This window comes from Terriglobus sp. RCC_193 (genome assembly GCF_041355105.1).
Classification (GTDB): domain Bacteria; phylum Acidobacteriota; class Terriglobia; order Terriglobales; family Acidobacteriaceae; genus Terriglobus.
In genome coordinates this window covers 749,730-807,400 of sequence record NZ_JBFUPK010000001.1, presented here as the reverse complement: position 1 = coordinate 807,400, position 57,671 = coordinate 749,730, and the positions used below count along the sequence as shown (strand labels likewise).

43 protein-coding genes (2 of these 43 cut by a window edge) are annotated in these 57,671 nt (G+C 58.2%); 26 read left to right on the top strand and 17 right to left on the bottom strand.

Annotated features, from left to right (window positions below; all coding sequences use genetic code 11):
- The 8 genes from uvrA to AB6729_RS03320 all read left to right on the top strand — a co-directional run.
- Positions 1 to 1,553, top strand: the 3' portion of a protein-coding gene (gene uvrA, locus AB6729_RS03355) for an excinuclease ABC subunit UvrA (RefSeq protein ID WP_371080143.1). It extends 1,456 nt beyond the left edge of the window; only the last 1,553 of its 3,009 coding nucleotides appear in the window; the start codon falls outside the window, past its left edge; the stop codon is at positions 1,551 to 1,553.
- Positions 1,550 to 2,539, top strand: coding sequence for a lysostaphin resistance A-like protein (locus AB6729_RS03350; protein ID WP_371080142.1), 990 nt, complete (start codon positions 1,550 to 1,552; stop codon positions 2,537 to 2,539). The genes uvrA and AB6729_RS03350 overlap by 4 nt, the downstream gene beginning before the upstream one ends.
- 606 nt (positions 2,540 to 3,145) lie before the next feature.
- Complete coding sequence (locus tag AB6729_RS03345; protein WP_371080141.1) at positions 3,146 to 3,565, top strand: BlaI/MecI/CopY family transcriptional regulator; 420 nt, start codon at positions 3,146 to 3,148, stop codon at positions 3,563 to 3,565.
- Positions 3,562 to 4,881: a M56 family metallopeptidase gene (locus tag AB6729_RS03340; RefSeq protein WP_371080140.1), complete on the top strand. Its 1,320-nt coding sequence runs from the start codon at positions 3,562 to 3,564 to the stop codon at positions 4,879 to 4,881. Before AB6729_RS03345 ends, AB6729_RS03340 begins: the two co-directional genes overlap by 4 nt.
- Positions 4,882 to 4,913: 32 nt before the next feature.
- Positions 4,914 to 6,491 (top strand): trypsin-like peptidase domain-containing protein, encoded by a 1,578-nt coding sequence (locus tag AB6729_RS03335; protein ID WP_371080139.1) that lies wholly within the window; start codon positions 4,914 to 4,916, stop codon positions 6,489 to 6,491.
- Positions 6,492 to 6,667: 176 nt separating this feature from the next.
- Complete coding sequence (pgk, locus tag AB6729_RS03330; protein ID WP_371080138.1) at positions 6,668 to 7,882, top strand: phosphoglycerate kinase; 1,215 nt, start codon at positions 6,668 to 6,670, stop codon at positions 7,880 to 7,882.
- A 69-nt stretch (positions 7,883 to 7,951) separates the two neighbouring features.
- On the top strand, positions 7,952 to 8,713 hold the full coding sequence (tpiA, locus tag AB6729_RS03325) for a triose-phosphate isomerase (protein ID WP_371080137.1): 762 nt from the start codon (positions 7,952 to 7,954) through the stop codon (positions 8,711 to 8,713).
- 150 nt (positions 8,714 to 8,863) lie between these two features.
- Positions 8,864 to 9,022, top strand: coding sequence for a hypothetical protein (locus AB6729_RS03320; protein WP_371080136.1), 159 nt, complete (start codon positions 8,864 to 8,866; stop codon positions 9,020 to 9,022).
- Positions 9,023 to 9,115: 93 nt separating this feature from the next.
- Here AB6729_RS03320 and lepB read toward each other — a convergent pair whose 3' ends face one another.
- Positions 9,116 to 9,673 carry a signal peptidase I gene (lepB, locus tag AB6729_RS03315; RefSeq protein WP_371080135.1) on the bottom strand — a complete coding sequence of 186 codons (558 nt, stop codon included), beginning with the start codon at positions 9,671 to 9,673 and terminating at the stop codon, positions 9,116 to 9,118.
- 142 nt (positions 9,674 to 9,815) lie between these two features.
- Here lepB and murQ point away from each other — a divergent pair, with 142 nt between their 5' ends.
- Positions 9,816 to 10,775: an N-acetylmuramic acid 6-phosphate etherase gene (murQ, locus tag AB6729_RS03310; protein WP_371080134.1), complete on the top strand. Its 960-nt coding sequence runs from the start codon at positions 9,816 to 9,818 to the stop codon at positions 10,773 to 10,775.
- A 69-nt stretch (positions 10,776 to 10,844) separates the two neighbouring features.
- On the opposite strand, the gene AB6729_RS03305 is transcribed toward murQ, so the two are convergent.
- Both AB6729_RS03305 and AB6729_RS03300 read right to left on the bottom strand, forming a co-directional pair.
- On the bottom strand, positions 10,845 to 12,680 hold the full coding sequence (locus tag AB6729_RS03305) for a PAS domain-containing sensor histidine kinase (protein ID WP_371080133.1): 1,836 nt from the start codon (positions 12,678 to 12,680) through the stop codon (positions 10,845 to 10,847).
- Between the two features lie 82 nt (positions 12,681 to 12,762).
- Positions 12,763 to 14,052: a M24 family metallopeptidase gene (locus tag AB6729_RS03300; RefSeq protein WP_371080132.1), complete on the bottom strand. Its 1,290-nt coding sequence runs from the start codon at positions 14,050 to 14,052 to the stop codon at positions 12,763 to 12,765.
- Between the two features lie 354 nt (positions 14,053 to 14,406).
- Between AB6729_RS03300 and AB6729_RS03295 the strand changes: the two genes are divergently transcribed.
- Positions 14,407 to 14,655, top strand: coding sequence for a hypothetical protein (locus AB6729_RS03295; RefSeq protein ID WP_371080131.1), 249 nt, complete (start codon positions 14,407 to 14,409; stop codon positions 14,653 to 14,655).
- A 48-nt stretch (positions 14,656 to 14,703) separates the two neighbouring features.
- On the opposite strand, the gene AB6729_RS03290 is transcribed toward AB6729_RS03295, so the two are convergent.
- Positions 14,704 to 16,302: a hypothetical protein gene (locus AB6729_RS03290; RefSeq protein WP_371080130.1), complete on the bottom strand. Its 1,599-nt coding sequence runs from the start codon at positions 16,300 to 16,302 to the stop codon at positions 14,704 to 14,706.
- A 59-nt stretch (positions 16,303 to 16,361) separates the two neighbouring features.
- Between AB6729_RS03290 and murA the strand changes: the two genes are divergently transcribed.
- From murA to AB6729_RS03265, 5 genes are all read left to right on the top strand, one after another.
- Positions 16,362 to 17,648, top strand: a complete 1,287-nt coding sequence (gene murA / locus AB6729_RS03285) for a UDP-N-acetylglucosamine 1-carboxyvinyltransferase (RefSeq protein ID WP_371080129.1) — start codon at positions 16,362 to 16,364, stop codon at positions 17,646 to 17,648.
- Between the two features lie 163 nt (positions 17,649 to 17,811).
- Entirely contained in the window at positions 17,812 to 19,434 is a 1,623-nt protein-coding gene (locus tag AB6729_RS03280; protein WP_371080128.1) for a M28 family peptidase, read from the top strand.
- A 77-nt stretch (positions 19,435 to 19,511) separates the two neighbouring features.
- Entirely contained in the window at positions 19,512 to 20,042 is a 531-nt protein-coding gene (locus AB6729_RS03275) for a Uma2 family endonuclease (RefSeq protein WP_371080127.1), read from the top strand.
- Positions 20,039 to 20,896 carry a pyrroline-5-carboxylate reductase gene (gene proC / locus AB6729_RS03270; RefSeq protein WP_371080125.1) on the top strand — a complete coding sequence of 286 codons (858 nt, stop codon included), beginning with the start codon at positions 20,039 to 20,041 and terminating at the stop codon, positions 20,894 to 20,896. Before AB6729_RS03275 ends, proC begins: the two co-directional genes overlap by 4 nt.
- A 26-nt stretch (positions 20,897 to 20,922) precedes the next feature.
- Entirely contained in the window at positions 20,923 to 21,858 is a 936-nt protein-coding gene (locus AB6729_RS03265; protein ID WP_371080124.1) for a heme A synthase, read from the top strand.
- Between the two features lie 66 nt (positions 21,859 to 21,924).
- Here AB6729_RS03265 and AB6729_RS03260 read toward each other — a convergent pair whose 3' ends face one another.
- On the bottom strand, positions 21,925 to 22,278 hold the full coding sequence (locus tag AB6729_RS03260; protein ID WP_371080123.1) for a hypothetical protein: 354 nt from the start codon (positions 22,276 to 22,278) through the stop codon (positions 21,925 to 21,927).
- Between the two features lie 152 nt (positions 22,279 to 22,430).
- Between AB6729_RS03260 and ppk1 the strand changes: the two genes are divergently transcribed.
- A complete protein-coding gene (ppk1, locus tag AB6729_RS03255) occupies positions 22,431 to 24,779 on the top strand; it encodes a polyphosphate kinase 1 (RefSeq protein WP_371080122.1) in 2,349 nt (782 codons plus the stop codon).
- Between the two features lie 30 nt (positions 24,780 to 24,809).
- Here ppk1 and AB6729_RS03250 read toward each other — a convergent pair whose 3' ends face one another.
- Positions 24,810 to 26,981, bottom strand: a complete 2,172-nt coding sequence (locus tag AB6729_RS03250) for a thiamine pyrophosphate-dependent enzyme (RefSeq protein WP_371080121.1) — start codon at positions 26,979 to 26,981, stop codon at positions 24,810 to 24,812.
- Between the two features lie 197 nt (positions 26,982 to 27,178).
- On the opposite strand from AB6729_RS03250, the gene AB6729_RS03245 reads away from it, so the two are divergent.
- Positions 27,179 to 28,723, top strand: coding sequence for a S8 family serine peptidase (locus AB6729_RS03245; RefSeq protein ID WP_371080120.1), 1,545 nt, complete (start codon positions 27,179 to 27,181; stop codon positions 28,721 to 28,723).
- A gap of 3 nt (positions 28,724 to 28,726) precedes the next feature.
- Here AB6729_RS03245 and AB6729_RS03240 read toward each other — a convergent pair whose 3' ends face one another.
- Positions 28,727 to 29,035, bottom strand: a complete 309-nt coding sequence (locus AB6729_RS03240) for a hypothetical protein (RefSeq protein WP_371080119.1) — start codon at positions 29,033 to 29,035, stop codon at positions 28,727 to 28,729.
- 72 nt (positions 29,036 to 29,107) lie between these two features.
- Entirely contained in the window at positions 29,108 to 29,494 is a 387-nt protein-coding gene (locus tag AB6729_RS03235; protein WP_371080118.1) for a hypothetical protein, read from the bottom strand.
- 138 nt (positions 29,495 to 29,632) lie between these two features.
- Here AB6729_RS03235 and AB6729_RS03230 point away from each other — a divergent pair, with 138 nt between their 5' ends.
- Positions 29,633 to 30,598 carry a mechanosensitive ion channel family protein gene (locus AB6729_RS03230; protein ID WP_371080117.1) on the top strand — a complete coding sequence of 322 codons (966 nt, stop codon included), beginning with the start codon at positions 29,633 to 29,635 and terminating at the stop codon, positions 30,596 to 30,598.
- 92 nt (positions 30,599 to 30,690) lie between these two features.
- Here the strand turns inward: AB6729_RS03230 and AB6729_RS03225 are convergent, their stop codons facing one another.
- The 3 genes from AB6729_RS03225 to AB6729_RS03215 form a co-directional block, all read right to left on the bottom strand.
- Positions 30,691 to 31,188: a phosphatase PAP2 family protein gene (locus tag AB6729_RS03225; RefSeq protein ID WP_371080116.1), complete on the bottom strand. Its 498-nt coding sequence runs from the start codon at positions 31,186 to 31,188 to the stop codon at positions 30,691 to 30,693.
- A 511-nt stretch (positions 31,189 to 31,699) separates the two neighbouring features.
- Complete coding sequence (locus AB6729_RS03220) at positions 31,700 to 33,922, bottom strand: PP2C family protein-serine/threonine phosphatase (protein WP_371080115.1); 2,223 nt, start codon at positions 33,920 to 33,922, stop codon at positions 31,700 to 31,702.
- Positions 33,923 to 33,925: 3 nt separating this feature from the next.
- The gene (locus tag AB6729_RS03215) at positions 33,926 to 34,885 is read right to left on the bottom strand and encodes a YihY/virulence factor BrkB family protein (RefSeq protein WP_371080113.1); all 960 of its coding nucleotides are present in this window, start codon (positions 34,883 to 34,885) and stop codon (positions 33,926 to 33,928) included.
- Positions 34,886 to 35,061: 176 nt separating this feature from the next.
- On the opposite strand from AB6729_RS03215, the gene AB6729_RS03210 reads away from it, so the two are divergent.
- The 4 genes from AB6729_RS03210 to AB6729_RS03195 all read left to right on the top strand — a co-directional run bounded on the left by AB6729_RS03210 (position 35,062) and on the right by AB6729_RS03195 (position 43,507).
- Positions 35,062 to 36,270, top strand: a complete 1,209-nt coding sequence (locus tag AB6729_RS03210; protein ID WP_371080112.1) for an alginate lyase family protein — start codon at positions 35,062 to 35,064, stop codon at positions 36,268 to 36,270.
- Positions 36,271 to 36,373: 103 nt separating this feature from the next.
- Positions 36,374 to 38,413: a glycoside hydrolase family 20 zincin-like fold domain-containing protein gene (locus tag AB6729_RS03205; protein ID WP_371080111.1), complete on the top strand. Its 2,040-nt coding sequence runs from the start codon at positions 36,374 to 36,376 to the stop codon at positions 38,411 to 38,413.
- Entirely contained in the window at positions 38,410 to 39,573 is a 1,164-nt protein-coding gene (gene nagA / locus AB6729_RS03200) for an N-acetylglucosamine-6-phosphate deacetylase (protein WP_371080110.1), read from the top strand. The genes AB6729_RS03205 and nagA overlap by 4 nt, the downstream gene beginning before the upstream one ends.
- 28 nt (positions 39,574 to 39,601) lie before the next feature.
- Positions 39,602 to 43,507 (top strand): sodium/solute symporter, encoded by a 3,906-nt coding sequence (locus AB6729_RS03195; RefSeq protein WP_371080109.1) that lies wholly within the window; start codon positions 39,602 to 39,604, stop codon positions 43,505 to 43,507.
- 75 nt (positions 43,508 to 43,582) lie between these two features.
- On the opposite strand, the gene AB6729_RS03190 is transcribed toward AB6729_RS03195, so the two are convergent.
- From AB6729_RS03190 to AB6729_RS03175, 4 genes are all read right to left on the bottom strand, one after another.
- The gene (locus AB6729_RS03190; protein ID WP_371080107.1) at positions 43,583 to 43,891 is read right to left on the bottom strand and encodes a Rieske (2Fe-2S) protein; all 309 of its coding nucleotides are present in this window, start codon (positions 43,889 to 43,891) and stop codon (positions 43,583 to 43,585) included.
- A gap of 136 nt (positions 43,892 to 44,027) precedes the next feature.
- Positions 44,028 to 44,651, bottom strand: coding sequence for a LemA family protein (locus AB6729_RS03185; protein WP_371080106.1), 624 nt, complete (start codon positions 44,649 to 44,651; stop codon positions 44,028 to 44,030).
- Between the two features lie 4 nt (positions 44,652 to 44,655).
- Complete coding sequence (locus AB6729_RS03180) at positions 44,656 to 45,516, bottom strand: YgcG family protein (RefSeq protein WP_371080105.1); 861 nt, start codon at positions 45,514 to 45,516, stop codon at positions 44,656 to 44,658.
- Between the two features lie 101 nt (positions 45,517 to 45,617).
- A complete protein-coding gene (locus AB6729_RS03175) occupies positions 45,618 to 46,130 on the bottom strand; it encodes a DUF4142 domain-containing protein (RefSeq protein ID WP_371080104.1) in 513 nt (170 codons plus the stop codon).
- A 149-nt stretch (positions 46,131 to 46,279) separates the two neighbouring features.
- Here AB6729_RS03175 and AB6729_RS03170 point away from each other — a divergent pair, with 149 nt between their 5' ends.
- Positions 46,280 to 48,385 carry a S9 family peptidase gene (locus tag AB6729_RS03170; RefSeq protein ID WP_371080103.1) on the top strand — a complete coding sequence of 702 codons (2,106 nt, stop codon included), beginning with the start codon at positions 46,280 to 46,282 and terminating at the stop codon, positions 48,383 to 48,385.
- A 17-nt stretch (positions 48,386 to 48,402) separates the two neighbouring features.
- Here the strand turns inward: AB6729_RS03170 and AB6729_RS03165 are convergent, their stop codons facing one another.
- Together AB6729_RS03165 and AB6729_RS03160 are read right to left on the bottom strand one after the other, a co-directional pair.
- Positions 48,403 to 50,292, bottom strand: a complete 1,890-nt coding sequence (locus AB6729_RS03165; RefSeq protein WP_371080102.1) for an ABC transporter ATP-binding protein — start codon at positions 50,290 to 50,292, stop codon at positions 48,403 to 48,405.
- Between the two features lie 54 nt (positions 50,293 to 50,346).
- Positions 50,347 to 51,246, bottom strand: coding sequence for an SCO family protein (locus AB6729_RS03160; protein WP_371080101.1), 900 nt, complete (start codon positions 51,244 to 51,246; stop codon positions 50,347 to 50,349).
- Positions 51,247 to 51,320: 74 nt separating this feature from the next.
- Here AB6729_RS03160 and AB6729_RS03155 point away from each other — a divergent pair, with 74 nt between their 5' ends.
- The 3 genes in view from AB6729_RS03155 to AB6729_RS03145 are tightly spaced (at most 7 nt apart) and all read left to right on the top strand, a layout consistent with a single transcriptional unit that may run on beyond the window.
- Entirely contained in the window at positions 51,321 to 52,496 is a 1,176-nt protein-coding gene (locus AB6729_RS03155) for a sugar MFS transporter (RefSeq protein WP_371080100.1), read from the top strand.
- Between the two features lie 7 nt (positions 52,497 to 52,503).
- A complete protein-coding gene (locus AB6729_RS03150; RefSeq protein WP_371080099.1) occupies positions 52,504 to 55,257 on the top strand; it encodes a PD-(D/E)XK nuclease family protein in 2,754 nt (917 codons plus the stop codon).
- Positions 55,254 to 57,671, top strand: partial view of a UvrD-helicase domain-containing protein gene (locus AB6729_RS03145; protein ID WP_371080098.1) — the 5' portion only. 1,263 nt of this gene lie beyond the right edge of the window; the window shows 2,418 of its 3,681 coding nt (coding positions 1-2,418); it begins with the start codon at positions 55,254 to 55,256; its stop codon lies beyond the right edge, outside the window. Before AB6729_RS03150 ends, AB6729_RS03145 begins: the two co-directional genes overlap by 4 nt.

The following is a 57,671-nucleotide window of genomic DNA, read 5'->3' as shown; positions in this document are numbered from 1 at the left end:
TGGCCACACAGATTGGATCGCGCCTGCGCGGCGTGCTCTACGTACTGGACGAACCCAGCATCGGCCTCCACCAGCGCGACAACATGAAGCTCATCGCCGCGATGGAGAACCTGCGCGACCTTGGCAATACCGTCCTCGTCGTAGAGCACGATGAAGACACCATCCGCAAGGCCGACTACGTCCTCGACCTTGGTCCCGGTGCGGGCAAGAACGGCGGCTACCTCATCGGCGCTGGCACACCGGCGCAGATTGCAGCGAATACCGAATCTGTCACCGGCAAGTACATCTCCGGCGAGATCGATATCCGCAGCAACGACGCTCCCCGCGCTCTCAGCGGCAAGGAGATCGTCGTCCACGCTGCGCGCGGACACAACCTGAAGAACGTTACCGTCGGCTTCCCACTCGGGGCTCTCGTGGTTATCACCGGTGTCAGTGGCAGCGGCAAGAGTACGTTGGTCAACGACACCCTGTACCGCTCGCTGGCGAAGCATCTCTACCGCAGCAAGGAAGAGCCACAACCGCACAACCGCATCACCGGCATTGAGCAGATCGATAAGGCCGTCGAGATCGACCAGTCGCCGATTGGGCGTACGCCGCGCTCTAACCCGGCGACGTATACCGGCGTGTTCACGCAGATCCGCGACTACTTCGCCATGCTGCCCGAGTCACGTGAGCGTGGCTACAAGTCCGGGCGCTTCTCCTTCAACGTGCAGGGTGGACGCTGCGAGGCTTGCCAGGGCGATGGACAGCGGCGTATCGAGATGAACTTCCTGCCGGATGTTTACGTCCTGTGCGAGGTCTGCAATGGCCGTCGCTACAACCAGGAAACGTTGTCGGTGAAGCTCAACGGCTATTCCATTGCAGACATTCTGGACCTGTCCATCTCCGATGCGCTGGATGTGCTTGGCGATATTCCTAACATCAAGCAGAAGCTACAGACGCTGGTGGATGTTGGCCTTGGATATATTCACCTTGGCCAGTCGGCAACGACGCTCAGCGGTGGCGAAGCACAGCGCATGAAGCTGGCGAAGGAACTCTCCAAGCGCCAGACGGGACGCACACTTTACCTGCTGGATGAGCCAACGACAGGCCTGCACTTCGACGATGTGCGCAAGCTGCTGGAAGTGCTGCAAAAGCTTGTCGATCTTGGCAATTCTGTTCTTGTGATCGAGCACAATCTCGATGTGATCCGCAACGCGGATTACCTGATCGATATGGGGCCTGAGGGCGGTTCGGGTGGCGGTACTGTGGTGGCGTCCGGTACACCGGAGCGGGTGAGCAAGGTGGCTGCGTCGCACACCGGGCAGTTCCTGGCCAAGCTGTACCGTGGGCGCCCGGGCAGCGAGCGCGCGGCTGCACCAGCTTATGTGGAACCAGTGGTGGTGAAGACCGAAGTAGCAAACCCGACCAAGTTCGCGCCCTCCGCGGAAGAACGTGCTGCACGCCGCAAGGCCGCAGCGAAGAAGTCTGCCGAGAAGAGCAAGGCCAAGAAAGCCGCTGCCAAAACTGCCGCGAAGTCAACTATAAAGACGACAAGGAAGAAAGCCGAGTGACGGAACCTCAACCGAATGAACCCAGCGTTGCGCATGATGGCTTCCGTCCGGAAGACCACTTCGTCATCCGCTCGCAAACCGATGAGGCATCTTCCGCTTCCGCACAGCATTCCGATGCATTCCCGAACCCGGCGTTCACCCGTCTCTCGGACGATGTGCCTCAGGATCTGCTGACGCATCAGCCGCGCCAGCCCAACCTGGGTTATTCCGCTGCCCTGCTCTGCATTGGCGTTCTGGTGCTCTTTGGCGTGTCGGTGTTCATCGGGTTAGTCGGTGTCGTCACGCACGCTAACCTGAACGTCAACTCTGCGGCTGTGCCTCGAGCCAGCATCCTGATTGAGGCGTTCACCTTCCTCATCACCTACGGCATCGCTTACATTGCGTTCCCACGCTTCTGGCAACGGTCATTCGGCCAGGTGATCCACTGGAACCCGGCGGCGATGAAAGAGCATGTGCCGCAGCTCATCGGCATCGGCATCGCCTTGAGTGTTGTGGCGCAGGCGCTGGAAAGTCTGCTGACGCTGCCCAAGGAGATGCCGGTGGATGCGTTCTTCAAGCAGCCGTCGACGCTTTGGATCATCGCCATCTTCGGCACGTTTGTGGCTCCTGTCTGTGAAGAAGTCTTCTTCCGCGGCTTTCTATTGCGCGGCTTTGCCATCTTCTTTGACTGGATTGCACTGCCAAAGACCGATGAGGCGCGCGAGTGGTGGCGATCGACCAGTGGGCTGTCGCAGCGGAGCATGATCCTGAGCGGTGTTGTAACCAGCGGACTGTTTGCCGCTATGCACGCGGCACAACTTGGATGGGCATGGAATGCGGTGGGCGTGTTGTGGATTGTCGGCGGTGGACTGACTTACGTCCGCATCCGTTACAACTCAGTTGCCGCAAGCTCTGTGGTTCATGCGGCCTATAACGGGCTGCTCTTCGCCATCATGTTTGCGATTACGGGCGGATTCCGCCATCTGGACAAGCTGGCAAACCACTGATTCCTGTACCCTCCCCCTTCCCCCTATTTTTCTAAAATCGTCTTTTGATTGGGGTTAGGGTTTTGGTGGCTGTAAAATCGTCTGCCTGTTGGGGTTAGGGGTAAAATCGTCTTTTTAAAAGGGTTAGGGCCGCGCTTTGCGTGGCCCTTTTCTGTTCTGTTTCTATTTTAGTGGTTTGGTGGAAATAACCTGCCAACTCCATTTCTTTTGGTTTGTTCGGGTTGGGTGGTTTGGGGGCTTGACAGGTTCTGACGCCTTCGGCGTGGTGCCAGCCATGGTCTTCTGTGGGTGCGCGGGGTTTGTTTCATGCTCCTGTTTGTCTTTTTGGCCGCGCAGTTTTCTTGGTTTGGGTTTTATGGCACGGCTGAAGCCGTGCCCCTTCAAAGAAGACGCGCTTTGCGCGTTGGAGCTTCGCCTTGCGAAGCTGGTTCTGGGTTTGAGGCTGGAAGCTTGTGGCGATCTTGGCGGGATGAGGGTTCGTCGGGATTCTTCGCTGCGCTCAGAATGACGGTCTTGGAGAGCATGTGATTTCGCTGGAGCAGCAATTTTCAGCAATTCACGCCTGCTAACTAATTCCTTAGTACCTCGTCCATCACAATAGGACGCATGCCGAGGAATCGCTCCAATACGTTGACCGAAGCCGAACTGAGGCTGATGCGCCTGCTTTGGCAGATGGGCGAATGCTCAGTGCAGGACCTGGTTTCTGCCATGCCGGAGGCGCAGCGGCTGGCGTATACGTCTGTTCTGACCACGATCCGCATTCTGGAGACCAAGGGATATGTGGAGCATCGGCAGGAGGGACGCGCGTTTGTCTATACCGCTACCGTTGCCGAGCAGGATGCGCAGCAGAGCGAAGTTCGGCATGTGATGCATCGCTTCTTTGGCAACAGTCGCGAACGGCTGATGCTGGCCCTGCTGGGCGATGTCGATGTGAGCCGCGATGAACTGGACAAGTTGAAACAGGCCATTGCCGAAGCAGAAGCCGCTGCTGCGAAACGCGGTGCGGAACAGGAGGATGCGGAATGACTCCTGTGTTGGCACACATCTCTTCTGTGATGGCGACATCGTGGGCTGCGAGCCTGTGGCAGGGGCTTGCGCTGTCGTTGCTGGCGGTGGCCCTGCTGCGGTTGATGCCGAAGGCTTCCGCGGCGCTGCGTCATAGTATTTTGCTGGCCGTATTTGCGGCGGCGACTGTGCTTCCCCTGCTGCATATGCCGATGCATGTGGCGGCAATGGCACCGCAGGCCTCGCCTGCCGCGATCCGCATGGCACCGTGGTTTGCAGTGGCGGTGGCAGCGGTTTGGCTGGTGACTTCGCTGTTCCGAGCGATCAGTCTTGGCATGGCATGGATGCATCTGCGACAGGTTCGTCGCGATGCGACGCCGATTGCAGTAGAAGCAATGAACATCTTTACGGCGGGGAATCGCCGCGCGGTCCTTTGCTCTTCTTCCCAGGTGAGTTCGCCGGCGGTGCTGGGATTCTTTCGGCCAGTGTTGCTATTGCCGGAATGGCTTGTACCTTCGCTGTCTCCGGATGAACTGCGCCAGATTGCCGCACATGAATGCGAGCATCTGCGCCGTCGCGATGACTGGATCAATCTTGCGTTACAGATTGGGCTGGTTCTGATGCCGCTGAATCCGGCGCTGCTGTGGCTGAATCGTCGCATTGCCGAGCAGCGTGAACTGGCGTGTGATGCGGCAGTGGTTGCATCGACTGCGCAGCCACTGGCGTATGCCGCTTCGCTGACGCGCATGGCGGAACAGCGGATGCAGCAGAATGGGTTGCGGCTGGCCCTGGCGGCGCTGGGACGCAAATCAGAACTGGCGCAGCGAGTACATGCGCTGCTGCGTGAGCCGGTGGCAGGATGGTCTCGCAGGCAGTCTGCTGCGGCGTGCAGTATGGCTGCGTTTGCCCTGTTGGCAGCGTCTGCTGGTTTGAGCCGTGTGCCGCGATTGATTCGTGTGGCCCCTGCTGAGATTATTCAGCCTGAGGTGGCGGTAACGACGCCAGCCAAGGCGATTGAGCTGTATCACCAGAAGAGTGTGGCAGCCGCACCGGAAGGGCGCATGGTTCCTGCTGCGTTTGAAGTCCCGCTAGTGCGCAAGTCTGCGCGTCATGCGGTGAAACAAACAGCGGTGAAGCATGAAGCAAATGCGACTCTTGCACCGAAGACGAATGCGCCGCGTCTGCTTCGCACGGCAACGACTGCAACACGTGGGCCGCGCATGATCGACACGGCGACGCAGGACGATATGCAGCAGCCACGCTTCATTACCACCGAGTTTATTCAGCCCTACGTGGCCGTCCCCGTTCGCGGCGGATGGCTGCTCATCGAGTTGTAGTTCCAACCAACGTTACCCGGAGAAGAAACACTATGTCCGCAACAACTAATTCCTTAGTAGACAAGAAAAAAGTTCGCCGCTTTGCTCTGCCTGGATCGCTTGCCGCTGTTGCGGTGCTGGGTTCTGCGATGGCTTTTCATGGCATGGGTGGTGTGCATGCCGGCGCGGTGACCGCTGCTGCGCTGGATGACCAGAGCGTGTCTTCCCTTTCCGCGTTGGATCAGGATATGGAACGCCTGGCTGCGCGAGTGACGCCTGCCGTGGTCAATGTCGCCGTTACCAGTCGAGGAGGCGAGGAGGAGGAGGACGACAATAACGATGGTCAGGCACAGCAGCAGATCGATCCGTCGCAGATTCCTCCGCAGCTACGCCAGTTCTTTGGCTTAGGTGGTGGCCGTGGACAGGGCCGCATGCAGCCGCAGCAGCAGCCGCTGCGTCATGGTGTGGGTTCGGGCGTGATCATTTCGTCGGACGGCTACATCATCACGAACAACCATGTGGTGGAGGGCGCAACGCAGATCAAGGTGACGCTGCATGATCGCCGCGTGCTGAACGGCAAGGTGCTGGGTACGGATAAGCTGACGGATATTGCCGTGATCAAGGTGGACGCGCATGATCTGCCTGCGATCTCGTGGGGCGACAGCGGGAAGCTACAGCCGGGACAGACGGTGCTGGCGTTTGGCAGTCCGTTTGGCGTGCTGCAGTTCAGCGTGACACGCGGCATTGTGTCAGCGGTGAATCGTTCCCCCATGTCAGGCGATGCACGTACGCCGGGTGGTTTGATTCAGACGGATGCTGCGGTGAACCCCGGCAACAGTGGTGGTCCGCTGGTGAATGCGCATGGCGAACTGGTCGGCATTAACCAGATGATTGCGACGAACAGCGGCAGCTTTGCGGGTGCGAGCTTTGCGATCCCGTCTTCGACAGCCAAGGCGATTGCTGACCAGATCATCAAAACAGGTGCGGTGCACCATGGCTATCTGGGCATTGCGATGAACGATGTGACGCCGGAGAATGCGCAGTTCTTTAACCTGACAGATGCGTTGGGGGCGATTGTGTCGCAGGTGACGCCGGGTTCGCCTGCTGCGAATGCTGGCATGAAGAACGGCGATGTCATCACGAGCATCAACGGCAAGCCGGTGGAGAATGGCAGCGCGTTGCAGGTGAATGTGGCGCAGATGACGCCGGGAACGAAGATTGACCTGGGCATCAATCGCAGTGGCCAGCACCAGAGTGTGAATGTGACTCTGGGTGAATACAACAAGGACAAGGAAGTTGCCGCCAATGATGGCGACAGCAACGGAAAGCAGGGCAACAGCGGCAAGTTGGGTGTTGCTATGAGCGACCTCACGCCGGACATCCGTCAGCAGATGAACATCCCAGCCAGCGTGAACGGGGCAGCGGTGGCGCAGGTTCGTCCGGGGTCGCCCGCGGAAGATGCGGGGCTGCAACCGGGTGACGTGATCATGGAAGTGAACCGTAAGCCGACCACTTCCGCAGACCAGGTGGCAAGCAATATCAAGGCCGCGCCCAATGGCAAAAATGTGCTGTTGCTGGTGTGGTCCAACGGTGGCGCCAGCTATCGCGTGGTGACGCCAAACGCGGGTTAATCTTCCATTAACGCCGTGACAAGGGGCTGGCTTCGTGCCGGCCCTTTGCTTTCCCGCGACGTTGTAGGCGTAGGAGAGGAAAGCAGGTCCTTCGACTTCGCTGCGCTTCGCTCAGGATGACGATTTGAAAAGCCGAGATGGCAACAACGAAGTAGACGAAACGCTACACTAGCGTTATGGCAACGCTTTCGATCCGCGACCTCGATCTCCACGGCAAGCGCGTTTTTCTGCGCGTCGACTTCAATGTTCCGCTTTCCAAGGATGGCGGTGAAATTCTGGATGACACGCGTATTCGCGAGACGCTTCCTACGATTGAATATGCGCTGCGGCATAAGGCTCGGCTGATTCTTGCGGCGCATCTTGGACGTCCCAAGGGCGAGCGCGTGGAGACGATGAGTCTGCGGCCGGTGGTGGATCGCCTGCGTATGCTGCTGGATGCGGACCTGGGCGCTTCGCGCAATGTGGCTTTCTCGCCGGACTGCGTGGGCGAGATTGCCGAAGAGCTGGTGGACAAACTGGAGCAGGGACAGGCGCTGCTGCTGGAGAATCTTCGCTTTCACAAGGAAGAGGAAAAGAACGATCCGGCATTTGCAAAGAAGCTGGCATCGCTGGCGGATATTTACGTCAACGATGCGTTTGGCGCGGCGCATCGCGCGCATGCATCGACGGAAGGCATTACGCATTTTGTGAAGCAATCGGCCAGCGGCCTGTTGATGGATAAGGAACTTAACTATCTGGGTAAGGCGCTGGAATCGCCCGATAAGCCTTTTGTGGCCATCATTGGTGGAGCAAAGGTCAGCGACAAGATTGAAGTCATCGACAACCTGCTGAACAAGGTGGATGCCATCATTGTGGGCGGCGGCATGGCCTATACGTTCCTGAATGCGCGGGGACAAAAGACCGGCAAGAGCCTGCTGGAGGCCGACAAGATTGATGTGGCTGCCGCTGCGTTGAAGAAGGCCGAAGAGAAGGGTGTGAAGTTCCTGCTGCCCGTCGATCACATTCTGGCGGACAAGTTTGCACCCGATGCGAAGACGGAACTCTTTGACGGTACGGGTGATTTCCCTGCTGACCTGATGGCGCTGGACATTGGCCCGAAGTCGATCAAGCTGTTCACCGATGAGATCAAGGAAGCGCGCACGATCGTGTGGAATGGGCCGATGGGCGTGTTTGAGATGCCTGCGTTTGCGAAGGGCACCATGACGGTTGCCCATGCTGTGGCGGACAACATGGATGCTACGAGCATCGTCGGTGGGGGCGATTCCGTTTCGGCCGCACACATGGCGGGCGTGACCGACAAGATCACGCATATCTCCACCGGTGGCGGCGCTTCCCTGGAGTTTCTGGAAGGCAAAACGCTTCCCGGAGTAGCGGCACTTACACAGAAGTAACCGTACAGGGTGGCGAAAGATGCCTTTCGCCACCTATCATGCAAGCTGCTTTACGGAGAGAACACTCGAGTGTCTACACGCAAGAAGATCATTGCCGGCAACTGGAAGATGTACAAGACTCCACGCGAATCGCTGGAGTTTCTGAATGCGTTTCTGCCCAAGGTCCACGACCATGAACGGGACGAGATCATCATCTTTCCGACGGCGACGTCGCTTTCTACCGTGATTGACCGCGTACGCGGCACGCATCTGCGCGCGGGTGCGCAGACGATGCACTGGCTCAACGAAGGTCCGTACACCGGCCAGACTTCGCCGAACATGCTCACCAGCATTGGCGCAACACATGTGCTGCTGGGCCATTCCGAGCGCCGTCTGTACGCCAACGAGACGTATGAACACGTGAACCTGAAGATCAAGGCCGCCATCGTGCACGATCTGATTCCGGTGCTTTGCCTGGGTGAGCAACTGGTGGATCGGCAGGGCGGATTTACGCGCGACATCATCATGGCGCAGATGGGCGCCGCGCTGTCCAACATTCCTGCAGAAAATGCCACGCAGATTGTGATTGCCTATGAGCCGGTTTGGGCTATCGGCACAGGATCGACGGCATCACCTGAGATTGCAAATGAGGTACACAGTATCATCCGTTCACAACTGGAATGGGTCTTTAACGCCGAGATTGCGAACAATGCCCGCATTCTTTACGGTGGTTCTGTGAAGCCGGAAAACAGCGCTGCATTATTGACGCAACCGGATATCGACGGGCTTCTGGTGGGTGGCGCGAGCCTTGATCCGGCCTGTTTTGCGAAGATCGTTCACACGAAGTATTGAGTCCCGACACTGTTCTCTCGCAAATGCAAATGCCTTCCAGCCTGCATATTTTGGCTGGAAGGCATTTGCATTTGCGACAAAATAAGCCTGGGTGGAGATCCTTCGCTTTGCTCAGGATGACAGTCCCAAAACCCGGCTCGATTAGCGTGCGTGACGATAAGTGTGATGGACGCGGTGATGACGGTGATGGCGCGGCTGGGCAGAAGCGACAGTTCCGGCAACGGTAAGAACGAGAACGGCAAGAAGTGCAAGGATGCTGCTACGAATCATCTTCAAAAGGGAGAAACTCCACTGGCAGAAAGCCATTGATGGAATTTTCTGTGAGAACCGCGGAAGCGTGGCCTGTGAAAATGAATTTATGTGCAGGGGTGTTCCCTGCGTGGTTCCCCACGCGAATGAACTTTAGTGAACGACGCCAGCCTGATCGAAGGGCCAATAGACGAAGCTGGCCTTGCCGTAAATCAGGGTGCGGTCCACGGGGCCGAAGTCGCGGCTGTCCGAGGAGATGGAACGGTGATCGCCCATGACAAAGTATTCGTTCGCCGGAACGGTCATCTCCGGCTGCGAGCGCTCATCTGCGAATCGCAAGGGGACGTACGATTCCTTGAGTAACCTGTCGTTCACGAACACGCGGCCATGCTCGATGCGCAAACGGTCGCCGGGAAGCGCAATGACCCGTTTGATATAACTTTTGGTGAGGTCGCGGGGATAGTGGAAGACGACCACATCGCTGGGATGGATCTCTCCCACGTGATAGGCAAGCTTGTTAATGAACAGGCGATCCTGGTCCTGCAACATGGGCACCATGCTGGTGCCTTCCACGCGGACGGGTTGGTACAGAAACAGAATGATAAAAACTGAGACTGCAACGGAGGCTAATACGTCTCTCAACCATGCCCAGGAGACGGCTTTGCGTACCGGAGTTGTCTCTTCCACGTTCTGCTGCTCTGTGTCGTTCATTGCCCTTCTACTACTGTATAAGACGGGCGAGATGACACAATAGTCACAGTTCTGGAGCGATTCCAGCAGATATCTGAAAGGATTTTCCCGGCATCGAAATAGCTTGGACTAGAATGACGATGGCGAAGGACACAGAAGATCCATGCCTGCACTCATGATCGAAGAACAGAACAATACGGCCCTGCAAGATAAGCAGGGCATCCGCTCCCTGGCCACCGAGCGGCAAAACGAAGCTTCTGAGGGGTTCGACACCAAGTCGGCTCTTGAGATCGCACGCATCATCAATGCGGAAGATGCAAAAGTCGCCGCAGCGGTGAAGAAGGCACTCCCGGAGATTGCGCAGGTTATCGACGTGGTGGCGCGCTGTCTTCGCGATGGCGGTCGGCTCATCTACGTGGGTGCCGGTTCGTCTGGACGCATTGCTTCGCTGGATGCGGCGGAATGTCCAGCCACCTTCTCCACGCAACCCGCGCAGGTGCAGTACATCATGTGCGGCGGCCCCAAGGCACTGGCCAGCGCTGCGGATGTGAATGAAGACTCGCCTGATATGGGCCAGCGCGACATTGCCAAGCGACGCCCCACCCGGAAAGACATTGTGATCGGCATCTCTGCGTCCGGGCGTACTCCATATGTCGTGGGCGCGGTGGAATATGCGCGCCTGCGTGGCGCCCAGACCGCGGCAATTGTCTGCAATCAGGGGACGCGACTGGCAGATGCAGCCGATATCTGCATGGTGGCCGAAGTGGGGCCGGAAGTCATCAGCGGGTCCACTCGCCTGAAGGCATCCACCGCGCAAAAGATGATCACGAACATGATCACGACCGGAGCGATGACCCGGCTTGGATATGTGTACGACAACCTGATGGTGAACGTGCACATGAAGAACGAAAAGCTGGTGGAACGCGGCATCAATGTGCTGCAGCGCGTTACCGGCGTCGATCGGGAAACAGCGATTCGCACCATCAAATCCGCCGGCAAGTCCATTCCGATTGCGGTGGTGATGCTGAAGGCGAGCGTCGATAAGATGGAAGCCGTTCGCCGACTGCAGAAGTCAGATGGCAATGTTCGTCGCGCGATTGAAAATGCACCGCTCGATCTTTAAAGTAAGACTTTCTATTTACGACGTAAGGGCCAGCATTTGCTGGCCCTTCGTTCTGTCCTGAGGTGGATTCTAGCTCACTGGGACAGCGTCGGATGCAGAGCTATCCAGTTCGCCGTCGCTCCACGCCTCTGCCGACACGTCTGGAAAGAACATGAAGAAACAGGTGCCGGAATGCTCGCCTTCGCGGGTGCGGAGACGTACGGAACCCCGATGTTTGCGAATGATCTCTTCACTTACCCAGAGGCCGAGTCCTGTGCCGGTTGCATGCTTGGTGGTGAAGAAGGCTTCGAAGACCTTGCGCGCGGTCTCCACCGACATGCCATGTCCCGTGTCTGCGACCGTCAGCAGCAGACCATTGGAAGCAATTGCCGTGCGGCGTATACGGATGGACAGCGTTCCTCCACCTGACATGGCGTCCAGCGAGTTGGCCACCAGATTTGCCAGAAGCTGCCGCATTTCCCCGGCAAAACAGACAAGGGAGACGTCGCCACGACTTTCGCGCAGGACGTTGATGTTGGCACGCAGCAGACGTGGCTGGTAAAGCGCGAATACTGAATCCACAATCTCATTCAGATCGACCCGGGCTCGTGAGACCGATTGCCGATAGAAACGCAGCGTCTGTTGCGTTACCTGCGCTACGCGTGTGAGTTCTTCCTGCGCCATCTCGATGAATCCCAGCGCGCTGACATCCATCGGCTGATGATGGCGAAGGATGTAGAGCAGGTTCGTGACGGATTCCAGCGGGTTATTGATCTCATGCGCCACGCTGGCTGCCAGGCGACCTGCAGCGGCCAGCTTTTCGGTGCGCCGCAGCGTCTCTTCGGCCTTCAGGCGTTCTGTGATTTCGCTGCAGACGACGCCTACCCAGCGCACATTTTCCGTGGAGGTTCGCACCGGATAGAACTGCATCAACCAGGCACGCGGCGAGTCCTCGCGCCCATTCCGCAGTTCAAGATTACGAATGCCCTGCCCTGTTTTAAAAACCTCTGCGACGCGGGCCCTTACGTCTGCGGCTAAAGAACCGGCCAGGACGCCGCCATCCGCGTCCTGCGTGCCGAACATGACGGAGAAGAAGTCGTTCTGGCGCACAATCTGAAAGTTCGCATCCAGAAAGGCAAATCCGATGGGCGCGTTGCCCAGCATGGAGTCGAGCAATGCCAGTGTTTCCAGCAGGCCGCTGCGCTGCTCTTCCAGTTCACGGACCATGGTGTTGAAGTTTTCCGTCAATACGCCGGCTTCATTTTGTACCGAGACGGGTAATGGAAACTCAGGATTGGGCAGGGTGCCACGTAATACGCGGTGCGTCGCCAGGCTCAACGTCCGAATAGGCTTTGTCATGCGGCGAACGATCAGGAAGATGGGCAACAGGTTGGCCAGAAGCGCCAGTGCACCATACATGAGCGCCATGCGGACAATCGGACTGACCGTGTTGGTTGCGGAAACCGGGTTAGGCTCCAACCACAGCAGAGCTACGGGTTTGCCATTTTCCAGCAGCGGTGTGACGGCCTCCACCTGGCCGCTTTTCGCACGGAAGATGTGCTGCCCGGTAACGGTAGGAAGAATTTTCCGTTCCTGCTCGTCCAGTTCGCGATTCATGCCGCCCTTGCTGGCAGCGACGGTGTTGCCAGCAAGGTCCGTTAACCGCGTGGACTGGATGCTGGGCGCGATCTCTGCCAACTCCAGGAGCTCATGGAGGGCCTCGTAATCACTGCGCCGAATCCGTTCGGTACAGGCAGCGGCCAGTCGGTCAATCTGGCTGGAGATGCGTGCTTCCAGGTTCTTGCGCGATACCTGTCTGGTAGTAGCGACGACGTAATAGAGATATCCGCCGAGCACAAGTGTTTGCGCAAGGATAATTCCGAGTACAAGCTGGGCAAAAAAGGTTCGCGGCACAAGGCGGCGCATGTACGTGATTATCATGCACGGACAAGCCTACGCCAAAGGGCTGCGGGAAAGCACCCTTCCCGTTTTCGGACCCGACTTATTGTCAGACCGAAAATGGCTCCGTCAGAGACGGACTCTGCGGCGTGAAGAGAACACCGCCGCCCGGTGTGATATGCATGCAGTCCTCAAGGCGGACACCGAACTCGTTTGGAAGGTAGATGCCGGGTTCGTCGCTGAAGCACATGCCTGTTTCGAGGATGGTCTTATTGCCGCGTACAAGGTAAGGCCATTCGTGGCCGTCCATGCCGATACCGTGGCCGAGGCGATGTGTGAACGTCTTGTAATCCGGGCCGAAACCGGCAGCGGTGATGATGTCTCGCGCGGCCTTGTCCACGGCCTGGCATTCATTGCCTGACTTGGCGGCATCGCGCGCGGCAGCCTGCGCCTTGTGCACCGTGTCGAAGACGCGCTTCATCTTGTCGGAGGGTGTGCCGTAGACGAATGTCCGCGAGATGTCCGCGGCGTAGCCTTCCACGGTGCAGCCGTCGTCGATGAGAACGATATCGTTTTCCTTGATGACCTGCGGCTTGATGGAGCCATGCGGAAGTGCGCTGTAGATGCCTGTTTCGCAGCTTGAGAAGCCGGGGAATCCACTCTTGACGTACGCTGCGCCCATCAGCGCGCTGAAGTCTGCGGTGTTCATACCGGGGTGACCGGCCTTCCACGCTGCCTCATACACAGAGAGCGTCACCTGATTCGCCAGCGTCAGCAGATCCAGTTCGTGCTTTGTCTTGATCCGGCGGCAACCAGCGGTGATCGGCGTTCCATCCACCACTTGCAGATTCGGATTTGCTTTTGCAATTTCCGATGCGTAGATGTAGGGTGTCTTCTCTTCGATGCCAAGCTTGCCGGTGCGCAGACCGGCGTCCGCCAATCCTTTGCCCACCAGAGCGAAAGGACTTTCATCTTCGTGCCATGTGTAGATGCGCACGTTCTGGCCGCCCGGGATGGTATCGAGACGCTCGCGCATGCGGTCCTCTTCAAACGACGGGCAGACGAGAAATGCCGCGCCTTTAACGGGGATGACAAACGCGAACATGCGTTCGCTGTTGCCGCTGCGGATGCCGGTGAAATACACCATGGACGTTCCACCTGCGAGCAATACACCGGCGAGTCCCTGCCGCGCCATCAACTCCTGCGCGCGGGCGATGCGTTCGCCGCGTTCCGCCACGGTGATAGGCGTTGCTTCTGCCTTGCGGTTGGGAAGAGCCGCGATAGATGGCGGCAGGGGACCCTTCACAGGAGCCTGTGTCTCGGGGCGCTGTGCTTCCGCCATCAACGAAGTGGAAGCTGCAGCCAATGCGGCTTGCGAGAGAAAATGGCGGCGGTTCATGAAGATTCTCCTTCGCGCCGGGTCGTATGACGCGATGGCGCTTCCCTGCAGAAATGTTTGAGTAACAACAAGATATCAGCAAGTGGCGTTCGCACCAGCAGTCGTGGCAAAAAGTTGCGCGCAACGATTGCGTACGGGGGTGTTTGTACCTGCAGAGCGAATGCTGATGTTTGCCGCTCTTGTAAGGAGTAACCCGTGATGAAACAGATCGTCCTCACCTCTGCCCTTCTTCTCTCGTTTACAGAAACAGCCGCCTTCGCGCAGGCCGCTGCACCGCAGACCTCTGCACTATAAACGCAGGTAACACACAAGCATCACCATCGCGCGCATAACCCGCATAAAGTTGCGCTGAAGATGGGTAAGAAGCTTGGCTTGTCGCAGGACCAGACGGCGAAACTGGAACCCATTCTGGCCGAACGCCAGCAGAAGATGAAGGCGCTTCGTAGCGACACGACCCTGACGGCTGACCAGAAGAAAGATCAACGACGCCAGGTTCAGCAAAACACCCAGACGGAGCTGTCTGGCGTGTTGACACCGGAACAGATGCAGCAGTTGAAGACCATGCGGCAGATGCATCGCCACGGCGCTAAAACTGGCGCTTAAGCCAACCCATAACGTGGTGCGAGCGCGGCAGCGAGTGCCGCGCTCTGCTCATTTCTCCGCAATCCATGTGTGGGCTGGCAGTGTTCTGCGGAATGCCTCAAACTGCGGCTGCAAACGCCGCGCCGCAGCGGGCGAGGTCGCATAGAAATCCACGCCGATGGTGGCGATCGGGCTGTCAAAGCGTTGCGGCGATTGATGCAGTACGCCGAGCTTGATCCAACCTGGCGGAGGATCGTCAAACCATGAGGCGTAGATCATGACAAGCCCAACGTTGTGTTCCCTGGTGACGCGATCCAGCCATGCTGTATCACGATTTGCCTCGCGCAGGGTTTCGAGGTTGGCCAGCCCGATCAAGTCAAGGATGTAGAACTTTCCGCGGGCGTTCAAACTGACCCAGCCGAGGTCGTTTACCGCAACGTTTTCTGAGCCCAGCTGCTGCACGAAGCGATGCATTTCATATTGCTGCCGCGCGATTTCAAGGGAGCCTCCCGGCGATCCCAAGAGCGGGGGCACAAAGGCCACGGCACTCAGCAGCGCAAGGAGCCATACCACAGGCGCAAGCAGCCTCTGCCCTTTCATGGCGTGAAACAGCAGTCCCAACGCGAGAAGCAGAACGAAGATGCGGAGTGCGACGTCGTAACGGAAGAACCAGTCGTACGGTCCGACGAGAGCCATTGCAACCGCTGCCAACAGGACTGTCATCATGGGCCACATCGCGTAGCGTCGCCGCAGATATATGCAGGATGTTGCAATCGCCACCAGGCACCCAAAGATCACGCGACGCGACGGTCGGAGAAATAAGCCCTTCGCGTTCTCAACAGTCAGCTCCGCAAGGTGGGCAAGGCCGCCTGTGTCGCCACCGCTGGCGTGCATGCCGCCTTTCGCCATGACGGAATTGGGAAAAGGTGGCAGGCCGTGTGCGTGAAGAAAGAGTCCTAATCCGATGAGAGGCAGCAGGCTGACCGCAAAAACAGTCAGGGCTGCGCCGTAGCGACGCTTGAACAGCAGCACCGCGCAAACCGATCCGGTGTACACCACGTTCTCGTAGCGGACGGCTGGGGCGAGTGCGGCGGCGGCGAGATATGGCCACGGAATCGAATCACCTTCATATCCGTGGAAGATTGCGATGACACATGCAACAACTAACAAGACCTGGAAGGAATGTTCCATTCCAGTCATGGTTAGCCCCGGCATATTGGCAGCCAGCACCAGGCAGATGGCGAACCCGGCGATGGGCAGGTTGCCGAATCCGGCAGATCGCAATCGAGGTTCCAGCCAGCGCCCCAGAAGGATGCAGGTCCCCAGTGAAAACACCATGTTCAGTACCAGCGGCACCCATTCGCCGACCACTGTGCGACTCAAAGGGGCGAGCAGCAACGGCCACAAGACACTCGAAGATGGAGACGTGGTTTCGCCCGGATTGATGCCGTAATGGCCCGCTGCGATGTTCTGGGCCAGCGCCAGATGGATATACGGATCATCCAGGGTGTAGCTGAAGTGGGGTGCGTGCAGGAGGACGATCACCAACGTCACGGCCACTGCCGTCAGATATGCGCCAATCATGACCGGGGTGAGAAGCCTCTGCGGGGCTGGCAACCCCGTGTGCTCCGGACGATGGCTTTCCGTCCGGCCGAAGGATTTCAACATAAAAAGGAACCTCTCCCGATAACCTGCAAACCTGACAAGTCTTCCGTAGACTTAAGTACATGGATAAGTTTGTTGTCCGTGGTGGCAATCCGTTGCTTGGCACCATCAAGGTTTCCGGCGCAAAGAACTCGGCTCTTCCGTGCATGGCTGCGGCCATCCTTACAGAAGAAGAAGTGGTTCTTGAAAACATTCCCCAGGTCCGCGACATTGAGACCGAACGCAAGCTGCTGGAAAGCATGGGCGCGCATGTGGAGCTGGGCTATGGCCGCGCGCAGCATCGCACCACGATCCAGTGCGCTGTGCTGTCCGATCCGGAAGCCAAGTACGAGATTGTGAAGACCATGCGCGCGTCGTCGCTGGTGCTTGGACCGCTGGTGGCACGTGCCGGCATTGCTCGCGTGGCGCTGCCCGGCGGATGCTCCATCGGCGACCGCCCCATTGACCTGCACCTGAAGGGTCTGGAACTGATGGGCGCGAAGATCACGCAGGAGTATGGCTACATTGAAGCCAAGGCGGATCGACTGCACGGTGCGCATATCTCCTTTGACAAGATTACCGTCACCGGTACGGAAGACCTGTTGATGGCAGCGACCCTGGCCGACGGCGAAACCGTGATGGAAAACTGCGCGCAGGAACCGGAAGTAACTGACCTGGCCGAGATGCTGATCGGCATGGGTGCGCAGATTGAAGGCGCAGGCACGTCCACCATCCGCGTGAAAGGTGTGTCGAAGCTGCATGGCGTACGCCATCGTATCAATCCGGATCGCATTGAAGCAGGCACATTCCTCATTGCCGGAGCGATCTCCGGTGGCGATCTGAATGTGGATTCGCTGAACCCCGCGCATCTGGGCGCTGTGATTGCCAAGCTGGAAGAGTGCGGCGTGCGTATGGATGTGGGCAAGGACAACATTCGCGTACGCAGCGAAGGCCGTGGATCGCTGAAGGCCGCGGACATTACCACCGTGGAGTATCCGGGCTTCCCCACCGACATGCAGGCGCAGTACATGGCGCTGGCAACGCAGGCGGAAGGCACCAGCATCATTACGGAAAACATCTTCGAAAACCGTTTCATGCACGTGCCGGAGCTGTCGCGCATGGGAGCGAACATCCGTGTGGAAGGCCGCACCGCAACCGTTCGCGGCCGCACGCCGTTACAGTCCGCCGCAGTAATGTGCAGCGATCTTCGCGCTTCAGCGTCGTTGGTGCTGGCCGCACTGATTGCCGATGGCGAAACCATCCTGGATCGCGTGTACCACATTGACCGTGGCTACGAGCGTATTGAAGAAAAGCTTCGCGGTGTGGGCGCGCAGATTCGCCGTATGGGCGAGGTCTTCAGTAAACGATAGGCAGCAAAACTAGCAACGTAGAAGGCCCGGCGATGCCGGGCCTTTACTTCATCTCCTGCGAAGTATGCGGCGGGTGACCTGCCCATCGGCTTTCCCCCGAAACCCCCTGAGCACGTTAGTATGGAAGCCACTGACACCCAATTCCCGCAGGAGTTCTCTGCCCATGCGTCGTCTATCGCGGCTTGCCGCTACGCTGCTCTGCTTTTCGTTCGCCTCGCTTGCGGCCTCCGCGCAGATTCCCCTGCTGAGTGAACGCAAGGACTGGTCCGGCCCTGCCGATGCATGGTGGGCGCATGTCTCGTATCTTGCAGATGACAAGCTGGAAGGCCGTCGCGCTGGAACTCCGGGCTACGAAAAGGCTGTCGCGTACGTGGAAGAGCAGTTCAAATCGATTGGATTGAAGCCTGCGGGTACCAACGGTTATCAGCAGTCATTTGCGCTTGTACCCACGTCCATTGATACGGCCGCTTCGTTCTTCCGCGTGAATGTTAACGGCAAGACCGTCGACTTTCCTATTGGCACCGATGCGACACTGGCTCCCGGCACAGAGAACACCTCGATCTCGAATGCTCCAATGGTCTTCATTGGCTATGGTCTGCGCATTCCGAAGAAGCATATCGACGACTTCGCCGGTGCAGACGTAAAGGGCAAGGTGGTTGTCTTTTTCAATGCACCGCCGATCAACCTGCAAGGGCCGCAACGCGCGTATGCTCGCGGCAACGATCAGCGCTGGAAACAGCTTGCGGCGGCTGGTGCGGTGGGTATGATTTCGCTGGCACCTGCACCACCGCAGAACAACGCGAACGGCCCGGCCCGTGCGGGCGGCGCACGTCTTCTGTTCGAAGATCCTGCGCTGAACAGCATGAAGGGTTTGCAGGTGAGCGCGACGATTGCCTACAGTGCCGCCGAGAAGTTGTTTGAAGGCAGCGGCCACAGCTACGAAGAGTTGCGCAAACTGGCGAATGCCGGCGAGACGCTGCCGCACTTTGCACTGCCCGGCACGCTGGAAGCCAGGACGACGATCAGCAAGGGCACGCCGGTCCACATGTCCAACGTGATTGGCCTGCTGGAAGGTTCTGACGCGAAGCTGAAGAAGGAATATGTGGTGGTCAGTGCGCATCTGGACCACCTGGGCATTGGTCGTCCTGTGAATGGTGACAGCCTCTACAACGGCGCTATGGACAATGCTTCCGGCTCGGCTTCCGTGATGGAATGCGCCAAGCTGATGGCGAAGTATCCGCATCCGAAGCGGTCGATTCTGTTCATTGCACTTGCGGGTGAAGAGTTGGGCGAACTTGGTTCTGCCTATTTTGCCACCAAGCCCACCGTTCCCAAGAAGGACGTGGTGGCCGACCTGAACATGGACATGTATCTGCCGCTCTTTCCGCTGCGGTTTATCGAGGTGCAGGGGCTGGGCGAGAGCACGCTTGGTAATGATGCCCGCGCTGCCTTCCAGTTGAACGATGCGGAAGTTCAGTTTGACAAGCAGCCGGATGAGAACCGCTTTGTCCGTTCCGACCAGGTGAACTTTGTGAAGCAGGGCATTCCGGCGCTGGCCTTCAAGTTCGGCTGGACACCGGATTCGCCCGAACAGAAAGTCTTCATGGATTGGGTCAAAACCCGCTATCACAAGCCCAGCGATGACCTGCAACAGCCTGTCGACAAGGTAGCCGCGGCACAGTTCACGGTAGTCCTGGGACAGCTCACCACACGAGTGGCCAACGGACCGCGACCGGAATGGTACCCGGAGAGCTCTTTTGCGGATCAGAGCGTTCCCACCAAATAGCCGGCAACGATCACCGCACACAAACGCCAGCCGGTATTCACCGGCTGGCGTTACTCTTGTAAGAGAGGAGACTTTCGATGGCGACCGCACCCGCGCTGATGACAATCGAGCAGTATCTTCACACGTCCTACAGCCCTGACGTCGATTTCGTCGACGGCCACATTGAGGAAAGAAACTTGGGCGAATTCGATCACGGCCATCTTCAGGTTCTACTAAGTTCCTGGTTCCTTCAACATATGTCTACGACCGGGCTCGTCCCGTGCAGCGAATTGCGTATTCGTGTTTCACCTTATCGGATTCGTATTTGTGATGTTGCAGCGGTTTCACGCGATATCAAACGCGAACAGGTAGCCGTAACGCCGCCGGTGGTTTGCATTGAAATTCTTTCCCCGGAAGATCGCCTTTCCCGTGCGGAAGCTGTCCTGTCTGATTACCGCGAAATGGGCGTACCAAACATCTGGTTGATCGATCCTGTACGTCGCGCAGCTTACTTCTTTAATCGCGATGGTCTTCATCACGCGCAGAACAACATTCTGCCCATCGCAGGCACCGAACACTCTGTAGACGTCAACTCTCTTTTTGCAGCACTGGATGAACTGAACGCATGAGCACAGAACTGGAATACGAAAACACGCAGCCCCCCGCAGCCATGCCCGGCGTCAAGGTGGCTATCCTGGGCACCGGCAAGATGGGCGGCATTCTTCTGCAGGCCTTCCTGAAAAACAACCTGCTGCACGCGGAGCAGATCATCGCCACGGTTGCCCATCCGGAACGTGCCCACGCTCTGTCCGCGCAGTACAGCGTAGAGGTCATCACGGACAATCTGGAAGCGGCGAAGCAGGCAGACGTGATCCTGCTGGGCGTCAAGCCGATCCAGGTTCCGGCATTGATTGAGCAGATTCGGCCGGTACTGACACCGCAGAAGATGCTGGTGTCGTTTGCAGCTTCGGTGAAGACCTCGGCAATTGAAGATGCTGCCGGCATCGAGATTCCCGTGGTGCGTTCCATGCCGAACACCCCGGCGATGCTGGGTGCGGGCATTACGGCGCTTTGCCGCGGACGCTTTGTGTCGGAAGATCAGCTTGGCATTGCGCAGCGCATCTTCGGAACCGTTGGCCGCACCGTGGTGGTGGATGAAAAACACATGGATGCCGTCACCGGTCTCTCTGGCTCCGGTCCCGCGTTCATTTACATCATCATTGAGGCGCTGGCCGAAGCGGGTGTCAACGTTGGCCTGCCGCGCGATATCGCAACACTACTTGCTGCTCAGACGACGTTCGGCTCTGCACGTATGGTGCTGGAAACCGGCTACCATCCTGCCCTGCTAAAAGACGCGGTCACCACGCCGGCCGGTTGCACGGTGGACGGCATTCTTGAACTGGAAGAAGGCGGTCTGCGCGTGACGCTGATTAAAGCTGTGAAGCGCGCGACGCAACGCGCGAAAGAACTTGCTGCAGGATAAACAACATTTAGTTAGGGAAACGAACTATGCATACCGCCGTTGCCACGCCCAGCCAGACACACTCTTTGAAGGGAGTGCGTCTGTGGGCGTGGGCTACGCTTGCGCTTTTTGTAGTGGTGGTTTTGCAGGGAGCGGTGGTACGGGCCACGTCTTCCGGTGCGGGCTGCGGCGCTCATTGGCCGCTGTGTAATGGTGAAGTACTCCCTCACTTCCAGCGGCTGGCCACGGTCATTGAGTTCATGCACCGGTCGCTGACCGGCATCTCAGGCACCATGTTCTTTGTCCTGACAGCATGGACATTCCTGGCTACACCGAAGCAGCATCCCGCACGCAAAGCTGCGGTGTGGTCGCTCGTTTTTCTGATACTGGAAGCGCTTCTGGGCGCGGTGCTGGTGCTGGGCCATTACGTTGAAAACAACACGTCGAATATGCGGGTGTTCGTACAATCCATCCACTTCACGAACACGATGATCCTGCTGGCGGCGACCACTGCCGTTGCTGTTCTGCTGGGGAATGTGAAGGCCGCGGCCTACAACAAACCGCTGCGACAGGCATCGTTGCTGACGATTGCGGCTGTTCTCATTACGGGTGCTGCAGGTTCGGTGGCAGCACTGGCGGATACGATCTTCCCATCGCACTCGCTTCAAGCCGCCATTGCAGCCGATTTCGCTGCGGATTCGCCGTTGCTGATCCGTATGCGCTGGATGCATCCCGCGGCTTCCCTGCTGATTGTTGCCGCTACGCTGCTGCTGGCGAAACGCCTCAAGCAGAACAACGCTGGCCCTGCGGCGAATCTGCTCTTCGCAAATCTTGCGTTGCAGATGTTGATTGGCGTTGCCGATGTGTTGATGCTGGCACCGACGTGGATCCAGGTGCTCCATCTGTTGGGTGCAGATTTGTTCTGGATTTCGCTCATTGGCATCAGTGTTCCGCTATTCCTTGCCGAGCCTTCCACCACATAGCGAACGCGCAGAAATGAAAAGCGGGGACGCTGAGACATCCCCGCTTTTCTGTGTTCCGATAAGGTCCTACTTGCCGTCGACCTTGTCGACCATCTTTTCGGTGCCTGTCTTGGTCTTGTGCGCAGCGACCTTGGTGCCATGTGCCGTGGCGTCGGCAGCTTTCACTGTGCCTTCCTTGGTCTTATGCGCGGCAACTTTGGTGCCGTGCTCTGTTGCATGAGCTGCTTTTACGGTGCCTTCCTTGGTCTTGTCGTAGCCGGTCTCGGTGCCCTTGGCGATGGCGTGTCCGGTGTTTTTAGTTGCCTTTACCGTGTCATGACCGGCATCCTTCAGATCCTGCCTGGCGGTCTGCGCCATGAGACTGCCCGCGGAAACCACCGCCCCTAAAGCCAACACTGCAAATCCTGTCTGTCGCATCATCTTGCCACTCCCTTTATGAAAGAAACGTCTTAGTGTTTCTTTCTATAGACTCTGAAACACGCATTCCGGTTGGACGTTGCGTGATATTCCGGGTTCGTTCACACATCTCTGATAGCCTTGCGCAGCATAACCGCATCTAACACAAGAGACACATGCCAACACCTGCACGCAAAGGAAAACCCGCTGCCACTCGTAGCGGAAGCGCAACATCCGCCCATAGCATCCAGCCGCGCCATTCCTTCTTCAATCGCGACGAATCCTGGTTGCGGTTTAACAGCCGCGTTCTGGAAGAGGCACAGGACACCACCAATCCGTTGCTGGAGCGCGTGAAGTTTCTTGCGATTACGGCTTCCAATCTGGATGAGTTCATTGAAGTCCGCGTGGCCGGTATCCTGCAGCGTATTGAAGACGGCTATCAGCAGCCATCCGGCGATGATGATGACGGTCTTACAGAGCAGGAACGATTGGATCAACTGGCCGATCATCTGCATCGTTTCAGCCGGGAACAATACTCCTGCTGGACGCGCGATTTGTTGCCCTCATTGCGTAAAGCGGGCATCGATATCGTTTCCTGGAAGCAACTGGATGACGAAGCCCTGCGCCACGCCGCGGAGTTTTATGAGCGTGAAGTCGATCCCCTGCTGACGCCGGTCACGATTGATCCGACACATCCGTTTCCGCGTGTGTTGAACAAAGCGTTATGCATTGGATTGCTGCTGCGCCGCAAAGGAAATAAGCGCGACAAACGTTCGTTGGGAGGCAGCACGCTGGGCGTGGTGACCGTGCCGCGTATGTTGCCACGGTTGATTCGCCTGCCCTCTCAGGAAGGGACGTATCGATTTCTCTTCCTGCACGAACTGATTGAAGAGCGCACGCAGAGGCTCTTTCCCGGATACGAAATCCTTGCGCGATCGCCCTTCCGTGTAACGCGCAACAGCAATCTGTATCTACAGGAAGAAGAATCGCGCTCACTGCTGGAGAGTGTGCGTGCGGAGCTTCACAATCGCCGCAAAGGCGATGCGGTGCGATTGGAGATTTCAGCAGGAGCGGATGAGGAGTTGATCGATCAGCTTCGCGTCAACTTCGAGCTGGATCGCTGGCAGGTCTTCCGGGTTGACGAACCGGTTAACCTTACGCGGTTGATGGAGGTCTACAGCGCCGTCGACCGTGCCGACCTTAAGTTCTCACGTTTTGCCGGACGAGAATTCGTACCACCCCCGCTACAGGATGGACGCCCGGGCTGCCTGTTTGACACCATTCGCAATCGTGACATCCTGCTGCACCATCCGTTCGACTCGTTCCGCACCGTCGAGAAATTTATTGAAGCAGGCACGGAAGACGAGCGAGTCATGTCCATTAAGCAGACGCTGTATCGAACGTCGCGCGACTCACCGCTATTCCAGGCACTGCTGGATGCGGCGCAGGCCACGGATGTAACAGTGGTGGTGGAGCTGATGGCGCGCTTCGACGAAGACTCCAACATCCGCTGGGCGCGCACGCTGGAAGACGCGGGTGTGCAGGTGTTTCACGGCATCGTTGGCCTGAAGACGCACGCGAAACTGGCGCTGCTGGTGCGTCGTGATCCCGATGGTGTTACACGCCGCTATGCGCATCTGGGTACGGGAAATTACAACTCCATTACCGCACGCTTTTATACCGATGTGAGTTTGCTGACGGCGAACGAAGCGGTCACCTCTGCTGTGCAGAAGGTTTTCAATTACCTGACTGCCGACGCGCAGAATGAAAACTTCCGGCCGCTGCTGGTGGCGCCCGTTACGCTGGCCACGGACATTCTGCACCTGATTGAACGCGAGGCACAGCACGCGCGTGCAGGCCGTCCCGCGCGCATCATTGCAAAGATGAATGCGCTGCTGGATGGCAACACTGTTCGCGCGTTGTATGCCGCTTCACAGGCTGGCGTGGAGATTGACCTCATCGTCCGAGGCATGTGCGCACTGCGTCCCGGCGTGCGCAAGTTGAGCGAACGCATTCGTGTGCGTTCCATTGTTGGGCGTTTCCTGGAACACAGCCGCATCTACTGGTTCCAGAATGGCAGCACAAGCGACAACGGAGGCGCCAACGACCATACCGAGGTTTACTGCGGCTCCGCGGACTGGATGCCACGCAACCTGTTTGAGCGATGCGAAGCGGTATACCCCGTCACGCAGCCGGACCTGAAAAAACGTCTGCGGCACGAGATTCTGGAGACCTATCTTGCGGACACGGTGAAGGCGCGGTTTCTGCAGGAGGACGGCAGTTATACGCGGCCTCCGCTGGGCGCTCGCCCTGTGAATGCGCAGGAACGTTTGATGGAACTGGCGGCACTGCCCTGGCCTGACTCTGCGTCTTCCGCGATGCCTGCTGCAAAGGCAAAGCCGGTTGTGCAAATAGCGAGCAAGACACCAGCGAAGAAAGCTGCTGTCAAGAAGGCAACGACAGTTGCGAAGAAGACGTCGGCTGCGCGCAAATCTTCAACGAGCAAAAAGACAAGCCGTCCCTGAGCGTATGCTCCACGGCTTGTCTTATGTCTTTTAGAAAGCGGCCAGATCGACCATGGCTGCGTAGATGTGTTCCGGCTGCGGCAGGATCACATCTTCCAGAATCGGCTGGTAGGCCACAAAGGTGTCCATACCCGCTACGCGGCGCACAGGCGCGTCGAGGTCGTGGAAGAGTTCGTCGCTGATGCGTGCGGCGAGTTCCGCGCCAAAGCCCCAACTACGCATGTCTTCGTGGGCAACGATGACACGGTTGGTCTTGCGGACGCTTTCGGCGATGGCCTCAAAGTCATACGGTGAGAGCGAACGGAGATCAATGATCTCTGCCGAGATGCCTTTCTCGCGTTCCAGTTTCTGTGCGGCCTGCAATGCACGCGGCACAACTGCGCCATAGGTGACAACGGTGAGATCGGAACCGGACTTAATCGTCTTCGCTTTGCCAAACGGAATCATGTATTCCGGGCCTGGGTTGGGGCCGCGGCCGTAAGATTCGCGGTAAAGACGCTTGTGTTCCAGGAACAGGACCGGGTCATCGCAACGAATGGCGGTACGCAGCAGACCTGCAAAATCCTGCGCGGAAGACGGCATGACGACGCGGATACCCGGCGTGTGCGTGAAGATGCTTTCGCCCGACTGCGAGTGATAAATGGAACCGCCGGTCAGGTAGCCACCGATGGGAACGCGGATAACCAACGGAGCAGAGTGGTTGCCGTTGGAGCGCCACCGGAAGTTCGAGAGCTCATTACGCATCTGGTGCACGGCGGGCCAGATGTAATCGAAGAACTGAATTTCAACGACCGGCTTCAGGCCGCGTGCGGCCATGCCAATGGCGCGTCCCACGATGTTTGCTTCTGCAAGCGGCGAGTTGAAGACACGGTCCGAACCGAAGTCGGTCTGCAGGCCAGCAGTGATCTTGAAGACGCCGCCCTTGCCTTTGAGTTCACCGGATTTCAAGTGCAGATCGCGCGTGGCGTCGGCTACGTCTTCACCGAAGATGACGATGCGTTCGTCACGCGCCATCTCGTAATGCAGGGTGCTGTTGATGAGATCCGCGATGGTGCGGTCGACACCGTCAACTGGCTTGGGCACGGTGGAGAAGACGCTCTCCGTGGGAAGCAGGTCTTCTGAATAGACATGCTTCGTGATGTTCTCAATCTTCGGCAGCGGCGCGGCCAGAGCTTCATCGGCAGCGTGGCGGACTTCGTCGTCCACCTCTTTCTTAAGCCGTTGAAGCTGCTCTTCCGTGAGGATGCCTTCGCGCAGCAGCAGCGCCTCGGTCTTCAGGATGGGGTCGCGGAGAGCGTCGGCTTCCAGTTCTGAGGGATGACGATACCAGCGCTCGTCATCGGAAAGCGCATGCGAGTACGGACGGACGACGTGGCCGTGAACAAACGCCGGGCCTTTGCCGCTGCGGCAGTACGCAACTGCTTCCTGCATTGCCTCATAGCTGGCAATGGGATCGGTGCCGTCGATTTCCGCGAAATGGAAGTTGGGGAAGTTTGCCACGAGGCGCGAGATGTTGCCGCCGGGCGTGTTCGCCTCAACCGGCGTGGAGATGGCATAGCCGTTGTCCTCCACCACAAACAACACGGGAAGCTTGGCGTTGGACGCGGTGTTCAGCGCTTCCCAGAACTCGCCCTGCGATGTGGAGCCTTCACCCACCGAGGTGTACACCACTTCGTCGGCGTGGAAGTCAACGTCTTTGAAAGCGCGATAGTCGCCGGGGCCGTAGTTCCCTTTTGCAGTCTCTGGATGGTGGCTGAAGTAGCGACCTGCCTCAGCACAGCCGACGGCGTGGAGAAGCTGCGTGGCCGTGGCGGAAGAGGGTGACATGAGGCGCAGCGGTTTGGAGGTCCAGTGCGACGGCATTTGGCGGCCACCGCTGCCGGGATCGTCTGCTCCGACCGCCTGCAGAAGCTGATCCTTCACCGTCTGGCCGACGGCAAGGGCGAATGCGCGATCGCGATAGTAGGGGAAGAACCAGTCGTAACCCGGCTTCAGTGAGAGGCCTGCGGCGACGAGGAGCGCTTCATGGCCCGCGCAGGAGATCTGGAAGAATATCTTCTGCTGGCGTTTGAGCAGGATTTCGCGATCATCTGTCTTCCGCGAAAGGTACATCAGGCGGAAGAAATGAATCAGCTGTTCCGGCAAGAGCGATCCGAGTGCGCTCTGTGAAGACTTGAGTGGTGCGTTCGCGCGTGTTGCCATCGCTTTCCGGCCTGCCATCCTTACCTGCTGGAATCAGCGGATCGCCGGCGCGAGGGCACAACGTTCCCTGTTGATTGTACTGCTGTTGGGCGACGCGCGCTCAAGCGTGGAAATCGTTGGCCGATAAGGGCAGTGTCGCAATGTGAAACGGCCGTGGCTGTTTCTGACACAGTATTGACCCTGAACAGCGAGGCACCATGTCCGTTAGAACCGGTTTGCGCCGGGCGATCCCTTCTGCCCTGATGACGTTGATGCTGGCCGCATGGCTTTTACCTGCGGTGACCGCACAAACGGTCTCACCCCTGGCTGCAACGGCGCAACGCAAGATGCTGGTGGTGTATCGCGACGGCACGATACCGGCAGACGCGGACAGCATGGCGCAGCGAGCCGGTGGATGGATGCTGCGCAAGCACGCACGCTTTGGAGCCGCTGTGGTGAGCGGCACGGCAGCCTCAGAATCGACGTTGCGAAGAGATCCGAATGTTGAGTACGTGGTGGAAGATCGTCCTGTCACGGCGAGCCAGTTGCAGGTACGCGCCACGGATGCGAACCAGGTCAATGCGCCGTCCGTGCATGCCTCTGCGCCAACACTCGCTATGCCGTCGGATGGCCCGGACACGTTCTATACCAACTCGCCGCAGGGGTGGGCGGTGCGCGTGGTGGGCGGTGGCATTGCCGGTGGCTCGGCGACAGGTCCGTGGGCCACGTCCACAGGCAAGGGTGTGCGCATTGCGGTGCTGGACAGTGGCGTGGACCGTACGCACCCGGACATTGCGCCGAATCTTCTGCTGAACATCAGCGAGATTGACCAGACGCAGCAACCCAGCGCCTGCGATGATGGGTCGCCGCAGGATCAGAGTGGCCACGGAACGTGGGTGGCGTCGCTGGCCGCAGGTGCTGCCGGGAGTACCACCGGATTGACCGTGGGTGTTGCGCCGGGGGCATCACTCCTGAATGTGAAGGTGCTGCAACGGCTGCCGGGAGCAGGATCGACCACGACAGAACAATGTACGAATGGTCAGCCCTCCGGAATGCTGTCGTGGGTGCTTCAGGGCATTGATGATGCGATTGCTCAAAAGGCAGACGTCATTGTGTTGAGTATGGCCGTGACGCTGGATCTGTATAGCGGTGATGCGGCGGGATTGAAAGCGAGTTTTGACCGCGTGACCCATGCAGCCAGCGAAGCAGGGGCGATACTGGTGGCTGCGGCAGGCAATGATGCGTTCAACTTTGCTAATACACGCTATGTTTCCTATCCGGCACAGTCGCGCGATGTATTGGCGGCAGTCGCCTCAACGAACCCGGATTGTGCGGAAGACCTGATTGCAGGGGATGCGTGTGCGGCCGGACTGGTGACCGTGCCGTATTACAGCAACTACGGCGCGCCTTTAAACGCTGTTGCAGCACCCGGTGGGAGCTATCCGCAGGGAGGCAACTATGCCATTTCAGGATGGGTGCGGGGAGCATGCGCGACAGGCTTACCCAATACAACCGATGGCTTGCCCGCTGTCAGCGGACGCTCCTTCGGCTGCTTTAATCTTGGGCACATCGGATACATGCAGGCCATTGGCACGAGTGCATCCGCACCGCTGGTGGCAGGTGTAGTGGCACTGGTGAAGGCGACGCATCCGGACTGGAATGCCGCCACCATTGTTGCGGCAGTGCGCGCATCCGCCGTGCCAACGGCAACGATGCCGTATGGCGTGGTGAATGCAGCAACTGCACTGGCTTACAAACCGTGATGCCTACTGCCGCATCCGGTTTTTTACGGACTTTGCCAGCTTCTCAATTTCATCTGCCTGCCGGATGACCTCAATGGAGAGTTCATCCTTGCGGGTCTGATCCACTGCGACTTTCAATTGCTGCGCCTTCGCCAGAAGCTCCTCGGCGTCCGCAAGCATCTTCTTCTGGCGATCGGTTGCAGCCAATTGCGCCTGTGAATTTGCCATTTTTTTCATTGCGACCGTTTCGATGTTCTGCGCGCGGGCCGAGTTCATCGAAACGGTAATCAATACACCCACAGCAAATGCTGCGAAATGAATGTACCTCAACATCCCACACCATCCACACAATGGTCCGTAACGGCGGCACATCTTCGTCGTCATGCGGTCCCCCAGGTGCGCGTGCTAGTTGCGCATCTGGTCCTTCACCTGGCGCGCCAGCCGGGCAATCTCATCGAGTCGTTTCTGGTCCTCCGGGGTTGCTTCGCGCCCCTGAAGATCCGCTCGAAGCTGTTGCGTCAGAGCCAGCAGCCGATTGGCGTTGTCCACCATACGCTTCTTTCGCTCCAGTTTGCGAACTTCATCCCGGCGATGAACCACGGCGGGGTCCAGGTCTAATCCGTTTTCATCCACGGTGCTGCGCGGCAGCCCTGAATTGGCAGGGTTGGCAGGGTTGTAAGCCGTGCCAGGATTGCCCGTTGCATTCGCAGGATTACTGTTGCTCTGCGCCGCAACCGGAACAGAGAATGCAGCCACGCATCCGAACAAGAGCAGCCGTGCCGTTATCGTCATAGGGACACCCTCTCCTGCGGGAGTATGCGAATAGGTTGCAGCGCCCGGGTCTGTGCGCCATTCTTAAAGAGATCAGGGTTGCTGGTTTGGCCTGATTGTACCCCCGGCGGCATCTGCCGCAAGAAGGACATTTTGAGCATGATGCCTCTTTTCGCTCTTCTCCTGGCGGCTGCCACCAAGCAACCGGCAGAGTCCCATCCTCCGGAAACGTTCCACGATCTGGGACAGAGCTGGCACGCCGACATTGTGGACTTCGTTCGCTCTGACGTGCCGAAACTCGTCGTCATCCTGCTGATGGCGTTTGTGCTTCAGTACATCGTCACGTTTTTTGTGAAGCGCATGCGCCGCATTGCCGACGCGTATCCCGGAACCCAGCGGGCATCGCAGTTACGGACAATGGCGGCGATCCTGCGCGCCACTTGCTATGGCCTGATCGGCTTCATTGCCCTGCTGCAGATCCTGCAGTTGTTCAACATTGACCTGAAGCCGCTTCTGGCTTCCGCCGGTGTGGTGGGCCTGGGTATTTCTTTTGGCGCGCAGAGCATGTTCAAAGACATGTTGAACGGCGTCTTCATCCTGGTGGAAGACCAGTTCAACGTGGGCGACGTGGTTACGATCGCCGGGTTGACCGGAACGGTGGAGGACCTGACGCTTCGCTCGACAACGTTGCGATCCGGCGATGGCACCCTGAACTTTATTCCGAATTCGCAGATCGCAACCGTGTCCAATCTCTCGCGAGAGTATTCCGTTGCAACCCTGAATGTGGCAGTGGATGCATCCGCCGATCCAGACCGGGTGATGGCCGTGCTCAAGACAGTCGCCATGGAAGTGCGGAAGGATGATGAGTTTCAGGATGTTGCCATTGCCGATCCGGACATCCTCGGTGTGGACAAGATCAATGGGCGCGAGGTGATTTACCCCGTCAACATTCGCGTCAAGGCAAACAAGAAAGACCCCATCCTTCGCGCGCTTCGGCGCAGGGTGCTGCTGGCATTTGATAAAGAAGGCATCCCGCTGGGCCTTCCAACCACCAGCACGGTTGTCATGCAGGCGAAGGGCGATCCGACATTGGCGCAGCCTCCTGTTTCGATCACGGGAAACTAGCGTTTCCAAGAGTGTGGGAGCGGCAGGATGAAATCTGCTGCTCCCACGAATCGCTGATTTGGGCAACTCTCTAGTCCCGGTATCCGGAAGCTTTAGTGGATCGCCAGAGCCGCTTCTTCCGTTGCGCAGTTCAGTTGCGCAGCTCCCTTTGTCTGCGCTGCCTTGACCTCTTTGATCGCAGCCCTGACGTCAGCACGAAATTCCGGATTCGCGTGTAAACGGGCGACTGTTGCGGCCCCCATGATCCGTCCAGCATCGACGTCGCTTTGCCAATGTGCATCGCAGATCACGCGGCTTTGACCAAATTCGATCCCGCGCTTCAACAAGATATTCTCGCGGTCGGGATTGATCTCAGCCAGCACAAGCGCCCATGCCCAACCGACTGCAGTATGGCCGGAAGGATAGGAGCCGTCATTGCGTAACAACGGTTCCTGTTCTGGAAAGCAGGTGCCTTCATCATGAACAACGAACGGACGTGTCCGGTTGTAAGTGTTCTTGACGCCATAGGTGGACAAGCCTGCATCCGTGAGAACTCGTTCCATCAGACGATAGAGGTGCGGCGTGGTTTTCTCGTTGATTGCCATGCCCATCGCACAGGAAAAGTTCTTCGCAGGCTGCGGGAACCTCAGGTCTGCATCCAGTCGTGCCAATTCGTCGCGCGGTGTGCCGCGGAGCGGAATGGTTGCTGTCCTTGCTTCCTCGTCGCGAGCCAATGCAGCGCTTCCAGCAGCAGGCGGCGGCCCGAGCAGATCAAGGCTGTTCGGCAGCTCTTTCGGCGGCAGGTATCCGGGAGCAAGCTTGAAATGTGGGTCCGTGACTTTCGGCGCCGGGGCGCTTTGCGCTGCTGTTGGAAGTGCGCTCCCCAAACTTACCGCGAAGACTGACAGAAATGCTGTTTTGTAAAGATTCAATCGCACGAGGGAAAACTCCTGTGTCAAAAAAAACATTTGACGAAAACGCTGCGAATCGACTTTCGACGCGGAGTCTAACACGGTAAAAACTCGTATAAACCAGTCAATATTGACAGTTGAGCAGGTAACACGAGCGGTACTCTCAATGGCACTTGATTACGAAACATCCCGCGCGATGCTGCGGTCTGATCTAAACCTTGCGCGCCAACACCAGGGTGATGTCGTCCGGCTGTTCGGCGCCACCGATCCATGCGTCCAGCGCTGCCATCACTTCGGTTGAGATGACTTCCAGCGGCTGATCACGGTTGGCGCGGACCACATCCAACAGGCGGTCTTCGCCAAACTCGCCGAAATCATTTTCCGGCTCGGTCACACCATCGGAATACGCAATGAGCAGGTCGCCGCTTTCTAACTGCACGGTCTCCTGGTCGTAGCGCATACCATCCATCAGGCCGACCACGGTGCCACCCTTATCAAGTGCGCGTACGCTGCCATCCGGCTTCATCACAAAGGGCGGAAGCTGCCCCGCATTGGAATACGTGAGGCGTCCGCTGCGGTCGTCATAGTGCGAGAGGAACAGCGTCGCGTACTTTTCCGGCTGCGTCGAACGGTAGAGATGGCGATTGAGAAGCGCCAGGATACGTGCAGGCGATTCAAAGAGTTCTCCGCATTCCAGCGACAGCTGATGCGTGACGCTGCGGGCTTCTTCGGCGAACAGCTCTTCGCTGGCAAAACGATAGGCACGCACGGCCGCATGAAGCGTCGACATCAGCAACGCTGCAGAGATGCCTTTGCCGCTGATATCGCCAAGCGCCAGCCCCATGCCAGTGACTTTCCTGGGCTGATCCGGATCGTCATGAAAGATCAGGAAGTCATAGTAATCGCCGGAAACCGTGCGAGCCGGGCGGCTGAGGCCATGAAGCTGCAGTGATGGGATACCGGAAAGCGAATGCGGAAAGAGGTTGGCCTGCACCTCATGCGCAATGCTGAGTTCACTCTGCATGCGCTCCTTTTCCTTCTGCTCTTCAATCAGCCGGCCCAGCGACCACGCCATACGATTAAACGATCGTCCCAGGTCTGCAAGCTGGTCGTCCTGCTGCACATGGATGCGATGCGACAGGTCGCCACTGTCAATGGAAAGCGTTGCCGCATACAGGTCTTCCACTGAGCTGGTCATGGAGCGCGTCAGGCGCATGGCAACGTAGAACGCAAATATCTCCAGCAACGCGAAGATGATGCAGACTGCGATGAAGGAGAACCGAACTGCGTCGGTAATGGAGTTGGTTAGACCCGCGCCAAAGAGCTGCTGGAAAAGCACAGAGGGGCGCGAAGTGACGACCAGAGGCACCGGTCGTATCTCGCCACCTTCCCAGTTCAGGACCGGCAGCCGCGAGCGAAACACCACCTGGTAATCCAGCAGGTTGACAGACGTCGGGCGCACGCCACCGGCAAGCCGCTGCTGCTTTGTGTTGGAACGCACGCTGCCGGATGCCGCATCTTCCACCACCCCAGGCAGCAACGTCACCTGTCCCAGCCCCTTGGCCACGTTGGAGAGCAGCGGTTGCGTAACAGGCATGCTTCCAATCACGGTGATCATGTGGTCTTTACCCGCGGCCACGCGATCCACCACGGCCATGTACAAGACACCGCCGTCTTCCGCGAAGACTTTGAGCTGTCCGCCGCGACGTTGTTTAATCCACGGCGACAGGCGCATGGGACTGCGCGCATTGCCCATGAAATCGCGAAACTCTATCTCCTGATCATCCAGGTACACCGAACGCTGTCGAAGTCCCGGAGGACGCGCAACCTGGGACGGCGTTGCTCCTGCGGGCTGTCCCACAGGCTTCGGAGTGGTTGTGGTAGCGGCGCGCCCCCCTGCAGCAGTGCTCTGAGTCCGCCCCTCATCTCTCCCCTGTCCCAGATCGGCGGCTGTTGCTCCCTGTTCCACGCGGTGCGCAAGAGAAAATGCGAAGCCCGCATCGCTGGTACCCATGTTGTCCAGTTGGAGCTGCAGATGTTGCGATGCCAGATGGACCGCAAACTGCCCTGCCGCCACATAGGCAGAGAGGAACACCAGCGTGCAGAAAAGCACGACCGGCGTGAGACCAATCAGCAGGTAGGTAAGAATCAGCTTGTTTCTCAGCCGCCACAGCAAGCCGTGTTTCGTCGCGCGGTATAGGTAAGGCACGGTCACAATCAGCGTGACAGCCAGTGCACCCCAACGAAGAAGAAATGTCCGATCACCCAATGTCCCCGGAAGAAATGCCAGAACGATCAGCAGCGCAGTGATACCCCACAGGATCCGCAGATACAAAGGAAAATGCGAAACATTTGCAGAGAGAGGCGCGCTCGTGGTGGCGTAGAGCGGGTCAGACATGCTGTTCTGCTGGCGCGGACGAAGGATCAGCGGCATGCCTTACGACTCCTTCCGTGCCTGCAGAGCAGCCACACGCATTGCGTACCGTGTTGCAGAGAAATGTGCCCCCGCCAGCAGCAGCAGGCCGCTCAGAAATGCCCAGAGCATCAGACCCACCGAGATGTAAAACGGTCCGTAGACATTTTCAAGATCGAGATGCGGCAAAGTGAAGATATACAGATACTTTGCCCCTTCCCAGAGCAATCCCGTCACAATCGCCGTTGGAAGTACAGCCCTTGCGGGAATTTTGCGATTGGGCAGAATCCAGTAGATCAGGAAAAAGATGCCAATGGAACTGATGGTGGCCACAACGCTGAGAAACCCGCTCGACAGTGCGGTGTAAAACACGTTGTTGGTATGGCCAAAGAACACGAAACCGAGTACGGCTTTCTGCGCCGTCGACATGGCCACCGAAAACATGGCAAGCAGGCCAACAGAGACTGCCAGTCCCAGCGAAACAACCTGGTTACCAAGATAACTGCGGTTCTTTGGAGCTCGCCACACGTTGTTCAAAGCCACTTCCAGCGGCAGAAACACGCCCGTGCTGCTGACGAACAACATGATCACCGAGAAGATCTGCACGCCCTTGTGAGGATGGGCCAGCAGATTCATGTTGCGCATCACGAAGTCCTGCCCTGTTGGCAGGTAGCTGTGCATCAGTTCGCCGACAACATTCGCCATCTGCTGCGAATGGAAAACATTGCGCGACAGCGTGAGCAACAGAACGATAAATGGGAACAGCGACAGGATCACGTTAGCGGCGACAGAAAAGGCGTAGGTATGCACGTCTGTCTGTGTCAGATAACGCAGCAGTTCCATAAATTGTGCCGCGGAGCCGCCCTCCACCGGATCGGGCCAAAGCTCTCGCTCGCCAGGTGCTTCACTGAGCTTACTGAGCTTTTCCGCTGCCTCCGCCGGCACGGGTTCGCTTGCGTTTTCCTGCGGCGTGATGAACGGCATAGGGGCTGGTCTGCCGGCTCCTGGAAAGGCGGTTGGAACGATGCTAGCAGAGGCGGTGTCGCGGATGCTCGCATATCGTGGTTTAGCTGCAAACCTTTCGGATTGAGACGTGTAAGCGTCAGAAATAGCTGAGTCGCCGCCTATTGGCTCGCGAAGGTGATAGGCTCGTCGGCACCATGCTCCCCCACTCTCGCATTGCGCTCTCCCGCCGTACGTTCCTCACCGGAATGGCCGCCGCCGGTTGCGCATATTCGCTGAGAATGCGGAGCCAATCCGTAGAGAACCTTCATTTCAATGTCGCGGAATACGATCGCGACAACATTCTTGCCGCCGCAGCCGAAGCTCTCAGACTGCCGCCGCAGACCATTACGTCTCTGCCTGCGCCTAAGAAGCTGGCAAGTCCTCATGTGTATTTTTCGGAGGACACTGAGTGGTTCGCCACAGGGGACGATCACTTTGAACATCGCCCTGGGTACTCCAACCCCGCGGCGTTTTCTCAGCATCGCGATGCGCTGGTCCAGATGAATGGCACGGTGGCGGCCTGTGTTGCTGCGTGGCGGCTCACATCAGAAGCGAAGTATGCACAGCATGCCTTAAATCATCTGCGTGCCTGGTTTATCAACGCCGATACCCGCATGGAACCGAATCTCGACCATGCCGCCTGCATTCCGCCTTCCACAAACGGCAGTTATCGCGGTATCGAAGACACCGTGATGCTCGCGGAAACGGCTCGCTGCGCTGCGTTTCTATGCGCCTACAATGGCGCGGCAACGGACGAGGAAGCTGCCGCTCTGCGCCAATGGTTTACCGACTTCGCTACATGGATGAACGAGAGCAAACCGGGCTTCATTGCACGCGAGATGAAGGATCGCACCGCCATTTGCTGGACGCTGCAAGCCGCGGAGATGGCGCGCTTCACACGCAATGGCGCACTGCAACTGGATTGCCTGCATCGCTTCCGCGACAAGTTGCTGCGCGAAATGAATCTTGATGGTCAGTTCCCCCTGGAACTCCATGGCCCCGATGCTTATGCCGCCTCCATCTTCACGCTGGATTGCCTGTCGATGACATGCGAGGCGGTTTCTTCGCCGTTGGATCGTCTGTGGGACTTCAATCTGCAGGATGGACGCGGCATGCGATCGGCAGCAGCATGGCTGTTTCCGGTGCTGCTGAACCGTGGCGCATGGAAATTTCCCTCGGACGCGGAACACTTCACGGACTGGCCCGTGCGACAGCCGAGTCTTCTGCTTGCAGGGCGTGCATACAGCCGTTCGGAATACATTGCGTTGTGGAAGCGTTTGCCCATAAAACCGAAGAAGCCAGAGTTGCTGCGAACGTTTCCCATGCGGCAGCCCGCACTCTGGACGGTACGTCCTCCTGCTTGAAGGCTGCCAAATCATTTAGTTTGTTTGCATGGCCCTTGCCCCAAAGTTGCGCCGCCTGTCTTTCCCCTGCACCTTGATGTTCAGTGTCACGGCTTTCTCGCAGATGGCGCTGATCCCTACGCCGCGCGAGGCCAACGCTGTTCGCACGATTCCTCTTTCGCAGGGTGTCAGCATTATCTGCTCCGCGTGCAATGCGGACGACACCTTTGCGGTGAACGAACTCACGCGCCAGCTACGTGACAGCAACATTGTGGTTACGACATCCGGTTCGGCGCACATCACGTTACTGCGCTCTGGCAGCGACGCAGGCAGGCAGGCGCTGAGTTCCGCACATATTGCATGGTCGCCCGAGATGCAGGAAGAGGGGTATGCCATTGTTCCCGATGCATCGGGCATCAGTGTTGTGGCCGCGACGTCTACCGGCGTGTTCTATGGCGCAATGACAGCGAAGCAACTCGTCAGTGGCAGTGGCAACACGGCAACCTTGCAAACGGCCAGCATCCGCGATTGGCCAGCGATGAAGTATCGCGGCCTGCATGATGATCTTTCGCGCGGGCCGGTGCCGACCCTTGCGTTTCAGAAGGAGTTGATCCGTAAGCTGGCGTCGTACAAGGTGAATGTCTATTCGCCGTACTTTGAGAACACAATGCAGTATCGCAGTGAGCCGCTGGCCGCGCCGCCCGGAGGCTCCATTACACCGGAGCAGGCACGCGAACTGGTTGCCTACGCTGCGCAATATCACATCACCGTCATCCCTGAGCAGGAAGCGTTTGGCCATCTGCATTACATGCTGAACCAGGAGATGTATGCGCCGCTGGCCGAGACGCCACATGGGCATGTACTGGCGCCGGGACAGCCTGGCTCCGTTGAACTGACAAAACGCATGTACAGCGAGCTTGCTGCGGATTATCCTTCGCCACTTCTGCACATAGGCGCAGATGAAACGGTGGAGCTGGGCAAGGGGCAGACAAAAGCAGCAGTGGATGCGCAGGGACTTGGGCCTGTGTACCTGGACTATCTGCAGAAGACCGTCGCCGCGCTGAAGCCACTGAATCGCCGCTTTCTTTTCTGGGGCGACATTGCCATGAAGGAGCCTGCGTTGCTGAAAACGCTGCCGCAGGACTTCAAACAACAGACGATTGCCGTGGGTTGGGAATACAACCCGCATACCAGTTTTGCTCCGTGGATTAAGCCGTATACCGACGCCGGGATGGAATGCTGGGTGGCGCCGGGAGTGAACAACTGGAGCCGCGTGTGGCCCAACTTCAACAATGCTCTACCGAACATTCAGCAATTCACCGCGCAGGGACAGGCCAGCGGTTGCACCGGGCAGCTGAACACGCTATGGGAAGACGATGGCGAAGCGTTGTTCAACAACAACTGGTATGCCCTGCTGTTTGGTGCGCAGGCCGCATGGCACAAGGGTGAAAGCTCCATCCCGCAATTTCAGGACAGCTTTGCGCAGGTGTTCCACGGCGATGCAACCGGCAAGGTCAATGAAGCGCAGAAAGAGTTGATGGCTGCGCATGCTGTGTTGAAGAACGGCTTCAAGACAAGCGATGCTTCTGACCTGTTGTTCTGGATTGATCCGTGGAGTGCGGACGGCCAGATTTACGCGCCTAAGATTCGACCGTATCTGCACGAACTGCGCATGCATGCGGAACAGGCGATTGTGCTGATGGCACAGGCCCGTAACGCTGCAACACTGCGCGAACAGGATGCCCTGGATGCCATGGAACTGGGTGCGCGGCGCATGGATTTGATTGGACTGAAGTTTCAACTGACCGACGAGATGGCAACGACATATAGCAATGCCTATCGCCTGCAGACGGCGAAAGACAAAGACAGCCGCACAGAAGTATCGCGCGATCTGAATGACATCAATGCCGTAAATGGCAAGTTGCAGGATTTGCGCAACCAGTATTCACTGATGCGCGATCTGTATGAGGCCGCATGGTTAAAAAGCAATCGCCCCTACTTCCTTCGCAATAACCTTGCACGGTATGACTACACGCTGAACACATGGCTCAGCCGCATTGATAAAGTGCGTTCCGCGCAACGGCAGTGGGACCGCACGCAAACCATTCCTCCGGCATCTGAGATTGGACTGCCCGCGCCGCCTGCGCCTGGAGCTCCGCAATGACTGACGAAACAAAACTCGCATCCGGCACACGCCCGAAAGCCATCGCAGCGAAAACGCTGATTACGCCGCACTCGGTTATCCATGATCCGCTGCTGATTCTGGAAGGTGGCAAGGTGCAACAGGTGACCTCGCTGAAACACGACGTGTTGCCGGACGGCGCGCTGTATCTTCCGGATGCAACGCTCAGCGCTGGATTCTTTGATGTTCACGTGCATGGCGCGGGTGGACGCGATGTGATGGAAGGCACGCCGGAAGCCATTGATACGGTGGCACGCACGCTTGCACGCTACGGCACCACGCAGTTCCTTGCGACAACGGTCACCGCTGGCGTGGATCACACGCTCCATGCACTGGAAGCCATCGCAAATGCGATTGAATCTGCTGCATCGGAGCACGGTGCAGAGATCCTCGGAATCCACCTGGAAGGGCCGTTCCTTTCGCATGAAAAACGCGGCGTACATAATCCGGAGTTGCTGGAGAGACCCTCTGTCATCCTCTTCGATCGTTTTCAGGACGCAGCACGCGGTCATATCAAACTCATGACCGTTGCCCCTGAATTGCCCGATGCAGAGGAGATGATTGCGCACGCAAGTCAGCAAGGTGTCCGCATCAGCCTGGGACATAGCGATGCTGTGGCCAGGCAGGCGCGTGCAGGCATTGCGGCGGGCGCGGTTAGCGCCACGCACACCTTCAACGCGATGCGCGGACTGACTCAACGTGAACCGGGCATGCTGGGCGTTGTGCTGGACACGAAGGATTTGTATGCGGAGTTGATCTGCGACGGCATTCACACCACACCAGAGGCCGTCCGTCTATGGTTCCGCATGAAGGGTGAGGAGCGCGCCATGCTGGTCACAGACGGCATGGCCGCCACCGGCATGCCCGACGGCGAGTACCTGCTGGGCGACATGAACGTTCAGGTGAAGGACGGCGTTGCCATGTACTCAGGCGTGCTTGCAGGGTCGGTGCTGACGATGGACCGTGCCGTGGCCAACGTGCAGACATTCACTGGATGCGGGCTGGATACAGCCGTCCGCCTGGCCTCACGCAATCCCAAGCAGATGCTGCACCTGCCTTTGGACGAAGCTGCGGCCAGTTTCAATGTCTTCAACGCCGCAGGAAGCCGCGTGGGAACCATCCTGCGCGGAGAGGTTCTGTAACAGCGATAACGCCTGTAGACTCGAAGGCATGCCGACGCGGCTTCATGCCTTCGATCTGGGACTGATTGTCCTTTACCTGATTGCGATTACCCTGTTTGGCCTGCGCTTCCGTAAGCCTACAGACACATCGTTGTCGTCGTACTTTCTTGCAGCACGCAGTGTGCCGTGGTGGGCCATAGCGCTCTCCATCGTGTCCGCGGAAACCAGTACGCTGACCATCATCAGCGTGCCGGGCATTGCCTTTGGCGGCAACTTTACCTTTCTGCAGCTTGTGTTCGGCTACATGATCGGGCGATTGCTGATCTGCATCCTGTTTCTGCCGCGCTACTTTGATGGTGAGTTGTTCACCGCGTATCAACTCATTGATCGCCGCTTCGGGCCGGTGCTGCATAAGGTTACTGCGGGACTCTTTCTGTTGACGCGTGCGGCAGCAGAAGGCGTGCGTGTCTATGCCGTCAGCATTGTTGTGGGGATTGCGATTGGCACAAATGACATTGCCAGCATTGTCATCATCAGCATGTTGACGCTTGCGTATACGTTTGAAGGTGGCATGGCGGCGGTCATCTGGACCGACGTGGTGCAAATGTTCCTCTACATCGCCGGAACCATCATCGCCCTGTTCACGCTGGGTGCAAAGGTAGACGGCGGATGGGCTACGGTTCATGCCGTCACCAGCGCAGCGCATAAGTTGCAGCTATTCGACTTCACCGTGAACCTGACCTCGAATTACACGTTCTGGGCTGGTGTGATTGGCGGCGCATTCCTGACAATGGCTTCGCACGGTACCGATCAGTTGATGGTGCAGCGACTGCTTGCTGCAAAGAATCTGCGTGAGGCGCGTGTCTCACTGTTGGCCAGTGGCGGCGTTGTGTTTCTGCAGTTCACGCTGTTCCTGCTGATTGGCGCGGGCCTGTATGTGTTCTATGGTCAGCATCCGGCGCTTCTCACGGTGCATGGTTCTGATCGCCTCTTCCCCGCATTCATCGTGCAGCAGATGCCAACAGGTGTTGCGGGATTGTTGATCGCGGCCATTCTTGCAGCGGCGATGTCGAACCTGTCCGCAGCGTTAAATTCCCTGTCGTCCACAACCATCGTGGACTTCTACATGAAACTGCGGCCGAATGCATCGGATGCAAAACGCAATCTGCTTTCGCGCACGGCCACGCTCATTTGGGCCGTGGTGTTGGTGGCAATTGCTATCTATTCGGTGAAGGTCGGCGGTAAGGGGCACGTGGTCGAGATGGGATTGTCCATTGCATCGGTTGCATATGGTGCGTTGCTCGGCGTCTTTCTGCTGGGCACCCTGACGCGTTATGCAACACAGTTTGGAGCGACGATTGGCATGATTGCCGGGTTCGCCTTCAACCTTGCGCTGTATCTGCCGAAGATACTTCCCATCTCTCCCATTCACATTGGAGGCTTCTCCCTGTCTGACATTGCATTCACCTGGTATGTGCTGCTTGGCTCGGTTGTGACGTTTGTTGTGGGATCACTCTTCAGCCTCATGGGTAAGCCTCGTGCGAAGAGTGTTGCGGCATTGCTGGTGCTTGTGTTTTTTGGCACCGCTTCACTGCATGCGCAGAGTGCGAACTTCTCTGAGATCGATACGCTGATGGCGCAGGCATTGCACGACAAGCTATTGCCCGGAGGCGTGGTTGCCATTGGTAGCAGCGGACGCATTGTCTACGAGAAGACGTATGGCAATCGCGCGGAAGATCCGGCGACTGAGGCAATGACCGAAGACACCATCTTTGACATGGCGTCGTTGTCTAAGTGCATGTCGACTTCAGTTGCCATCATGCAGTTGTATGAACAGGGCAAGCTGCAGTTCGATGATCCGGTGGTGAAGTATCTGCCGGAGTTTGCGGCCAATGGCAAGAGCAGCGTGACCATCCGCGAGTTGCTGACACACTACAGCGGTTTGCGCGAGGATGTGTCGCTGAAGGATGCGTGGAGCGGCAAGGCCGAAGGCGTGAAGCGCGCAATGGAGTCGGACCTGTACGGACCTCCGGGAAAGACCTTCAAGTATTCCGACATCAACTTCATTACACTGGGCGCGATTGTGGAGAAGATCAGCGGTGAGCCGCTGGACGTCTACGCGGCGAAGCATATTTTTTCGCCGTTGAAGATGACGGAGACGGGATACTTCACCCCCCACTGCCCTCACCTGTACTGGGAACCTGCACCTGCCACCTGCCCTGCCGTGACAACTGCCGCGATGCGTGCGCGCATTGCACCCACCGCCCATAACGACGACAAGCCCATGGACGACGACCGAATGCTGCGGGGTGAGGTACATGACCCCACGACTCGGCGGATGGGTGGAGTGGCTGGTCATGCCGGGGTGTTCTCCACGGTGCATGACACCAGCCTGTTTGCGCAGGCGCTGCTGGATCGGCTGGCGGGACGCCCGAGCAGCTTCCCCCTGAAGCAGGAGACGCTGAAGCTCATGTGTCAACCGGAACAGCCCACCGGAGCGAAGGGGCTGCGTGGGTTCGGATGGGATATTGACTCACCGTACTCGCGCCCGCGGGGAACGATCTATCCCGTGGGCAGCTTCGGGCATACCGGCTTTACCGGTACGTCTGTCTGGATGGATCCGCGTAGCGACAGCTATGTGATCCTGCTGGCGAATGCGGTGCATCCGCGCGGACGCAAGCCGATTACGCCGTTGCGTGGCACCATTGCCACGGCTGCGGCCAGGGCGTTGGGGTTGGATCAGCCGCTGCCGGGTAAGATGACGCTCTCCGGCATTGACGTGCTGGAGCGGACCAACTTCCAGGCGTTACATGCTCTTCCAGCCAAGACGCCGGGACACCTGCGGATCGGGTTGCTGACCAACAACACCGGGCTGGACCGCACCGGCAAGCGCACCATCGACGTGCTGTATGCGCAGCGCGGCAACGGTATTGAGCTAACCACACTGTTTGCGCCGGAGCACGGCATCCTGGGTGCCCAGGACAAGGAAGGTCTGGGGAATGCCACGGATGCAGCAACGCATCTGCCCGTGATCTCGCTGTATGGAGCCAAGCTGGCCGACCGCTATCCGAAGGTGGAAGACCTGCAGAAGCTGGATGCTGTGCTGATCGACCTGCAGGATGTTCCGGCGCGCTTCTACACCTACGAGACCGAGATGGGTTACGTGATGGAGTCGGCGGCGAAGGCAGGCACGCAGGTTGTGGTGCTGGATCGGCCGGCGATGACGAGCGGTGTGCAGGTTGTGGGCCCGGTTGCCGATGCGGGTGCGCAGAGCTACATCGATTACATGCAGGAGCCGATGTCGCTGGGGCTGACGATGGGCGAACTCGCCCGGTTCTTCAATGGGGAGAAGCAGCTTGGTGTGAAGCTCAGTGTGGTGAAGATGCAGAACTGGCAGCGCGGACTTTGGTATGACCAAACAGGTTTGCCGTGGGTGAATCCTTCGCCCAACCTGCAGAGCATGTCAGCGGCAACACTGTACACCGGAATTGCGTTCGCAGAGATCACCAACCTCTCCATTGGACGCGGAACGGATGCGGCGTTTGAGCAGGTGGGTGCTGCATGGATTGCTTCCGATGCCGAAGCGAAGAAGCTGGCCGATACGCTGAACGCTCGTGCCATAACGGGTGTGACGTTTGCGCCGGTGACGTTCACTCCGGCCAAGCCATATCCCTTTGCCGGACAGGAGATTCATGGCGTTCGCGCAACTGCCACCGATCGTACGCGCCTTGATGCTCCTGCAATGGGCGCGGAGTTGCTGGCTGCGGTCCATGCGCAATATCCGACGCAGTTCCAATTGGCAAAAGCCCAACGGCTGGTGCTGAACGATGCGACCATCCAGGCGCTTGCGGCGGGAAAAGATCCGCATGACATTGTGGCTGCGTGGGAACCGGAACTCTGGAAGTTTCGCGAAGCCCGGCAAAAGTATCTGCTCTACGGATATCTGCCGGAGTAGGGTTCATCCGCTTATCCGGCGGATGAACCGGCATTTCTAATACCTCTTAGTGTTACCCGAGTTGCTCGCCAGGACCTAAGCCAGATCGACCAACACATCCTCCCCATCCACTCGAACGGGAAACACATCCACATGGCCCTTTTCTTCCGGGCAATTCCCCGTACTCACCTCAAAACCCCACGCATGCCAGGGACAGACCACACGATCCCCCTCCACCCAGCCTTCTCCAAGAGGTCCGTGACGATGCGGGCACCAGTTATCCAGGGCATGCAGTTCCCCACCAATATTTGCCAGGCAAACATCCACGCCCTGCGCTTCAAACTGCCCCACGGTACCCGGCTGCGGCGCATCTCCTGCCGCACACAAACGAACCCACTGCGCCATCCAATACTCCTCATCCCATCCTAGCGAAGCCCGGGCCTGCATTCCTCAAAGCCACAACCTGGGTCCCCGGATACCCGGAAGACAGCCAAAGAAAAAGGCGAGCCCGAAAGCCCGCCTCTCCTCCAAATAGCGCGATCTAGCTGCCGAAATCCACCTTCGGCGCAGATTTCGATCCCGGATCAGCCTGGTAATAAGTCGTCTTCGGCTTGAATCCTGCAATGGAAGCCCACAGACTGTTCGGGAACACCGCAATGGTGTTGTTGTAGTCCAGAATCGCGTCGTTGTACCGCTTGCGCGTTACGGCAATGCGATTTTCTGTACCGGACAGTTCATCCTCCAGCCGCATGAACTGCTGGTTGCTCTTCAGGTCCGGATAGGCCTCCTGCATGCGCGTCAGCGGCAGCAGCGAAACGGACAGGCGATCGTTCGCCGCCAGCTTCTCATCCGGCGTGCGCGCCTGCAGCAGGCCGCTGCGAGCCTCGGCAATCTTGGCCAGGACGTCTGTCTCCACCTTGGCATAGCCCTTCACGCTGGCCACCAGGTTCGGGATCAGGTCTGCCCTGCGCTGCAAGTCCACGTCAATGGCGCTGAACGCCGCATCCACCTGGTTGCTCTTCACTGCTATGGAGTTGCGTGCGGAGATGTAGCTCATCCCCACCAGCGCAACCAGAACCACCAGCACAATGATGCCAATCAGTCCCTTCTTCATCGTTCCCCCGTTCGTTCCTGCTGTTGTATTGCCTTCCAATGTCTTTGCCATAGGTTTACCAGCTACCGCCAGCGCCTCCTCCACCAGAACTGCCACCACCGCCGCCGCTGAAGCCGCCGCCGCCGCCACCCCAGCCACCGCCACCACCGCCGCCCCAACCGGAGTCATCACCACCCCAGCCGCCACGTCGGCCGCCACCCAGCAGGTTGCCCAGGATCATCCCCGTCAGGAAGCCACCGCCTCCGCCGCCGCCATACCGTCCCCCACCGCCGCCGCCACGGCCACCGCGTGAGGCCAGGAAGATGAAGAACAAAATGGCCAGGAAGATAAGAATGCCGGAAATTGGGCTTCCGGAACTGCGCTGTTTGCGGCGATTCGTCTGTAGAGGCTGCGAGGTGGTAAGAGTCACGCCCGCATCCCTGGCAATCACATCCGAAACTTCACCAACCGCCGTACGCAGCGCGCCGTTATAGTTCCCCGCCTTCAGGTCAGGAACCATATCGCGGCCAATGTCGCCGGTCTTGCCGTCGGGCAAGATACCTTCCAGCCCATACCCGATCTCGAACTGGTACTTGTGGTCATCCACGGCAAGGACCAGGACGACACCCCGGTCCTGCCCCTTCTGTCCCGGCTTCCACTTTGCCAGCAGATCATTCGCAAATTCCGCAGGAGAAGCAGCGCCTTCAATCTTGTGAATGACCGCAATAAACATTTGCGCATGCGCCTGCGTATCCAGCGCGCGCAGTTGATCGTTCAGGTCAGATTTCGTGGAATCACTGAGAACGCCCGCGTAGTCGTTCACATATGCCGTGGGCATCGGCATGTCTTTCACGGACTCCGCCACTGCGGGGAGAACCCACCCGATCAGCGCAACCGCAACGACAAAGCCCCAGTACCGCAGGAAGCGTCTAGCCATCACGGTTGATGATACGCCGACGCAGACCAAATGGTTCCATAAACAAGCAGGCGGGCGCATGAATTACGTCCGCCTCTCGTCGTCAATCGAAAAGGTAGTGTTTACTGCAGTCCCATCTTGCCTGCAATGCCATCAATCATCTTTGTATGCTCCGCAATCACAGAAGAAGCATGTTCTGTCAGCGTCTTGATATCCGGATTGTTGGTGGCCTGATTTTCCTGCTTCATCTTGTCCAGGTCTTCGTGGTGATCGCTCACCATCGACTTGACATAGCTTTTGTCGTAGGTCTCACCCGTAAGCACCTTCAGCTTGGCATACGTTGCATCCTGGCCAATCGACGGCGAAGTTGGCAAAGTTACACCGGCCTTGGCCGCCACTGGCTTCATACCGTTGTACAGAGCCCGATGGTCCGTGATCATCTTCTCGGCAAATGTCCTGATCTCTGGATTCTTCGTTGTCTTCACGGTCAGTTCACCAGTCTTGATTTCAGCAAGATTCGCTTCTGCGGCATCTTTCAGAAAACTCTTATCGTGATCACTGAAGGCCTGTCCGAAAGCCGCTGGGATGGTACATGCAAACAATGCTGCCGAAAGCGCAATCGTACGAATAGTCATGGTTATCCTCCCTGCGGACTGCTTCATCGCAGTTTCCCGCGCAAAATCTCAGGTCTTTGGGTGCAATCCATCACAAAGCCGTTGCCGCGCCACACCACGCCACTGTGTCGCATGGAAAGCACAGCGCTCGTTGCGTATTCTTGAAAACGATGAGCAACCTTCTGAACGCCGCACCGCAGGACGCCAGGCCCCCCATTGCCAGGCGCATACCGCACCCCACGCACATTCACAACACCACGCTGGAAGACGACTACTTCTGGCTCCGTGAAAAGGATGCGCCGGAAGTCCGCGAATATCTTCAAGCCGAAAATGCCTACACCGAAGCGGTGATGGCCTCCACGAAGGACTTGCAGAAGACGCTTTACGACGAGATGCTCTCGCACATCAAGGAAACTGACACCTCTGTTCCCTATCGCGACGGCAGTTACTTCTACTACACGCACACCGTCGAAGGCCTGCAGTATCCCATCTATTGCCGTCGCGCCGCAGCATCGGATCAGAGCTACGATGCGAACATCACAGAAGAAGTGATTCTCGACGTCAACAAGTTAGCCGAAGGCCAACCCTTCATGTCGCTCGGTGGACTTAGTGTCAGCCCTTCCGGCACCCTGCTCGCCTACACGACGGATAACAGTGGCTTTCGCCAGTACACACTGCACATCCGCGATCTCACCACTGGTAATGACCTGCCGGATACTGCGGCGCGCGTGGGTTCCATTGCATGGGCAGCCGACTCGAAGACACTTTTCTACAGCACAGAAGACGAACAGACCAAACGCCAGGATCGCGTCTTTCGACATACGCTCGGTGACGCGCAACCCGATGATGTGCAGGTCTTCCACGAAGAAGATGAACGTTTCAATGTTGGCGTCGGACGCACGCGCGACCGCAAGTATCTCTTCCTGGAATCCGGGTCACATACCACCAGCGAATATCGGTTCGTCGATACAACAACGCCGACAGCAGAATTCACGCTCATCGCGGAACGCATCAACGATCAGGAATACTATCCCGATCACCGCGATGGCTTCTTCTATATCCGCACCAATGACGCCGGGAAAAACTTCCGTCTGGTCGTAGCGCCGGTGTCTACACCATCGCGCGATCATTGGCAGGAACTACTGCCCGAAGACAAGGACGTCCCGCTGGAAGATTTCGATGTCTTCCAGAACTTTGCCATCGTATCGGAAACGGTTCTTGGCCTCGATCGCATGCGTGTCTTCCGCTATGAAGGCGAAAAACTTGCGGCCAATCCTGTGACGGTAGCCTTCCCCGAACCAACTTATTCTGCGGGCCTCAGCGTCAACCGTGTCTTCGACGCGGACAGCTTCCGCTATAGCTATACCTCACTTGTCACACCCGCATCGGTGTACGAATACAACGTCAACACCAACGAAAGTACGCTGCTGAAGCAACAGGAAGTGCCCGGCGGATTTGATCGCACACGTTACGCCGCGGAACGCATCTGGGCCACTGCAACCGATGGAGTGAAGATCCCCGTTTCGCTCGTCTATCGTCGCGATACCTTCCATAAAAACGGCACCAATCCACTGTATGTCTACGGCTATGGTTCGTACGGCTATGCACTGCCGGTGGGCTTCGGATCAAGCCGCCTGTCGCTGCTGGATCGCGGTATTGTGATGGCGTACGCACATATCCGTGGCGGCGGTGACCTGGGTGACACATGGCACGATGCTGGCAAGATGATGCACAAGCACAACACCTTCACCGACTTCATTGCATGCACGGAACATCTCCTCGCCCAGGGCTACGGTGCAGACGACAAGGTCATCATTGAAGGTGGCAGTGCGGGCGGCTTGTTAATGGGTGCAGTTGCCAATCTGCGTCCCGACCTCTTCCGCATTGTGCTTTCGCATGTCCCATTCGTCGACGTGATGAACACCATGCTGGATGCATCATTGCCGTTAACTGTCGGTGAATACGAAGAATGGGGCAATCCCAATGAACCCGAAGCCTTCACTTACATGCGCAGCTACTCACCCTATGACAATCTGGCAGCAGGTTCCTATCCTGCGACACTGATCAAAACCAGCCTGAACGATTCGCAGGTAATGTATTGGGAGCCGGCAAAATTCACGGCGAAACTGCGCACACTGAAGACCAACAACGAAGCCCCGCTGCTGCTCCACATCAACATGGATGCAGGTCATGGCGGAGCTTCGGGTCGTTATGACTATCTGAAAGAAATCGCTATGGATTACGCCTTCATCCTGCGCGAACTTGCCATCGACTAAATGAGTGCCTGTGCTGGTTACTCTACCGGCACAGGCTCTTCTCCCGGCGCAAGAAACAGGTTCTGCTCCAGCCCATGCTGGCGATCATATAATTCGCGATAACGCCCGTGCAGCACATACAACTCTGCGTGCGTGCCGCGTTCTACAATCTTTCCCGCTTCGATAACAAGAATCTGATTCGCATTGCGAATCGTACTGAGACGATGTGCAATGACAAACGTCGTGCGGCCCTGCATCAGATGGTTCAGTCCCTGCTGAATCATCGCTTCGCTCTCGGAATCCAGTGAGCTTGTCGCTTCATCCAGAATCAGAATGCGCGGATCGGCAAGGATGGCGCGTGCAATGGAGAGACGCTGCCGCTGACCGCCCGACAGCTTCACGCCGCGTTCGCCAACAATCGTTTCGTAGCCTTCCGCAAAGTTTTCAGCAAACTCATCGACGCGCGCGATGCGGCAAGCCGCTAAGAACTGTTCCTCCGTGGCATCGGGCCGCGAGAATTTCACATTCTCGCGAATCGTACCGTCGAAGAGGAACGTCTCCTGCAAGACCACACCCAACTGCGAACGGAAACTATTCAAACGCACTGCGGACAGGTCCACCCCGTCCACCAACACCTGTCCCGATGTCGCATCGTGAAACGCGCAGACCAGCGAGATGATGGTTGATTTGCCCGAGCCGGACGATCCTACTAATGCCGTTACAGAACCGGGTTGCGCTTCAAAGGTGATGCCATGCAGCACCTCCTTGCCGGGCTCATATTCAAAGTGAACATGCTGAAAAATCACGTCGCCGATGATGGGGCCAAGATTGATCGACCGCTGTGGCGATGCATCTTCATCGCGTTCATTCATGATCTCGGCGGTACGATCAAGCCCCGCCAGCGCCTCCGTAAGCTGCGTGCCGATATTCACCATGCTCATCAGCGGAGCCACCATGAACGTCAGGAACATGGTGTACGTAACATAACCGCCCGTGGTGAGGTGGCCTGAAGCCACCTGCCGCGCGCCCAGATACATAATCAGCGCGCCAACCACGCCCATCATGACCTGCGATGTGAGAGCCATCACCGACTGCGCCGTCAACGAACTGATCACATTCTTCAGCAGACGTTCCGCACCTGACGCAAACACCTTCGCCTCGGCTGCTTCCGCGTGATATCCCTTCACCACGCGTACGCCCCCCAGCGATTCTGTAAGACGTCCCGTCACCTCTGCGTTGATGGCGCCGCGTTCGCGAAAGATCGGACGAATTACCTTAAATGCGCGGAAGATCACCAATCCAAACATGCCCAGAATGGCAAAGCTCAGCAACGTCATGCCGGTCGACAGCCGCATCAGGTAAAGAAAGGAAAGCCCCGCCGTCAGCAGCGCGCCGACAAAATCCACAAGCCCCGTGCCGATGATGTTGCGCACACCTTCCACGTCTGTCATGATGCGCGCGACCAGCGCTCCCGAGCGGTTTGCATCGTAATACTTCACAGGAAGTTTGCCGATGTGCGCCTGCACCCGCACGCGCATCTCTGCAATCAGCTTCTGCCCTTCCTTGGACAGCATCTGTGTCAGCGCATAGGTCGTAATGCCCTGCAGGATCGTAGCCCCTGCTACGGCCGCAACGATCTTTGGCAATAGCGACATCTCATGTTGTCGCATGACGTTGTCAATGAGAAAGCGCGTGGAAGCCGGCAATACCAACCCGCAGACACGATTGATGATAAGAACACAAAAGCTGAAGATCAGCAGCGGAAGCCGCGGCTTTACCAGCTTCATCACCTCCGGCATCACACGCTTCATCGGAGGCAGCTTCTTTTTCTTTGTCATCTCCGCAGAGATGGTTCGAGAATGATTCCGTGTGGTGCGTTCCGCATTGTGAAGATGTCTTCCGCCTCCCAGCGATCCCATAGAACCCATGTGTCTCCGCCCCTCCTCATGGGCTTCTTTGCGATCGTTAAAAACAGACGCGCGTTACTTCGCGGTAAGTGCTTTCATCTTTGCGTAGACATCGGCCGGGTTCCATTCATTGCCCGGAAACCACTCTGCCACGTGTCCATCGCGATCAATCAGCACGGTTGAAAGTGAATGCGTCAGGCTGCCGTTGCTCTCCGGCGTCGCACCCACATTGAAAAACTGTTCCATCGCCTTCAGTGTTTTGTCATCCTTTGGACGAACAAACTGCCAATGCGAAAAATCATTACTGCCAACATAGTTCTTTCCATAGGTACGCAACACGCTCGGTGTATCAAACACAGGATCAAACGAAGCCGAAACAAAATCGACATGGTCGCGTACAGCGGCATCGTTCTGCATCATGCTGCGAATCGCCTGAAAATTGCGACTCATCTTCGGGCAGTAATCGCCGATGGGGCAGCGCGTATAGATGAACGTCAGCAACACCGCCTTACCTTTCAGTGAGGCGAAGCGGAATGCCTTCCCATCCTGATCCGTCATTTCAAAATCAGGGACCGCATCCCCTTTCGCGGGGACGTGATAATTCGCCGTCGGAGTGACATCAAGATGCTTTTGCGCCAGGATGGCAATCTCATTCAGCCGCGTGTGTTGATACACGCCGTCGGAGTCCTTCTCCGTCAACAGACGCGCACGGATGATATCGCCGGGATGAAACTCCTTCGCCATCTCAGGCCGTTCCAGCTTGTATGGCATGGTCATGGCTTCCATGAAGCCGGGAATAGCTTCATGCTGCAGCGTCAGTTCGCCTCTTTCCTGATTCACGGCCAGCACGGTGCCTTTGATCGTGAAGGACTGCGTCGTAGTGCTGAGCTGCTCCGTCGACTTACGGCATCCCGCCAGACCCCAAACTGCGATCAGCACAACGGCAAATACAGCATTCCGGAAAAACCACTTCATAACATCCATGATACGTTGCGAAAAGGTAACAGGCAGTCGAGCGCCACCGTGGCGACGGCCAGCCAGGAGGAACCATGTCTGCATTACAGGCTGTGCCGGCCGGGCACACGCCGGAGCCTTCTCCATTCCTTTTTCACGCAGCCATGCTGCTCTCCGGATTCGGGACAGTCTTTCTCGGCCCTGTTCTTCCGGCTCTCGCCGCCAGCGCCCACACCACCGACTCTGGCAGCGGCCTCTTTTTTACAGCGCAGTTCATCGGGGCGTTCTTCGGCGGCATCACCACATCGCACCGCCTTTTCTTCTGTCTCGTTCGTGGATTATCCGCCGCCACCGCTGGCTTTCTGCTTCTCGCGCTTTGCGCCGGGCTGCATGCTGGCGTTTTCTGGGATGCGGCAGCGCTCGTTCCGCTTGGCTTTGGCGTAGGGCAGATGCTCACATCGGTGAACCTGCTGGCCGCACAGCGTTATCAGGAACAGCGAAGCTCTGCGCTGTCTCTTATCAATTTCACATGGAGCCTTGGCGCGGTCACCGCCCCTTTCCTTCTGGGAAGCATCCTGTCGTCTGCATCACTAATGACAGTTCTTGGCGTTGTTACGATCCTCTTCGTCGTCGTCCTTACATGGGCTGCGTGGTCTGTTCGCGGCGGTCTATTACAGGAGCAACAACAAACCCGGCACACCGAAAGCCATCTTCCCCGCACCGCATTCCTGTCCTTTGCAGCAATGCTTCTCCTCTACGGCGGCGTCGAGACATGCCTCAGCGGATGGATTACCACGTTTGGCACGCGCTACGGCAATGCCACACTGCGCATTAGCACATTGGGTGCAACGGCACTCTGGATCGGGATCACCGGCGGTCGAGCACTCGCACCCCTGCTGCTGAAGTTCCTTCGTGAGCGCATCTTCCTTATCGCCACACTGAGCGCGGCTATGGCCATGGTTGCGCTTTTGAGCCGTTCCAGCGGCGCAGCGTCCATCACGCTGCTGTCTGCTCTACTCGGGCTCTCCCTTGCCGCATGGTTCCCGCTTGTCCTCTCGTCCATGCTCAATCGCGGCGCTTCGGCTCGGGAAACAGGCATCATCATCGCCCTTTCCGGAATCGGTGCTGCCATTCTGCCTTTGCTGCTGGGCGTGGTTTCGCGCAGCACCGGATCGCTGCGCACCGCCCTCGCCATTCCTTTCACGGGACTGGTTCTGTTGATCCTGCTGGCGTTTTTTACCCGCTCTTCCACACAGGCAAAAAGCGTATAAAAGGAGAATGTCAGTCGCCGCAGCGAATCTGGTACAAAACCGCCCCGGCGAACTGATGGCGGCCATGCTGCGCGGTGCGACTGTTCTTACACCGAACGTCCGGTCCGCACGCACGCTGACTCGGCTTTACGATTCGGAACGCCGCGCCGAGGGCCTGACCGCATGGCAACCGGCGCGCGTCTTCTCCTGGAGCGGCTGGACCTCCTCGCTCTGGAACGACGCCATCCTCCACGGACACGTTTCAGCAGTCCTGCTGAATAACCTGCAGGAGCAATCCCTGTGGATACGCGTACTGGAAGCCTCCGGCGATCTGGGCCTGCAATCCGCGCGTTCCGTTGCCCGCCAATGCAGTCGTGCTCTGCGGCTTCTTGGCGCATATGACCTGGAAGACAGCTTTGCCCGCACGCCCTCACACGCACTCTCAGACACGGCAGCGTTCCACGGCTGGTATCGCGATTTTCTAAGCGCCTGCCAAAGTGAACAACTGCTGCCCACCTCGCACCTGGATGCGGAACTCAGCAATCTCTACCGCAGCAGCGTTCTCATACCGCAGAAGGAATACATCCTGTACGGCTTCGACACGCTGCTGCCATCCCAGCAAGCTCTGCTGAAGGCGCTGGAACATGCGGGTGCGGCCATCGAGCATCTTCCCGCACACATGCCGCAGCAGGCACCGCCAACGCTTGTCCGCTGTAACGATCCGCATGAAGAAATCGAAGCATGTTGCCAGTGGGCCAGCGCTACGCTGACGAGCCATCCCGCCACTCAAATCGCCATCATTGCACCTGATCTGCAGGCATGCCGCCCCGTGCTGGAGCGTGCTCTCCGCACCACCGTTGCCCCCTGGCTGGAAGATGTCACGCAGCCTCACAGCAACTCTCCGTATGAATTCTCGACCGGACGACCGCTGCCGCAACTCCCCATGATCGCGGACGCTCTGCGGTTGCTTCGCTGGTGCTCTGTCGCAGTCTCTGTGGAAGAGGCCGGAGCAATCCTCCGCAGCCCTTTCGTTTCCCTTGCTCCATCCCCTGAGCGAGGAGCGGAGCTGGAAGCATGGACGCTTCGCAACACACGCAAATTTCGCAGCGCAACCGGTCTCAGCGGCACCATCACCCTGCGTGAAGCGCAGCGTCTTCTTCACAAAGAAGATCCCGAGACCTCCCACCGTCTGGAAGAACTCGCCAGAGCAGCGACCCCCTGGACACAGTCCACACACAGTTTTGCCAGCTTCTCCGACGGCGCTCGCAAGCTGCTGGAAACCGCGGGTTGGCCTGGAAACGACTGGAACAGCACAGAATTTCAGGCCCACCAGCGCTGGAACGAGGCACTGGATCGCGTCGCAACACTCGATCTCCTCGGCGGCCACACCACCTTCGCGGAATGGCTGGAAACACTCACCGCAACGCTGCATGAGACCGTCTTCGCTCCGGAAAACACCGCCGCGCCGATCCAGGTGATGACACCTTCCGAAGCCGCCGCCAACACCAGCGACTTCCTCTGGTTTCTCCACGCCGACGAACAAGCATGGCCGCAACATACCTCTGCCAGTCCGCTGCTTCCGGCCCCCTTGCAACGCGCGCTGAATATGCCCGGATCGGATGCTCTCATCAACGAGGAATCCGCCCGGCAGATAACGCTGCGCTGCCTCAATAGCACTGGCAATGCCTGCTTCAGCTACGCCGTCGCCCGCCCGGAAGGAGAATCGCGCCCATCGCCGCTGGTGTCCGCGCTTCCCAGTCTGCAACGCGAAAACGCATCTGTTTCCAGCGTTCCGACCTCAATCCCGCTGGAAGAATCCGTTGATCCGCTCCCGCTTCCCGAGCTTTCCGGCATCGCATCGGGCGGCATTGGAATCCTTACCGAACAGGCGCAGTGCGGCTTTCGAGCTTTTGCGCTCCATCGCCTGCAAACCCGCGAAATGGAAACCATTGAGGCTGGCCTCTCGGCAGGTGAGCGCGGCGACGAAGTTCACACAGCACTTCAGCTCTTCTGGGCTACCTGCAAGACGCAGGAGCAGTTATCAACGCTAAGCAAAACGCGATACACGGACGGTTCCACAGCGCGCGATACGCTCCTGGCCGAATGCATTGCGCAGGCGCTTCCCGCACGCCCCGCCGCCGGATGGGACAGCGCCTACATCGAAGTGCAGCGCAAACGCCTTCACCGCCTGCTGTCCGACTGGCTCGACCTTGAATTCCTTCGCAAACCATTTCGTGTCGATGGCATGGAAGTCGAGGTTGGTGAAGCCCGGATCGGCCCGCTTGCCATGCAGCTTCGCGTAGACCGGATCGACCGCATCCCGCTTGCGAATGGCAGCGAAGCGACTCTGCTCATCGACTACAAAACCGGAGCGGCCGAACGCAAGGACTGGTTCGGCGACCGCCCCGACGCCCCCCAACTTCCGCTGTACGCCATTGCCAGCGGCATCCCGGATGTTCAGGGCATCGCCTTCGGACGCGTTCGTGTCGGCAAATCTGGCATGAACTTTGAGGAGATGGTCTCCGACCGCGCGCTCATCGGCGAGCAGGCCTCAAAAGGTCGACGCTCCGAACCCACCTTTCAGGAACGCATGGAAGAGTGGCAGCGCGACCTGACCGCACTTGCTGAAGCATTCGCACGCGGCGAGGCCGCCGTCGAGCCCAAGGACTATCTCACCACCTGCAAACGCTGCCCCAGCCGCCTGCTGTGCCGCGTCGATGTAACACGCCTCGAACCCGATGATGATCTGCTGGACGAGACAGAAGAGGAGGGCGCAGCTTGATCGTTTCACAGGAGATCGCCGACCTCCGCGAACGCGAAGCCGCGTTAGACATCACCTCGTCCTGCATCGTGGAAGCACCCGCAGGTTCAGGTAAGACAGGGCTGCTGATTCAGCGCTTTCTCAAACTGCTCGGCACGGTAGACGACCCCGCGGAAGTCCTTGCCCTCACCTTCACCACCAAAGCCACCGCCGAGATGGTCGAGCGTGTACTGAAAGCGCTCCGCTCTGCCAGCAACGCCACCGAACCGCCAGTGGACGAGTTCGCACGACTGACCCACCACCTGGCCGAAACCGCACTCCAACGCGACCGGGAACGCGGCTGGCGCATTCTCGACCGCCCGCATCTTCTCAACATCCGCACCATCGACTCACTCTGCGCAATGATCGTGCAGGCATTACCGATCACCTCCGGCGGCATGTCCTCCGTCAGCCCCGTAGCCGACCCACGACCGTTCTATCTTCAGGCCGCACACGCCGTAATGATGCGCTTCGGTGGCGGTGACGCGGTGCTGGACGCTGCGATTGAAACCGTGCTGCTACACCGCGATGGCGACTTACCCTTCTGCGAACGCGTTCTCGCTGAGATGCTTGCCACCCGCGACCAGTGGGGCAGCCTGATTCCGCTGGGCGAACGCCTCACAGAAGAGCATCTCGAAAACGTCACACTTCCACGCTTGAACGCATCCCTGCGCCGGACGATTGAAGCCGCTCTTACCGAGGCGAGCGAAGGGTTCGAAGACAGCACGCTGGACGAGATCGCCCACATCGCGGAGCGTCACGCTTTCGAGCCCGGCTACAAGGACGAACCCAATCCGCTGCTGCCCTGTGCTGGTCGTCAGAATCGCCCCGGCAGCACGCTGGAGGATCTTCAACACTGGCAGGCCCTCGCACGCCTCATGCTCAAAGCAGATGGTTTCCGCGCTGCATTCAGCATCAATCACATCGGCACAAAACTCTTCAAGGACGACGCCGATCGACTCAAAGCCATCCTCGAAGAGATCGCCTGCGAAGAACTTTTCCGCCGTGTGGATGCAGTCCGGGCGTTCGCTCCGGAAGCCACCTATCCGGAAGATCAATGGCGCGTTTCCAAAGCGCTTTTCCGGTTGCTCGAACACGCCCTCGTCGAACTTAAATTGCTCTTCGCCCGTGAAGAGGTTTGCGACTTCACCGAAGTCGCCCTCTCCGCGCGCGCCGCTTTGCACACACAGGAAAGCGGTCTGCTCGAAGTCTTCGGCACGCGCCTTCGCCACCTGCTCGTCGACGAGATGCAGGACACCTCCTCAGGCCAGTACGACCTTCTGGAACAACTCACCGCCGGATGGGATGGCCGCAGCCAGACCGTCTTCCTCGTCGGCGATCCCAAGCAGAGTATCTACCTCTTCCGCCAGGCGCGCGTGGACCGTTTCCAGAAGTGCATGTCAGACGCACGGCTGGGCGATATCCCTCTCCAGGTGCTGCCGCTGACAACGAACTTTCGTTCTGGCAGCCACATCGTCTCGCAATTCAATGAGACCTTTCGCTCCATCTTCCCCGCAGACCATCCAGCCGATGGCGATGTCGTCTTTCACGACGCAACGGCAGCCAATCCAGCACAGCCGGGCGAAGGTATGGACTGGACCATCGAGGCAGTACCCACCTCTTCAGACCTCGCAGAAAATCGTCGCAACCGGCGCTTCGCCATCCGCCGCGAAGCCCGCGAAACCGTCGCTGTGGTCAAGTCTGCACGGGCCACATGGCTACAGGAAAAACAGCGGCGCATCGACGCTGGCAACACGCAAGACTTCCCCTTCAAAGCTGCCGTCCTGACGCGCGCACGCAACCACGTGATTGAGATTGCCAAGCAGCTTGAAAGAGCAGGCATCCCCTATCGCGCCGTCGACCTGAAGCCTCTTGCGGAGCAACAGGAAGTTCTCGATCTCGTCACCATCACACGCGCCCTGCTGCATCCTGCGGACCGCATTGCATGGCTGGCGCTTTTGCGTGCCCCCTGGTGCGGTATCGAACTCGCTCATCTGCACACACTCGCAGCGGGCGACCACCCGGAACACCGCAAAGAATCGCTGCGACACCGTTTGCGGGAACGCGCTGAAAACCTTCCCGAAAATGCAAAACACCGGGTTCTTCGTACGCTCGACATTCTGGACGGAGCGCTCCGCCATACCGGCACGGAATCGCTGGCAGATCGCGTGGAACGCACATGGCGCTCCCTCGGTGGCGACCTGTACCTGACGCCCACGGAACGTGAAAACGCTGCGGATTATCTGCGTGTTCTCGACGCGATGGAATCAGAGGGCGAAGCATTCACCGTGCCCCATCTGAACCGGCGCCTCGATCGTTTGTTTGCTCGCTCCGGCAACGCGCCAGATGCCATCGACATCATGACCATTCACCGCGCCAAGGGGCTTGAATGGGAC

What these genes read in the sequence shown, in the direction of transcription:
- AB6729_RS03345 (WP_371080141.1), top strand. Translation starts at nt 3,146, where the DNA reads ATGCCGAGGAATCGCTCCAATACGTTGACCGAAGCCGAACTGAGGCTG.
- AB6729_RS03340 (WP_371080140.1), top strand. Translation starts at nt 3,562, where the DNA reads ATGACTCCTGTGTTGGCACACATCTCTTCTGTGATGGCGACATCGTGG.
- AB6729_RS03335 (WP_371080139.1), top strand. Translation starts at nt 4,914, where the DNA reads ATGTCCGCAACAACTAATTCCTTAGTAGACAAGAAAAAAGTTCGCCGC.
- pgk (WP_371080138.1), top strand. Translation starts at nt 6,668, where the DNA reads ATGGCAACGCTTTCGATCCGCGACCTCGATCTCCACGGCAAGCGCGTT.
- lepB (WP_371080135.1), bottom strand. Translation starts at nt 9,673, where the DNA reads ATGAACGACACAGAGCAGCAGAACGTGGAAGAGACAACTCCGGTACGC.
- murQ (WP_371080134.1), top strand. Translation starts at nt 9,816, where the DNA reads ATGCCTGCACTCATGATCGAAGAACAGAACAATACGGCCCTGCAAGAT.
- AB6729_RS03305 (WP_371080133.1), bottom strand. Translation starts at nt 12,680, where the DNA reads ATGCGCCGCCTTGTGCCGCGAACCTTTTTTGCCCAGCTTGTACTCGGA.
- AB6729_RS03300 (WP_371080132.1), bottom strand. Translation starts at nt 14,052, where the DNA reads ATGAACCGCCGCCATTTTCTCTCGCAAGCCGCATTGGCTGCAGCTTCC.
- AB6729_RS03295 (WP_371080131.1), top strand. Translation starts at nt 14,407, where the DNA reads ATGGGTAAGAAGCTTGGCTTGTCGCAGGACCAGACGGCGAAACTGGAA.
- AB6729_RS03290 (WP_371080130.1), bottom strand. Translation starts at nt 16,302, where the DNA reads ATGTTGAAATCCTTCGGCCGGACGGAAAGCCATCGTCCGGAGCACACG.
- murA (WP_371080129.1), top strand. Translation starts at nt 16,362, where the DNA reads ATGGATAAGTTTGTTGTCCGTGGTGGCAATCCGTTGCTTGGCACCATC.
- AB6729_RS03280 (WP_371080128.1), top strand. Translation starts at nt 17,812, where the DNA reads ATGCGTCGTCTATCGCGGCTTGCCGCTACGCTGCTCTGCTTTTCGTTC.
- AB6729_RS03275 (WP_371080127.1), top strand. Translation starts at nt 19,512, where the DNA reads ATGGCGACCGCACCCGCGCTGATGACAATCGAGCAGTATCTTCACACG.
- proC (WP_371080125.1), top strand. Translation starts at nt 20,039, where the DNA reads ATGAGCACAGAACTGGAATACGAAAACACGCAGCCCCCCGCAGCCATG.
- AB6729_RS03265 (WP_371080124.1), top strand. Translation starts at nt 20,923, where the DNA reads ATGCATACCGCCGTTGCCACGCCCAGCCAGACACACTCTTTGAAGGGA.
- AB6729_RS03260 (WP_371080123.1), bottom strand. Translation starts at nt 22,278, where the DNA reads ATGATGCGACAGACAGGATTTGCAGTGTTGGCTTTAGGGGCGGTGGTT.
- ppk1 (WP_371080122.1), top strand. Translation starts at nt 22,431, where the DNA reads ATGCCAACACCTGCACGCAAAGGAAAACCCGCTGCCACTCGTAGCGGA.
- AB6729_RS03250 (WP_371080121.1), bottom strand. Translation starts at nt 26,981, where the DNA reads ATGGCAACACGCGCGAACGCACCACTCAAGTCTTCACAGAGCGCACTC.
- AB6729_RS03245 (WP_371080120.1), top strand. Translation starts at nt 27,179, where the DNA reads ATGTCCGTTAGAACCGGTTTGCGCCGGGCGATCCCTTCTGCCCTGATG.
- AB6729_RS03240 (WP_371080119.1), bottom strand. Translation starts at nt 29,035, where the DNA reads ATGTTGAGGTACATTCATTTCGCAGCATTTGCTGTGGGTGTATTGATT.
- AB6729_RS03235 (WP_371080118.1), bottom strand. Translation starts at nt 29,494, where the DNA reads ATGACGATAACGGCACGGCTGCTCTTGTTCGGATGCGTGGCTGCATTC.
- AB6729_RS03230 (WP_371080117.1), top strand. Translation starts at nt 29,633, where the DNA reads ATGATGCCTCTTTTCGCTCTTCTCCTGGCGGCTGCCACCAAGCAACCG.
- AB6729_RS03225 (WP_371080116.1), bottom strand. Translation starts at nt 31,188, where the DNA reads ATGGGCATGGCAATCAACGAGAAAACCACGCCGCACCTCTATCGTCTG.
- AB6729_RS03220 (WP_371080115.1), bottom strand. Translation starts at nt 33,922, where the DNA reads ATGCCGCTGATCCTTCGTCCGCGCCAGCAGAACAGCATGTCTGACCCG.
- AB6729_RS03215 (WP_371080113.1), bottom strand. Translation starts at nt 34,885, where the DNA reads ATGCCGTTCATCACGCCGCAGGAAAACGCAAGCGAACCCGTGCCGGCG.
- AB6729_RS03210 (WP_371080112.1), top strand. Translation starts at nt 35,062, where the DNA reads ATGCTCCCCCACTCTCGCATTGCGCTCTCCCGCCGTACGTTCCTCACC.
- AB6729_RS03205 (WP_371080111.1), top strand. Translation starts at nt 36,374, where the DNA reads ATGGCGCTGATCCCTACGCCGCGCGAGGCCAACGCTGTTCGCACGATT.
- nagA (WP_371080110.1), top strand. Translation starts at nt 38,410, where the DNA reads ATGACTGACGAAACAAAACTCGCATCCGGCACACGCCCGAAAGCCATC.
- AB6729_RS03195 (WP_371080109.1), top strand. Translation starts at nt 39,602, where the DNA reads ATGCCGACGCGGCTTCATGCCTTCGATCTGGGACTGATTGTCCTTTAC.
- AB6729_RS03190 (WP_371080107.1), bottom strand. Translation starts at nt 43,891, where the DNA reads ATGGCGCAGTGGGTTCGTTTGTGTGCGGCAGGAGATGCGCCGCAGCCG.
- AB6729_RS03185 (WP_371080106.1), bottom strand. Translation starts at nt 44,651, where the DNA reads ATGGCAAAGACATTGGAAGGCAATACAACAGCAGGAACGAACGGGGGA.
- AB6729_RS03180 (WP_371080105.1), bottom strand. Translation starts at nt 45,516, where the DNA reads ATGGCTAGACGCTTCCTGCGGTACTGGGGCTTTGTCGTTGCGGTTGCG.
- AB6729_RS03175 (WP_371080104.1), bottom strand. Translation starts at nt 46,130, where the DNA reads ATGACTATTCGTACGATTGCGCTTTCGGCAGCATTGTTTGCATGTACC.
- AB6729_RS03170 (WP_371080103.1), top strand. Translation starts at nt 46,280, where the DNA reads ATGAGCAACCTTCTGAACGCCGCACCGCAGGACGCCAGGCCCCCCATT.
- AB6729_RS03165 (WP_371080102.1), bottom strand. Translation starts at nt 50,292, where the DNA reads ATGGGTTCTATGGGATCGCTGGGAGGCGGAAGACATCTTCACAATGCG.
- AB6729_RS03160 (WP_371080101.1), bottom strand. Translation starts at nt 51,246, where the DNA reads ATGAAGTGGTTTTTCCGGAATGCTGTATTTGCCGTTGTGCTGATCGCA.
- AB6729_RS03155 (WP_371080100.1), top strand. Translation starts at nt 51,321, where the DNA reads ATGTCTGCATTACAGGCTGTGCCGGCCGGGCACACGCCGGAGCCTTCT.
- AB6729_RS03150 (WP_371080099.1), top strand. Translation starts at nt 52,504, where the DNA reads ATGTCAGTCGCCGCAGCGAATCTGGTACAAAACCGCCCCGGCGAACTG.